This window comes from uncultured Arthrobacter sp., assembly GCF_947495145.1.
GTDB lineage: Bacteria > Actinomycetota > Actinomycetes > Actinomycetales > Micrococcaceae > Arthrobacter_D.
This window is the reverse complement of sequence record NZ_CANLXP010000024.1, coordinates 1-50,725: the sequence shown is the minus strand read 5'-3', so window position 1 is coordinate 50,725 and position 50,725 is coordinate 1. Positions and strand designations below refer to the sequence as shown.

General features: G+C 64.3%; 49 protein-coding genes and 2 pseudogenes. 30 read left to right on the top strand and 21 right to left on the bottom strand.

The window, feature by feature from the left end:
- Nucleotides 1–231: 231 nt before the first annotated feature.
- The 3 genes from Q0877_RS14910 to Q0877_RS14900 are packed head-to-tail and all read left to right on the top strand — an operon-like array spanning nt 232 to nt 3,081.
- On the top strand, nt 232–774 hold the full coding sequence (locus Q0877_RS14910; protein WP_299169216.1) for a GNAT family N-acetyltransferase: 543 nt from the start codon (nt 232–234) through the stop codon (nt 772–774).
- A 40-nt stretch (nt 775–814) separates the two neighbouring features.
- Nucleotides 815–2,086, top strand: coding sequence for a 6-phospho-beta-glucosidase (locus tag Q0877_RS14905; RefSeq protein WP_299169214.1), 1,272 nt, complete (start codon nt 815–817; stop codon nt 2,084–2,086).
- The gene (locus tag Q0877_RS14900; protein WP_299169212.1) at nt 2,083–3,081 is read left to right on the top strand and encodes an N-acetylglucosamine kinase; all 999 of its coding nucleotides are present in this window, start codon (nt 2,083–2,085) and stop codon (nt 3,079–3,081) included. The genes Q0877_RS14905 and Q0877_RS14900 overlap by 4 nt, the downstream gene beginning before the upstream one ends.
- A gap of 23 nt (nt 3,082–3,104) precedes the next feature.
- On the opposite strand, the gene Q0877_RS14895 is transcribed toward Q0877_RS14900, so the two are convergent.
- The 10 genes and pseudogenes from Q0877_RS14895 to Q0877_RS14855 all read right to left on the bottom strand — a co-directional run bounded on the left by Q0877_RS14895 (nt 3,105) and on the right by Q0877_RS14855 (nt 14,028).
- Nucleotides 3,105–4,184 (bottom strand): Gfo/Idh/MocA family protein, encoded by a 1,080-nt coding sequence (locus Q0877_RS14895; protein WP_367182185.1) that lies wholly within the window; start codon nt 4,182–4,184, stop codon nt 3,105–3,107.
- A 109-nt stretch (nt 4,185–4,293) separates the two neighbouring features.
- Nucleotides 4,294–5,268, bottom strand: coding sequence for a LacI family DNA-binding transcriptional regulator (locus tag Q0877_RS14890; RefSeq protein WP_299169223.1), 975 nt, complete (start codon nt 5,266–5,268; stop codon nt 4,294–4,296).
- Between the two features lie 95 nt (nt 5,269–5,363).
- The gene (locus Q0877_RS14885) at nt 5,364–6,863 is read right to left on the bottom strand and encodes a GH1 family beta-glucosidase (protein ID WP_299169210.1); all 1,500 of its coding nucleotides are present in this window, start codon (nt 6,861–6,863) and stop codon (nt 5,364–5,366) included.
- The gene (locus tag Q0877_RS14880; RefSeq protein WP_299169207.1) at nt 6,863–7,762 is read right to left on the bottom strand and encodes a carbohydrate ABC transporter permease; all 900 of its coding nucleotides are present in this window, start codon (nt 7,760–7,762) and stop codon (nt 6,863–6,865) included. The genes Q0877_RS14885 and Q0877_RS14880 overlap by 1 nt, the downstream gene beginning before the upstream one ends.
- Nucleotides 7,759–8,778 carry a carbohydrate ABC transporter permease gene (locus Q0877_RS14875; protein ID WP_299169204.1) on the bottom strand — a complete coding sequence of 340 codons (1,020 nt, stop codon included), beginning with the start codon at nt 8,776–8,778 and terminating at the stop codon, nt 7,759–7,761. Before Q0877_RS14875 ends, Q0877_RS14880 begins: the two co-directional genes overlap by 4 nt.
- 76 nt (nt 8,779–8,854) lie before the next feature.
- The gene (locus Q0877_RS14870; protein WP_299169202.1) at nt 8,855–10,174 is read right to left on the bottom strand and encodes an ABC transporter substrate-binding protein; all 1,320 of its coding nucleotides are present in this window, start codon (nt 10,172–10,174) and stop codon (nt 8,855–8,857) included.
- Between the two features lie 255 nt (nt 10,175–10,429).
- A complete protein-coding gene (locus tag Q0877_RS14865) occupies nt 10,430–10,729 on the bottom strand; it encodes a hypothetical protein (RefSeq protein WP_299169200.1) in 300 nt (99 codons plus the stop codon).
- 67 nt (nt 10,730–10,796) lie between these two features.
- A pseudogene (locus Q0877_RS17140) lies at nt 10,797–10,973 on the bottom strand (helix-turn-helix transcriptional regulator); the annotation flags it as partial.
- Between the two features lie 11 nt (nt 10,974–10,984).
- Nucleotides 10,985–13,285: a beta-galactosidase gene (locus Q0877_RS14860; protein WP_299169198.1), complete on the bottom strand. Its 2,301-nt coding sequence runs from the start codon at nt 13,283–13,285 to the stop codon at nt 10,985–10,987.
- 41 nt (nt 13,286–13,326) lie between these two features.
- The gene (locus Q0877_RS14855; protein WP_299169195.1) at nt 13,327–14,028 is read right to left on the bottom strand and encodes a FadR/GntR family transcriptional regulator; all 702 of its coding nucleotides are present in this window, start codon (nt 14,026–14,028) and stop codon (nt 13,327–13,329) included.
- Between the two features lie 153 nt (nt 14,029–14,181).
- Between Q0877_RS14855 and Q0877_RS14850 the strand changes: the two genes are divergently transcribed.
- From Q0877_RS14850 to Q0877_RS14820, 7 genes are all read left to right on the top strand, one after another.
- Nucleotides 14,182–15,636, top strand: a complete 1,455-nt coding sequence (locus Q0877_RS14850) for a four-carbon acid sugar kinase family protein (protein ID WP_299169193.1) — start codon at nt 14,182–14,184, stop codon at nt 15,634–15,636.
- Between the two features lie 36 nt (nt 15,637–15,672).
- A complete protein-coding gene (locus tag Q0877_RS14845) occupies nt 15,673–16,575 on the top strand; it encodes an NAD(P)-dependent oxidoreductase (protein WP_299169192.1) in 903 nt (300 codons plus the stop codon).
- Nucleotides 16,576–16,824: 249 nt separating this feature from the next.
- Entirely contained in the window at nt 16,825–17,088 is a 264-nt protein-coding gene (locus tag Q0877_RS14840; protein WP_299169191.1) for a hypothetical protein, read from the top strand.
- Complete coding sequence (locus tag Q0877_RS14835; protein ID WP_299169190.1) at nt 17,085–17,369, top strand: hypothetical protein; 285 nt, start codon at nt 17,085–17,087, stop codon at nt 17,367–17,369. The genes Q0877_RS14840 and Q0877_RS14835 overlap by 4 nt, the downstream gene beginning before the upstream one ends.
- The gene (locus tag Q0877_RS14830) at nt 17,359–17,637 is read left to right on the top strand and encodes a hypothetical protein (RefSeq protein WP_299169188.1); all 279 of its coding nucleotides are present in this window, start codon (nt 17,359–17,361) and stop codon (nt 17,635–17,637) included. The genes Q0877_RS14835 and Q0877_RS14830 overlap by 11 nt, the downstream gene beginning before the upstream one ends.
- 63 nt (nt 17,638–17,700) lie before the next feature.
- Nucleotides 17,701–17,964, top strand: a complete 264-nt coding sequence (locus Q0877_RS14825; protein WP_299169187.1) for a type II toxin-antitoxin system prevent-host-death family antitoxin — start codon at nt 17,701–17,703, stop codon at nt 17,962–17,964.
- Nucleotides 17,961–18,251 carry a type II toxin-antitoxin system RelE/ParE family toxin gene (locus tag Q0877_RS14820; RefSeq protein WP_299169186.1) on the top strand — a complete coding sequence of 97 codons (291 nt, stop codon included), beginning with the start codon at nt 17,961–17,963 and terminating at the stop codon, nt 18,249–18,251. The genes Q0877_RS14825 and Q0877_RS14820 overlap by 4 nt, the downstream gene beginning before the upstream one ends.
- A gap of 10 nt (nt 18,252–18,261) precedes the next feature.
- Here Q0877_RS14820 and Q0877_RS17135 read toward each other — a convergent pair.
- Nucleotides 18,262–18,468 (bottom strand): annotated as a pseudogene (locus Q0877_RS17135) (GNAT family N-acetyltransferase); the annotation flags it as partial.
- 241 nt (nt 18,469–18,709) lie between these two features.
- Here Q0877_RS17135 and Q0877_RS14815 point away from each other — a divergent pair.
- Complete coding sequence (locus Q0877_RS14815; protein WP_299169183.1) at nt 18,710–19,135, top strand: PRC-barrel domain-containing protein; 426 nt, start codon at nt 18,710–18,712, stop codon at nt 19,133–19,135.
- Nucleotides 19,136–19,177: 42 nt separating this feature from the next.
- Here the strand turns inward: Q0877_RS14815 and Q0877_RS14810 are convergent, their stop codons facing one another.
- Together Q0877_RS14810 and Q0877_RS14805 are read right to left on the bottom strand one after the other, a co-directional pair.
- A complete protein-coding gene (locus tag Q0877_RS14810; protein ID WP_299169221.1) occupies nt 19,178–19,669 on the bottom strand; it encodes a MarR family winged helix-turn-helix transcriptional regulator in 492 nt (163 codons plus the stop codon).
- Nucleotides 19,670–19,679: 10 nt separating this feature from the next.
- Entirely contained in the window at nt 19,680–19,931 is a 252-nt protein-coding gene (locus Q0877_RS14805; protein ID WP_299169181.1) for a hypothetical protein, read from the bottom strand.
- 134 nt (nt 19,932–20,065) lie between these two features.
- Between Q0877_RS14805 and Q0877_RS14800 the strand changes: the two genes are divergently transcribed.
- Nucleotides 20,066–21,106: a zinc-dependent alcohol dehydrogenase family protein gene (locus tag Q0877_RS14800; protein ID WP_299169179.1), complete on the top strand. Its 1,041-nt coding sequence runs from the start codon at nt 20,066–20,068 to the stop codon at nt 21,104–21,106.
- 19 nt (nt 21,107–21,125) lie between these two features.
- Here Q0877_RS14800 and Q0877_RS14795 read toward each other — a convergent pair whose 3' ends face one another.
- Nucleotides 21,126–23,045, bottom strand: a complete 1,920-nt coding sequence (locus Q0877_RS14795) for an FAD-binding monooxygenase (protein ID WP_299169177.1) — start codon at nt 23,043–23,045, stop codon at nt 21,126–21,128.
- A gap of 251 nt (nt 23,046–23,296) precedes the next feature.
- Between Q0877_RS14795 and Q0877_RS14790 the strand changes: the two genes are divergently transcribed.
- The 6 genes from Q0877_RS14790 to Q0877_RS14765 are packed head-to-tail and all read left to right on the top strand — an operon-like array spanning nt 23,297 to nt 29,803.
- Nucleotides 23,297–24,799 carry a fumarylacetoacetate hydrolase family protein gene (locus Q0877_RS14790; RefSeq protein ID WP_299169175.1) on the top strand — a complete coding sequence of 501 codons (1,503 nt, stop codon included), beginning with the start codon at nt 23,297–23,299 and terminating at the stop codon, nt 24,797–24,799.
- A gap of 1 nt (nt 24,800) precedes the next feature.
- The gene (locus Q0877_RS14785) at nt 24,801–25,499 is read left to right on the top strand and encodes a GntR family transcriptional regulator (RefSeq protein WP_299169219.1); all 699 of its coding nucleotides are present in this window, start codon (nt 24,801–24,803) and stop codon (nt 25,497–25,499) included.
- A gap of 25 nt (nt 25,500–25,524) precedes the next feature.
- On the top strand, nt 25,525–27,075 hold the full coding sequence (gene hpaE, locus Q0877_RS14780) for a 5-carboxymethyl-2-hydroxymuconate semialdehyde dehydrogenase (protein WP_299169173.1): 1,551 nt from the start codon (nt 25,525–25,527) through the stop codon (nt 27,073–27,075).
- Between the two features lie 36 nt (nt 27,076–27,111).
- The gene (gene hpaD, locus Q0877_RS14775; RefSeq protein WP_299169170.1) at nt 27,112–28,218 is read left to right on the top strand and encodes a 3,4-dihydroxyphenylacetate 2,3-dioxygenase; all 1,107 of its coding nucleotides are present in this window, start codon (nt 27,112–27,114) and stop codon (nt 28,216–28,218) included.
- 2 nt (nt 28,219–28,220) lie between these two features.
- Entirely contained in the window at nt 28,221–29,006 is a 786-nt protein-coding gene (gene hpaH, locus Q0877_RS14770; protein ID WP_299169167.1) for a 2-oxo-hept-4-ene-1,7-dioate hydratase, read from the top strand.
- Nucleotides 28,991–29,803, top strand: a complete 813-nt coding sequence (locus Q0877_RS14765; protein WP_299169165.1) for an HpcH/HpaI aldolase/citrate lyase family protein — start codon at nt 28,991–28,993, stop codon at nt 29,801–29,803. The genes hpaH and Q0877_RS14765 overlap by 16 nt, the downstream gene beginning before the upstream one ends.
- A 14-nt stretch (nt 29,804–29,817) precedes the next feature.
- On the opposite strand, the gene Q0877_RS14760 is transcribed toward Q0877_RS14765, so the two are convergent.
- Nucleotides 29,818–30,813 carry an acyl-CoA thioesterase gene (locus tag Q0877_RS14760; RefSeq protein WP_299169162.1) on the bottom strand — a complete coding sequence of 332 codons (996 nt, stop codon included), beginning with the start codon at nt 30,811–30,813 and terminating at the stop codon, nt 29,818–29,820.
- 189 nt (nt 30,814–31,002) lie between these two features.
- Between Q0877_RS14760 and Q0877_RS14755 the strand changes: the two genes are divergently transcribed.
- Genes Q0877_RS14755 through Q0877_RS14745 form a run of 3 tightly spaced genes read left to right on the top strand, consistent with a single transcriptional unit; the run spans nt 31,003 to nt 33,912 of the window.
- Nucleotides 31,003–32,118 (top strand): hypothetical protein, encoded by a 1,116-nt coding sequence (locus Q0877_RS14755; protein ID WP_299169160.1) that lies wholly within the window; start codon nt 31,003–31,005, stop codon nt 32,116–32,118.
- Entirely contained in the window at nt 32,115–33,071 is a 957-nt protein-coding gene (locus Q0877_RS14750) for an ABC transporter ATP-binding protein (protein ID WP_299169157.1), read from the top strand. The genes Q0877_RS14755 and Q0877_RS14750 overlap by 4 nt, the downstream gene beginning before the upstream one ends.
- The gene (locus Q0877_RS14745) at nt 33,061–33,912 is read left to right on the top strand and encodes an ABC transporter permease (protein ID WP_299169154.1); all 852 of its coding nucleotides are present in this window, start codon (nt 33,061–33,063) and stop codon (nt 33,910–33,912) included. The genes Q0877_RS14750 and Q0877_RS14745 overlap by 11 nt, the downstream gene beginning before the upstream one ends.
- Before the next feature lie 16 nt (nt 33,913–33,928).
- On the opposite strand, the gene Q0877_RS14740 is transcribed toward Q0877_RS14745, so the two are convergent.
- Nucleotides 33,929–34,924 (bottom strand): adenosine deaminase, encoded by a 996-nt coding sequence (locus tag Q0877_RS14740; RefSeq protein WP_299169151.1) that lies wholly within the window; start codon nt 34,922–34,924, stop codon nt 33,929–33,931.
- A 116-nt stretch (nt 34,925–35,040) separates the two neighbouring features.
- On the opposite strand from Q0877_RS14740, the gene Q0877_RS14735 reads away from it, so the two are divergent.
- Complete coding sequence (locus Q0877_RS14735; RefSeq protein ID WP_299169148.1) at nt 35,041–35,304, top strand: hypothetical protein; 264 nt, start codon at nt 35,041–35,043, stop codon at nt 35,302–35,304.
- On the opposite strand, the gene Q0877_RS14730 is transcribed toward Q0877_RS14735, so the two are convergent.
- A complete protein-coding gene (locus Q0877_RS14730) occupies nt 35,301–35,888 on the bottom strand; it encodes a hypothetical protein (protein WP_299169145.1) in 588 nt (195 codons plus the stop codon). The genes Q0877_RS14735 and Q0877_RS14730 overlap by 4 nt on opposite strands.
- 177 nt (nt 35,889–36,065) lie before the next feature.
- On the opposite strand from Q0877_RS14730, the gene Q0877_RS14725 reads away from it, so the two are divergent.
- The 4 genes from Q0877_RS14725 to Q0877_RS14710 all read left to right on the top strand — a co-directional run bounded on the left by Q0877_RS14725 (nt 36,066) and on the right by Q0877_RS14710 (nt 39,380).
- Nucleotides 36,066–36,806 (top strand): hypothetical protein, encoded by a 741-nt coding sequence (locus Q0877_RS14725; protein ID WP_299169142.1) that lies wholly within the window; start codon nt 36,066–36,068, stop codon nt 36,804–36,806.
- 236 nt (nt 36,807–37,042) lie between these two features.
- Nucleotides 37,043–37,537 carry a nucleoside deaminase gene (locus Q0877_RS14720; protein ID WP_299169139.1) on the top strand — a complete coding sequence of 165 codons (495 nt, stop codon included), beginning with the start codon at nt 37,043–37,045 and terminating at the stop codon, nt 37,535–37,537.
- A gap of 10 nt (nt 37,538–37,547) precedes the next feature.
- The gene (locus Q0877_RS14715; protein WP_299169136.1) at nt 37,548–39,056 is read left to right on the top strand and encodes an NCS2 family permease; all 1,509 of its coding nucleotides are present in this window, start codon (nt 37,548–37,550) and stop codon (nt 39,054–39,056) included.
- Between the two features lie 36 nt (nt 39,057–39,092).
- Complete coding sequence (locus Q0877_RS14710) at nt 39,093–39,380, top strand: DUF1905 domain-containing protein (RefSeq protein WP_299169134.1); 288 nt, start codon at nt 39,093–39,095, stop codon at nt 39,378–39,380.
- Between the two features lie 56 nt (nt 39,381–39,436).
- Here Q0877_RS14710 and xdhC read toward each other — a convergent pair whose 3' ends face one another.
- From xdhC to Q0877_RS14690, 4 genes are all read right to left on the bottom strand, one after another.
- Entirely contained in the window at nt 39,437–40,276 is an 840-nt protein-coding gene (gene xdhC / locus Q0877_RS14705) for a xanthine dehydrogenase accessory protein XdhC (RefSeq protein ID WP_299169133.1), read from the bottom strand.
- A gap of 1 nt (nt 40,277) precedes the next feature.
- Nucleotides 40,278–42,665 carry a xanthine dehydrogenase molybdopterin binding subunit gene (gene xdhB, locus Q0877_RS14700; protein WP_299169132.1) on the bottom strand — a complete coding sequence of 796 codons (2,388 nt, stop codon included), beginning with the start codon at nt 42,663–42,665 and terminating at the stop codon, nt 40,278–40,280.
- On the bottom strand, nt 42,662–44,158 hold the full coding sequence (locus Q0877_RS14695) for a xanthine dehydrogenase small subunit (RefSeq protein WP_299169217.1): 1,497 nt from the start codon (nt 44,156–44,158) through the stop codon (nt 42,662–42,664). The genes xdhB and Q0877_RS14695 overlap by 4 nt, the downstream gene beginning before the upstream one ends.
- 334 nt (nt 44,159–44,492) lie before the next feature.
- A complete protein-coding gene (locus tag Q0877_RS14690; protein ID WP_299169130.1) occupies nt 44,493–44,906 on the bottom strand; it encodes a hypothetical protein in 414 nt (137 codons plus the stop codon).
- A 95-nt stretch (nt 44,907–45,001) separates the two neighbouring features.
- Between Q0877_RS14690 and Q0877_RS14685 the strand changes: the two genes are divergently transcribed.
- From Q0877_RS14685 to Q0877_RS14670, 4 genes are all read left to right on the top strand, one after another.
- Complete coding sequence (locus Q0877_RS14685; protein WP_299169128.1) at nt 45,002–46,075, top strand: alkene reductase; 1,074 nt, start codon at nt 45,002–45,004, stop codon at nt 46,073–46,075.
- A gap of 129 nt (nt 46,076–46,204) precedes the next feature.
- Nucleotides 46,205–47,860: an FAD-dependent oxidoreductase gene (locus Q0877_RS14680; RefSeq protein WP_299169126.1), complete on the top strand. Its 1,656-nt coding sequence runs from the start codon at nt 46,205–46,207 to the stop codon at nt 47,858–47,860.
- Nucleotides 47,860–49,245, top strand: a complete 1,386-nt coding sequence (locus tag Q0877_RS14675; RefSeq protein ID WP_299169125.1) for an ATP-binding protein — start codon at nt 47,860–47,862, stop codon at nt 49,243–49,245. Before Q0877_RS14680 ends, Q0877_RS14675 begins: the two co-directional genes overlap by 1 nt.
- A 76-nt stretch (nt 49,246–49,321) precedes the next feature.
- The gene (locus tag Q0877_RS14670) at nt 49,322–50,575 is read left to right on the top strand and encodes a trans-acting enoyl reductase family protein (protein WP_299169124.1); all 1,254 of its coding nucleotides are present in this window, start codon (nt 49,322–49,324) and stop codon (nt 50,573–50,575) included.
- Nucleotides 50,576–50,725 lie beyond the last annotated feature (150 nt).

The window sequence follows — 50,725 nt, the reverse complement described above, 5'->3', positions numbered from 1 at the left end:
CAGGCTAACCCATTCGCGGGCATTCCTACCTGAGGCACCGATCAACTTTCACGGGCATATTGACTTGAGGCACTACGGAGACACAGAAAGTGGTCCGCGAACCTCCTGCCCGTATGACGAACGAGGGCGATAGCGCCGCAGTCCATCCGCTGTTGATAGGTTGATTCCATGGGGAGCGCGGAACAGAAAACAGGCGATACGCACGCCGACGCGGACCCATTGGAGGGCCGGATGAACCCCACGAATGCAGCTCTCCGGCGCTGGACGCCCGATGACGCCGACGCCCTGCAACGGACCGTGGCCTGCAGCGATGACTTACGCGTCCAGTTCGGGCAACAGAATCTGTCCACCCTTGAAGCGTGCGGACAGTACATCGAGGAGCAACTGGCAGTCGAAAGCGCCTCGGCCCGCCATTTCGCTGTGGCCGTCGACGGCCTCGCTGTCGGTGACATCGGCATCAGCTCAATGGAGTTCAATCACAGCACGGCCTGGGTTTCCTACTGGCTGAGCGCTGAGTTCCGCGGACAGGGACTTATCACCCGTGGCCTCGCCGCGGCGTCGGAATGGGCCTTCTCGGAGGGTCTCTTCCGACTGGAGCTGGGGCACCGGGTGAATAATCCCGCCTCCTGCAGGGTGGCTACCCGCGCAGGTTTCCAGGCTGAGGGCATCGAACGGCAGAAGCTGCGCTACGGCCTGGACCGCTACGATGTTGAAACCCACGCCCGGCTGGCGTCCGACCCGCCGCCGGAGGGGATCACGCCGCTGCCCCGCTGACCCGGGGACAAAGAAACCCGGGGAATGGAAAGGGCTAGCCATGAAAGTTGCTGTCGTGGGCGGCGGATCAACCTACACGCCGGAACTGGTGGACGGCTTCGCCCGCCTGAGGCAGCTGCTGCCCATCGAAGAACTATGGCTCATTGACCCAGACCCTGCGAGGCTCGAACTGGTCTCGGGACTGTCCCGCCGGATCTTCGCGAAGGCCGGCCACAGCGGCAGGATCATGACCACGCACAGCGTCGCGGAGGGTGTCAGCGACGCCGACGTCGTTCTCCTGCAGCTGCGCGTCGGTGGTCAGGCCGCCCGCCACGGCGATGAGACGTTTCCCCACGAAGCCTGCTGCATAGGTCAGGAGACTACTGGCCCGGGCGGCTTTGCCAAGGCGCTCCGGACCGTGCCGGTGGTGCTGGACATTGCGGAGGTGGTCCGAAAGAGGGCGAAGCCGGACGCCTGGATCATTGACTTCACGAATCCGGTGGGAATAGTCACCCGTGCCCTTCTGCAGGCGGGCCACCGGGCGGTTGGCCTGTGCAATGTGGCCATCGGTTTCCAGCGCAGGTTTGCTGCGCTCCTGAACGTCGACCATAACCAAATCTCTCTGGACCACGTAGGCCTCAACCACCTCACCTGGGAACTCGGAGTGCTCCTTGACACTGACGGGCGCCAGGTGGATGTCCTCCCCCGGATCCTTGAGCAGCACCTTGAGGATGTGGCCCGGGAGGTGCAGCTGCCGCCCGCTTTGCTGCGGCTGCAGAAAGCCATTCCCTCCTACTACCTGCGGTACTTCTACAGCCACGACGAAGTGCTTCGAAATCAGCTGAGCCAGCCGTCCCGCGCGCAGGCTGTCATGGAAGTGGAGCAGTCGCTGCTTGAAAAGTACGCAGACCCGGCGCTGGATACGAAGCCGGAAGAACTCTCGCTGAGGGGCGGGGCGTTCTACTCGGAAGCGGCAGTCGACCTCATGTCTTCACTGACGTCCGGGCGGGGCGACAGACAGGTAGTCAATGTGCGAAACGACGGCACCCTGCCATTCCTGCCGGATGACCATGTGATCGAAGTACCTGCCGTCATCGGGCCGGACGGGCTGACGGTGGCTCCGGTCGAATCCCTGCCCGATGACATGGTTGCTTTGATCAGCCACGTCGCCACCTATGAGCGGCTTGCCCTCGACGCAGCCCTTCACGGCGGGCGGGAGCGGGTCGCCAGGGCGATGCTCGCGCACCCGCTCGTTGGCCAGTTCGACAAGGCGGAGAAGCTCACGGACTCGCTGCTGGCAGCCAACCGCGAGCACCTGGCGTGGGCCCGGTGAGCCAGCTCGGCTGCCCTGTTGTCATCGGCATTGACGGCGGCGGTTCCAAGACAGACCTCGCAGTTCTTTCGCTTGAGGGCGAGATGGTCTTTCACGCGCGTGGCGGTGGCGCGAATCCCCAAACGGTAGGCCTCGACGAGTCTGTAGCGGTGGTCCGGGCGCTCGCCACCGAGGCATTGGAGGTTAGCGGGAACCGGTCGCTGCTGCAGACAAGCGTCTATCTTGCCGGTATGGACCTCCCGGTTGAGATTGAGCAATTCTCCTCGGCCATCGCCGAAGACGCCTGGGCACGAGGAGCCGATGGAAGACGAGCGGTCGTCGACAATGACCTCTTTGCCCTCCTCAGGGCCGGAACCGACAGCCCGGATGCGGTAGCCGTGGTCTGTGGAACGGGAATCAATGCTGTGGGGGTGAGGGCAGATGGCCGGACGGCCCGGTTCCCCGCCCTCGGCCTGCTGTCGGGAGACTGGGGCGGCGGTGGGGACCTCGGCGCAGCCGCACTGTGGCACGCGGCCAGGTCAGAAGACGGCAGGGGGCCGCGGACATCCTTGGACCGGTTGGTTCCGACGGCCTACAACCTGGGCACCGTGCGCGAAGTCATCGAAGCCATACACCTCGGGCGTATACCCGCGCGTTCGGTTGCTGACCTCACTCCCGTTTTGTTCACCGCCTCAACGGCAGGCGACGAAGTCGCCGCATCAGTAATCGACCGCCAAGCCGATGAGATTGTTGTCCTGGCAGTCACTGCGCTTCGGCGTCTGCATTTGCTCCATGTCCAGGTTCCCGTCATTCTCGGCGGAGGGGTGTTGGCCGCGAACGACAGCCGACTCCTTACCCGGATCGAGTTGGGCCTCGAGGAACAGGCACCCAACGCCCACTCGCACCTGGTGACCGCACCCCCGATTGTGGGCGCCGGCCTGCTCGCGCTGGAAGCAGCCGGTGCCGGCACCGACGCGCTCACCTGCGCGCGGCGCGAGATGGAGCGCTCGTCCTGAACCTACCGGCGCTCTGGCGCGAACTACACCGTGACCTGGTCGCTCGCGTACCGGATGCCGACCTGTTCGCGGATGTCATCGAGCAGCGCCATCGTGGCAATCGAATGCGCCCACGGCATAGTGGGGCTTTCGGTCAGCCCGTCCTGGATGCACCGGGTGACTTCACGAAGCTGGTACACATAGTTGCTTCCGATCTGCTCGAACGCTTCGACGCGGGAGCGGCCGTCCGTCGTCGTAATGGTGAGGTCGGAAGGATTGCACTGCGGCGTTGACGCTTTCAGCCATCCAGCGCTGCCGCTGACGGTTGCGGTTCCCGGGCAAGCGGCCACAATCGACGTGATCAGTTGGGCGTTCGCCCCGTTTTCATAGGAGAGCGTGAGTACGTTGCCCATGTCCACGCCGTCGTCGGTCAGTGTGGCCTGTGCTGCGGTGTGCGCAGGAAACCCCAGCGCTCCGAGCGCCCACGTCAGCGGGTAGACCGCGAGATCCAGCAGCGCGCCGCCGCCGGCTGCCGGATCCCAGAGACGGGAGTTCCGGTCGTAGGCGGAGACAAAACCCAGATCGGCCTGGACCCAACGGATCTCCCCCAGCTCTCCAGATCCGATGATGTCCCATGCCCGGTTGATACTCGGCAGGAAGCGCGTCCACACCGCTTCCATCAGGAAGACGCCGTTGGCCGCGGCAACCTCGGCGAGCGCCCGGGCTTCCGCGGCGTTGACGGTGAAAGGCTTCTCGCACAGTACGTGCTTGCCCGCGGTCAGGGCAGCTTCCGCCACCTCCCGGTGCTGGCTGTGCGGCGTCGCGATGTAGACCACGTCCACGTTCGGATCGTTGAACAGGTGCTGGTAGCCGCTCACGCCGTTCGAATCCGAGTAGCTGGAGATGAACCCGAACTCTTCGGCGAAATTCGCCGCGTTCGCCTCGCTGCGCGAGCTCACGGCCTGCAGCACCGAGTCTTCGAGCAGAGCGATGTCCGCGGTGACCCGCCGGGCTATCTGGCCCGGAGCAACAACGCCCCAACGGAGGTTCTTCCCGGTGGCTGCGAGAGGGTCGACTCCAGGTTCAGCGCACGGCGGGACGGGCAGGATGTGTTGGCGCATCATTTTCCTTAGGTTTATGTGCCCCTTCCGCGTTCATTTGGCAGGACACGCCCCTTATGAGGCGCCATACGGGGTGTGTCCTGACAAATGAACGGGGGGAAGGTTTGGGAGGTTAGGTGGAATCCCTGACCACCAGTGAGGTAGGCAGGCGGTTCACCCGTTCGGCCGGGCCGCCCTCGATGAGCGAGAGGAGAATGTCGGCCATCCGGTGCCCCATTTCGACAATGGGATGGTGAATGGTGGTCAGTGACGGTGTCACCGAGGTGGCGAAGGAGTCATCATCGAAGCCGACGACGGCGATGTCACCCGGGATGGTGACGTTGCGTTCAGCGAGAACCGAGTAGGCGCCGGCAGCCATCTGGTCATTGGCGGTGAAGAGCCCGTCGATCTTCTGGCCCCGGTCAAGAAGCTTGTGCATCGCCGCCCTGCCGGATGCCTGGGTGAAGTCACCGAACTCCACGAGTGAAGTATCCAACCGGGCGGAGCGCAACGCCGTCTCCCAGCCGCGCAACCGGTCGATCCCCGGATACATGTCCTGGGGACCGGCGATCGTGGCGATGGACGTCCGTCCGATCTCGATCAGGTGCTGCGTGGCCCGCTCCGCCGCCGCCTGGTTGTCCACCTCAACGTAGTAGCTGTCGCTTTCCCCCCGGAAGGGGCGCCCGGCGAAAACCACCGGAAGGGAATCGCTGATCCTGGTCCAGGAGTTGTCACCGCTGTGGTGGGAGACCACCAGCGCGCCGTCGACGTTGCCGCCAAGCAGGTAGCTTCTGGTCTTCTCCGGCCGCGCTTCGGACGAAACGATCAGGTTGAGGGTGTACTTCGTTTCAACCAGCGTCTGCGCGATCCCTTCCACCAGGGTGGCGAAGAAGGGATCGGCAAACACCTTCGAGGTTGACTCCGGCACTACCACCGCAACCGAGTTGGTACGCCTGCTCGCAAGGGAGCGTGCGGCACGGTTGGGGATGTAGTTGAGAGTCGAAATGGCTTTCTCGACGGACTTCACGATGTCCGGGTCAACGTTCGGTGCATCGTTGACCACCCGGGACACCGTTGATCGTGAGACGCCGGCCAGCGCGGCCACCATTTCGAGGGTCGGCGCGGGCCGCGACCGGCTTGCGTCTGTCTTCACAATCATCTCCGTGCATGGTGCTGGAACCTTTGGATCCAGTCTAGGTTGGCTCAGGCTCCTGACGGCGTGAGTACCTGCACCCTTGACTGCTCCACCTCCCCGTTGGCCCTCGCCGAGCTGATCAGCTGCCGGTAGGCATGGCCGCTGTCCTTGATGGTCCGCTCGAACGAGTTGTAATCCACCCGGACAATCCCGAAGCGCTTGCCATAGCCCCAGGACCATTCGAAGTTGTCGAGCAGGGACCAGACGAAGTAGCCGCGCACGTCCGCGCCGGCGTCGATCGCCTCGCCGACCGCAGCCACATGGTCGAGCACGAACTGGGTGCGCTCGGTGTCGTGTACCGCACCGTCGCTGCTGACGACGTCGTCGTACGCTGCGCCGTTCTCCGTCACGTACAGCGGCGGGAGGGTGGGGTACTCCTCGCCCACGCGGACCAGCAGTTTCCGGAGCCCGTCCGGGTTTACTTCCCAGTTCATTGCTGTGCGCGGCAGGCCGCGGCTGGGGAAGGCGATGTCCTCCGAGCCGATCCAGCATGACGACGTCTTGCGGGTGGTACCGCCGGAGTGGCCGTCGCCGCCCTCGGTCGGGTGACCGCTGATGAGGTCGTCGTGGTAGTGGTTGACGCCGAGGAAGTCGATGGGCGTGCCGATGATCTCGAGATCACCGAACTGGATGACGTCCCGGATGCCGAACTGCTCGAGGTCCGCGAGGGTGTCCTCTGGGTACGCTCCGCGCAGGATCGGGTCGAGGAAGATGCGGTTCTGGAGGGAATCGAACCGGCGCGCGGCATCGAGGTCGACGGGGTCCGCGTGATCCTTCGGGATCGAGTTGCTCAGGTTGAGCGTGATGCCGACCTGCTCGGCTCCGCTGGATCGAAGGGCGTTGACTGCCAGGCCGTGCGCCAGGTGCTGGTGATGGATTGCGGCAACGGCTGCCCGCGGTTCCTGCCGGCCCGGCGCATGCACTCCGGCGGCGTAGCCGAGCAGCGAGGAGCAGAACGGTTCATTGAACGTGGTCCAGTGCTGCACCCGGTCGCCCAGTGCCGAATAGACGTCGTTCGCGTAGTCCACAAAGCGGTACGCGGTGTCGCGGTTCGCCCAGCCGCCCTTTTCCTCGAGGGCCTGCGGCAGGTCCCAGTGGTAGAGGGTCAGCCAGGGAAGGATGCCGGCTTCGAGCAGTTCATCGACCAGCCGTGAGTAGAAGTCGAGGCCTTCCGGGTTGGGACCCCGGTCCCCCGGCCGGACCCGCGCCCAGCTGGTGGAGAACCGGTAGGAGCCCAGCCCGAGCTCCTTCATGATGCGAACGTCTTCGGGCATGCGGTCGTAGTGCTGAACCGCATCCTTCAAGGTGTCACCGTGCGCGATAGCCCCGGGTACGCGGGCGAAGGCGTCCCAGACAGAATCTTCCTTGCCGCCCTGATGGCTTGCCCCTTCGACCTGGGCTGCTGCGGTGGCTGATCCCCAGAGGAATCCCTCGGGCCAGGTTCTGGTCGCGTTCCCGGGAACGGGTTCACCGCTGATGGGTCCGCGGTGTGTTGCGTCGAGTGGCATTAGCCTTTCACTGCTCCTTGCATGATTCCTGATATGAGTTGTCGGCCTGCGACGACGAAGAGCGCCAGCAGGGGAAGTGTTGCGAGAATCGCTCCGGTGAGCACGATCGAGTAATCGACGTACCGGGCGGCCTGCAGTTGGCTCAGGGCCGTCTGCAGGGTGGGGTTACCGGCGTCGAGCACCAGCAGTGGCCAGAGGAAATCCGTCCAGGCGGTCATGAAGGTGAAGAGGCCAAGAATCGCCATCGCGGGCCGTGCGGCGGGAAGTGCCACATGCCAGAAGGTGGAGATCATGGACGCCCCATCCATGCGCGCGGATTCAATCAGCTCGTCGGGAATGACGTCCACGAGGTACTGGCGCATGAAGAACACACCGAACGCAGTCACGAGCGTGGGAACGACGACGGCGCCGATCTCGCCGGTCCAGCCCAGGGTCCGCATCATCATGAACAGCGGGATGATGCCCAACTGGGTGGGGATGGCCATGGTGGCGATCACCGCCACCATGAGGCCGTTCCTGCCCCTGAAGCGAAGCTTTGCGAAGGAGTAGCCGGCAAGGGTCGAGAAGGACACAACCGAGATGGTGATGATTCCGGAAATCAGAACACTGTTGCCCAGTGCGAGCCAGAACGGAATGGTGTCGAATACTTCGCCGACATTCGTCCAGAAGTTGCCGCCAGGCAGGAGCGGTGGCCAGGTTCCGGCTAGTGCCGAATTGGACCGGCTGCCGATGATGACGGACCACCACAACGGATACGCCGAGGCGAGGAAGAACGCAAACAGCAATCCGTAGGTAAGGAACCCAGGACGGTGCCCGTTGCCGAACAGCTTCTTCCGCAGAACCGGCGGGCGCGCACTTTTCTTGCGGTCAGTTGTCTGCGTCCTGTCGATGACGGTCATTTCCCACTCCTTGCTGTCGATAATCCCGCGCGCCTCTGACGTCTGTTTGCAGGTGCGTCTCCGGTGGTCGCAATGCGCCGCGAGATCAGCCAGTTGACGATGCCGAACAGGACGATGATGAGGAACAGAAGCCACGCGATGGTCGCAGCCTTGCCGAAGTTCTGGTGCTGGAACGCCATTTCCCACAGGTAGAGAACGGTGGTCTGGAACTGGCGTGCGGTTCCACCGGCGCTCCTGGGATCGTAGAGCTTGGGTTCGGTGAAGATCTGCAGGCCACCGATGGTTGCGGTGATGACCACGAAGATCATGGTGGGGCGGATGCTCGGCAGGGTCATGCTGAAGAAGCGGCGGAACGGCCCGGCGCCGTCAATGGCGGCGGATTCGTAGATGTCCCGCGGCACGGCCTGCATGGCCGCGAGAAGGATTAGCGCGTTGTAGCCGGTCCAGCGCCAGTTCACCATGGTGGCAATGGCGATGTGGCTGGGCAGGGTCTCGTTCATCCACATGATCCGGTCAATACCCATGCTGGCCAAAATGTTGTTGATGAGCCCGTACTGCTCGCCGAACATGTTCGCGAAAATCATGGCAACCGCTACCGGAGTAACGATGTATGGGAGCAGGATGCTCATGCGCCAGAACGTCTTGGCGCGCAGGTTCTGGTCCAGAACTGCTGCGATTGCGGTCGCGACCACCAGCTGCGGGATGGTGGAGAGCAGGAAGATGCTCACGGTGTTGAACAGTGAGTTCCAGAAGAACCTGTCCTGCAGCACCTCGACAAAGTTCCCCAGGCCCACAAACTCGCCCTGACCCTTCAATAGGTGCCAGTCGAAGAGGGAGACAACGAAGGTGTAGCCGAGGGGGAAGAGCCCCACGAGCCCGAACAGGAGAAAGAACGGGGCTATATAGAGGTACGGCGACGCCTTCACATCGAGGACATTCAGGCGCTGACGGAAGGTCGGTGCAGTTTTACTGGCAGCGGGAGTGCCGGCTGCCGGTCGATTCAGTGTCGTGGTCATGACGATTCCAGTCCATGAGGGGGCCTCCGGTACTCCCGAAGGCGTCGGTGATCCCGGAGGCCCTCCGGCCGGTGTGCTAGTTGTTGACGACGAGCTCGTTGAGGAGCTTGACGGCTTCGTTCCAGGCCTCGTCAGCCGTTCCGGAGCCTGTGTCGAGGATCTTCAGTGCCGGTGCGAAGACGTTCTCCTGAATCACCGAGTCCTTCGGACCCTTGAACTGCGCGACGACACCCTCGGCCCGCGAGGCGAAGATGGCACCGTAGGGAGCGTCATTAAAGAGCTCGTTGGGTACTGCATCCTCCACAATCTGCTGCTGGGCCTCGATGGTGCTCGGGAAGTTGTTCGCTGCGGCGGACTGCTTGACCTGCTGCTCTGGTGCGGTCAGCCAGGCTGCCAACTTGGCTGCCTCGGCCGGGTGCTCTGAGCTTTCAGGAACGGAGAGGAAGGCTCCGCCCCAGTTGGAAGCGCCGCCCGGGAAGACGTCGGCTACGTCCCAACCGGTCTCGGCTCCGCCGCCTGCGGATTCAAGCTGCTCCTGAATGGTGCCGAGCATCCAGGCGGGGCAGACATGGACGGCGAAGGAGCCGTCAACGAAAGCCTTGCCCTTGCCCCAGTCGAACTGCTTCTGGTTGGCGGACAGCCCGTCAGCTGTGCCGGCTGCGAGAAGGTCGAACTTGGCGCGCATGGCCTCGTTACCCTCGACGTTCAGCGCGCCGTCGGCCGTGTAGTAGCCCTCCTCCATCTGGTTCACCATGGAGTTCCACACGAACGCAGACTGGTCATACCAGGCTTTGCCGGTGGCTTCGTTGTACTGCCGGCCCAGGTCGAAGTAGGTCTCCCAGGTAGCGTCGTCGCCGCCGAAGAGTTCAGCAACTTCTTCGCGGTCAGTGGGGAAACCTGCCGCCTCGAAGAGGTCCTGGTTGAAGCACATTGCCTGCGGTCCGATGTCAGTGCCGTAGCCGATAACGCGGCCGTCGGGATCGGTGCCCTGCTCAAATTTCCAGTCCACCCAGTTGTCCTTGATGTCCTGGGCACCGTGCTCGTTGAGGTCCACGAACTGGTCAGACACCTCCATGATCTGGCCGAGCCAGCCCTCTTCGACGGCAACGACATCGCTCAGGCCTGATCCGGCCGCGAGTTTGGTGAAGGCATCGGTGCGGGCGTTGGCGCTGCCGTCGATGTTGTTGGCCTCGATGGTTACGCCGGGGTTGGCTTCTTCATATTCGGCATACAGGTCGTCGTAGCCGAAGTTGCCGAAAGTGGTGACGGACAGCTCGATCGGATTCTCGGCGCTGGCCGGTTCATCGCTGCTGCTGCCGCAGCCCGTGGCAACGAATGCCAGGGCCATAGTGCCTGTAAGGGCGGTAAACATTTTGGTGCGTCGTGAAAGGCTCACGGTCACTCCTTTGTGTGCGTGCTTCGATTGGAAAAGGGCGTGCTGGATTCCACTGAGTGACCTTCTGGAAACGGACGAGATCAGCCTGCGTGGAGGTTGATGCGGAAGTTTGATGGAGCGCTCCATCGGCGGTTCAGCCAATCTACAGATGACTTGTGTCACATGTCAATAGAGCGCTCCATCAGATTCTTTCGACGCGTCGCACGGCCGTGCATCCCGGCGGCATTGAAGGCGCGGCTCTGGCCTCTCAAATCCCTACGCGCGGCGGGCGGGGCCTCCGTCGAGCAGATCCTTGGCACGTGCCGGCACGATCTTGCGGAGAAAATCGATTTCACGTTCTGACGCTGTCGCTGCCGCTGCTTCCGCAGCGGATTCCACGGTGGCCGTGACGGCCAGCCTCGCGTCGGCGGCGCCGAGTCCCCAGGCAACGCCTTCACCCACGATGTGCTCGAGCGTCAGGTAGGGCAGCTTGATCTGGCCGTCGAGGGCATGCCCCGCATTGACTGAACGGGCGATCAGGTGAGGCACAGGGGAATCCAGCGGGAAGTAGTCCATCGAAGTAGTTGTAGACGGCGGGCCCTGCGAGCTTCCTGCGAGAAAGGGGCAGCGCAAGGGACAGCAATGTGGCGCCGTTTTCAAGTCGCACAACAGTCCCACGGCCGATGCCGAGGCGGTCGGCCAACTCCTGCTGGGTCATCCCGGCTTCCTTGCGAGCTTCGCTGATAGAGCGTCCCAACGATGCTGCGTCTACCGCACGGAAGAACGGCGTCGCACCGCTTTTGTTCAAGAAACCGCGCACGGGCTCAGCGGCTAGGCGGACCCAGTCACATGTATCGCCTTGAAGGCGACAACCGACGCACCAGTGATCTCCGCCGTCGGCTCCGTCAGCGCTACACGGACTCTGTCTACCTCTTCCGGCAGCCACACGGGAGTACCGGCAGCGAGGGGATACACGGCCACCTCGAGCACCCGCCGGTCGGTGTCCTCCGCCGGCGTGATGTCGATATCCCACACCGAGCCGTCCCAGAAGACGTCTTCCTCGCGGCCTTCAAACGACGACGCCGCGGTGTCGCCCACCAGCTCAAGGCGCAGCAGGGAGCGCACCCCTGCCTTCGCCTCACCAGTCACGCTGATGGTGTAGCGGGCGGCGTGCGCGGCGAAGTCATCGGGGAACGGCGCGGAGGCGCGTCCCGGGACGGTGACGAGCCGTGCCGGCGGTGGGGAAGCCGGAGCCGTCTGGGTGATCGTCACCTCAGCCGCCTCTGACTCTGCCTCGAACCGATGGTATGAGAACCCGTCGCCTGCCGCGCCGAGCGGAGGCATCACTGCGAGCTCGCCTGCGCTCCTCGCAAGCACTTCCAGCGACCCGTCCCGCTCGACCACCGCAGCGTCTGAAAGTACCAACCGGCGCCGACCCCGCACCGTTGGTGTCCACGCGTTCAGTGCTTGCTGCGCGGTGAGGACGAGTACGCGCAACTGTGCGCCATCGTCGTTGGTGAGAGTGATTGGCCCCGGCGCCGTATCCACGTTCTCCAGCACCCGTTCACCACTCACCTCCGTGAATGGATGACCGTCAACCGAACACCCGGCAGCTATCGCGAGGTGGGCATCGACGCCGTCGTTGGCCGTGAGCACCAGGACCGGCGGCTCCCCCTCGGCTTGAAGAACCGTCAGCACGTTGAGCGTGGCCCACCGCACGACGACACCGCCGACCTCTAGCTGCACCGGCCAGGCCATAAACTCTCCCGCCGGGATATCGACAGGCCGATGCGGGAACAGGACCCTGCTGTCTTTCAGACCGATGTCGAACTGCACGCCGGTCCGGGCGGGCAGCGGCTCATGGGGCCGGTGGTTGTTGATGAAAACGAAGCCGCTCAAGCCGTCGCTGCGCAGGGACCAGCGGAGGCCGCCGTCGTCGTCGTTCGCTGGGATGGTGGCATTCATCGCGCCGAGGCGGGAGCCGAAGGCCTCCAGGAAGGAGTGCTGGTTGCGCAGCCGGTGGAAGCTCTCCCGGAGCTGGAGGTGTGCGCCGATGGGCGCGCCGAAGTCGTAGTTCAGCTCCGGCAGGTCATTGGGGTAGCCGGTGGCATGCGATTCCTGCAGGCCCTTGCGCGGGTTGGTGCCGCCCACATACATGTAGTAGCCCTGCCAGGCCGAGCCGCTGCCGAGCTTGCAGAGCGCGACGGCGGCGATCTCCCGTGCGGTCGGCGCCGGACGCCGGTGGTAGGCCTTCGCCATACCGCCGCCGAGTTCGCAGGTGGCTGCCGGGAAATCCGGGTGTTTGGCGCCGACGACGCCGGTCCAACTCTCCCCCGCCAGATCCTTGCCGATTCCGGGATCATCCCACTGGTGGGAAAACGTGAAATGGGCCTGAAAGCTTTCGTCCCAACCCTGATCGGTGTCCACCCAGAAGCCATCCGAGTAGCCGCCGTAGAGCGGGAACACCTCGCCAACTGGAATATCCGCACTGCCCCAGGCCGTCGCCGTCCAGAGCGGGGCGAAGAGTCCGCTTTCGCGGGCGATGTCCTTGAGGGCGAGGATGTGATCGGGCTGGTCATAGATTTCGTTTTCGAGCTGGATGCCGATCACCGGGCCATCGCTGCCGCAAAGCCCGGCGACTTCCTGCCCGATCTGCCCGAACCAGGTCCTTACCGCGTCAAGGTAGCGCTGGTCGTTGGTGCGTTCGGTGTAATCCGCATTGACCACCCAGTCCGGATGGCCGCCGTTGCGAACCTCGCCATGGCACCACGGACCGAGCCGAAGGATGACCTCGAGCCCAATCTCGTGACACAACTTCACGAACGCCGCCAGGTCAAGGTCGCCCTCGAAATCCGGAGCGTCCTGCTCGTGTGGCTGGTGGTGAATCCAGAAAATGTAGGTTGCGACAACGTTGATGCCGCCGGCCTTCATCAGCCGCAGTGCATCGGCCCAGCTTTCACGCGGCTGGCGGCTGTAGTGCATTTCACCAGTGACCGGAATCCATGGTTCGCCATTCCGGAGGATGCTTCGGTTGGTGAGCGAGAAGCCGTCGCGAGTGTCGGCGTCGTTGGCCATTTGCGGGCGTGTTTCGGGAGCATCCCAACCGACGTGGGTGATCTTCAGAACGGGCATGGTCTCGACGGTAAGCGCATTCCTCGCACCGAGCAACAAAGTCAGGACTTGAGGACGTAAGCCAACAGATCGTTGAGCGTCTGCTCCATGTGCCGGTCCATCGCCAGCCGCGCCCGTTCAGCGTCACGCGAGTGCATGGCGTCCATGATGTTGGCGTGCTCGGCAAGGGCATTGATCTGTATCTGGATCACCTTCGAAGTTTGCGCGCGCCGGGCAGCAAGGATGCGGGTCAGCGGCTCAAACAGCACCGCGACGAAGACGTTCCCGGAGGCATGAAGGATCAGGTCATGGAAGGCGAGATCGGCAGCGACGAAGCGGTCGACGTCGTTCGCTTCGTGGGCAGCGCGCATCCGCTGCAGCTGTTCGTCCATCGCGGTGAGCTCTTCTGCGGTGATGCGGCTCGCGGCCAGTTCAGCGGCACCGGTTTCGAGCATGCGCCTCAGCTCAATCAGCTGTACGGCTACCGCGGCGTCGTCCTGGCCCTCGGAGGCGACGCGCAGCACCGCCTCCAGGGAGGACCACTGGTTCAGCGGGTTCACGAACGTGCCCCGTCCACGCTCCACGCGGAGGATCCGGCGCGCCACGAGGGTCTTCATCGCTTCGCGGACGGTCATGCGGCTGACCTCGTGCCGGGCGCTGAGTTCCAACTCCCCTGGCACGCCTGATCCTGGCGGGAATTCACCGGCAACGATGCGGTCGAGCAGTTCATCGGCAACAACATCGACGAGCGATTTACGTGCCATGCTCCCCTTTTCGATCAGCAGCAAGCTTACTTGCGCGCCCACATGGGCTGTGCCACACTATTCTGACGCAGATGTCTGACATCTTACAACTGTTTGTGAACAACCGCTGCTGAACAACCTTTACGAAGCCCGCTCTACACGACGGAGTGCACAGTGATCACCGAGACAAACCTCCTCGCCGCCTACCCGGCTGAGCTTGCCGTTCCCGCCGAAGCAGTGGCCCGAACCCTCGCGAACCGCATCTTCGTGGTGCTCGACGACGATCCCACCGGCACGCAATCCGTGGCGGATCTGCCGGTCCTCACCCGCTGGGAAACTGCGGACTTCACCTGGGCTTTCGGCGAGGGTAAACCGGCTGTCTACGTGCTGACGAACACCCGCAGCCTCGATCCGGAGGAAGCCGCAGCCCGCAACGAGGAAGTGGTCCGCAACGCGCTCGACGCCGCGGCACAGCTTGGATCCGACCTCCGCGTGAGCTTCGTCAGCCGAAGCGACTCCACCCTCCGGGGGCATTACCCACTGGAGCCGGACGTCATCGCCGCCACGGTTGCCGAGGCTTCCGGCGAGGTGACTGACGGCGTCGTCATCATCCCCGCCTTTCCCGACGCCGGCCGCATCACTATCGGCGGAGTGCACTACACGCGCGGAAGCGGCGACGAGCTGATCCCGGTCGCTGAGACCGAGTTCGCTCGCGATGCCACCTTCGGCTTCTCGAATTCGGAGTTGCCGAAGTATGTGGAGGAGAAGTCGGGCGGACGGTTCTCCGCGGGCGACGTGATCGTTCTTGACTTGGATATCATCCGCGCCGGTAGCGAAACCGACGACCCGACCCTCTCCGCAGCAGCCATTGCCGACAAGCTCGACCGTGCCGCGGATTCCACTCCGATCGTCGCGGACATCGTCACCGAGAACGACCTCCGCGCGCTGTCCCTCGGCCTCGCCGAGGCTGAACGCCGCGGCAAACGCCTGCTGTACCGGGTGGGCCCGCCGTTCATGCGCGCCCGCATCGGGCAGGACGTCCGCTCACCGCTCACCAGCGACGAAGCATTCGCGGGAACCAGCCCCAGCGCGGCCGGCGGCCTCATCGTCGTCGGCTCCCACGTTGGAGTGACAACGCGCCAGCTGAACCTGCTGACTAGCGAGCACAGCGCGGCACGCATTGTCGAGATCGACGTCGAACGCCTGTTCACCGGTGATTCGGACCGCTACCTCGACGAGGTTGTCGACGACGTCACCACCGCCCTCGACGGGGCCGACGTCATCGTGCACACCAGCCGCCTCCTCGTTCGCGCAGATGACCCGGCAGAGAGCCTGCGCATCGCACGCACGGTCTCAGCCGCCGTCGTCGATGTCGTCAACCGGACGCTGAAGGCGTTCCCGCCGCGCTTTGTCATCGCGAAGGGCGGCATCACCTCGTCCGATGTGGCAGCTCACGGCCTGGAAATCCGTCACGCTATTGTGCGCGGCCCCATGCTGCCGGGCATCGTCAGCCTCTGGGCACCCGTCGAGGGTCCGGCCAAGGGGATCCCCTACGTCGTCTTCGCCGGGAACGTCGGCGACGACCGTTCCCTCGCTGACGTCACGCGCAAACTCAGCACCACCTTCTGAACCGCCCTACTTCCACACGTTTCAACGGAGATACCCATGAGCACAACTGATTACCAGGTCACCGTCCTCGGCCTCGGCGCGATGGGCCTGCCGATGGCCTCCCGCCTCGCAACGCAGCTGACCGTGCACGGTTTCGATATCGCCGAGGAGCGACTCACGCTCGCGAACGACGCCGGCGTGCGCACATTCACTTCCGGACGGGATGCGACGCACGGCGCCGATGCCCTCCTGCTGGCCGTCCGCAACGGCGAGCAGCTTACGGACGTCCTGTTCGGCGAGAACGGTGTCGCCGCAGCGCTGAAGCCCGGCGCCGTCGTCATCCTCACCAGCACTGTCGGAACCGAAGCTATCCCGGGCACCGTTGAGCGGCTGACCGAGTACGGTGTCGCGCTGGTCGACGCGCCGCTGTCCGGCGGTCCGCAGCGGGCAGGTGAGGGCGACCTGCTCATCGTCGTCGGCGCGGAGCCTGCCGCGGTGGAGGCCGCGCGCCCAGTGCTCGAACTGCTGGCCTCCACACTCAGCATTGTCGGGGACAAGCCCGGTGACGGTCAGGCGCTCAAGACGGTCAACCAGCTGCTGTGCGGCGTCCACATCGCTGCGGCTGCCGAGGCAATGGCGCTTGCCGACGCACTTGGGCTCGACCAGGAGAAGACCCTCGCGGCCCTTGAAGCCGGAGCCGCGGGATCGTTCATGCTGTCCAACCGTGGGCCGCGGATTCTCGAGGCGTACACCGAGGACGGCGCCGAGGTACTGAGCCGGCTCGACATCTTCGTCAAAGACATGGGAATCGTCGGCAACGCCACCCGCAGTGCCGGGCTGGCGACGCCGGTCGCTGCCGCCGCTGAACAGCTCTACCTTCTCGGTCAGGCCCAGGGCCTTGCCACCGCGGACGATTCCGCCGTCATCCGCGTCGTTGCGCCCACCAAGCGCACGGTCTGACTTTCCCTTTCCCCCAGGCGGCTCCCGCCGTCGTCGTAGGAGTACCGCGATAGAGTCCGGGCCATCCGATAGCGTTTAATCGCTATCGGATGGCTTGATCGCTATCCCAACACCGGCGGTACGTCGGTATAAGCGCACGACGCCGGCACTTTCGCGGGTGCTTTCGTTGCGTTTTGGTCTGGTCACTCGTCCGCCCAAGCGCTACTGTTCGGAACAGTCGGCTCCTTTCCGGAGCGCTGAGGGGGAATTGTGAACTGGATCCGCGCCAACCGGTTGATCGCCGCCGGGCTTGGTATCGCCGTCGTCGGGCTTGTCCTGCTTGTCATCGCTGCCGTGGGCCAGCCGGCTCCAGCTGCGAGCTTCGGATGGTTCGCCTATGCGCCGGCCGCCGTCAATCCCGTCGTGGCGCCAGGTCCGACGGCGGGCGAGCTCTTCGGAAGGTCCTTAGCCGGGGTGGGGCTGATCCTGATTGCGGGTGCGCTCGGCTACCTTCGGGCGCGGGGTCGGGCATGAGGAAACGGTTGATGATCCTGCTGGGCTTGTCTGCCCTGCTCATACTCGGCGGGGTGTCTCTACTTTTTGGGCAGCCGTCCTCAGTGTTGACGCTGCCTACGGTGCAGTCGGAGGCCAGCATTGCGTACAACTCCGAGCTCGTTGTCGCGATTGACGACGCCGGCTCCCGGTCGGATCTGCTCGCCGTTGGCGGTGCCGTCCTGCTGCTCGGGGGCTTGATGGTCAGCGCTGCGGCATACGGCGCGCAGCTCGCGCAAAGAGGGCTTCCGGATGCTGAGTGATACGGCCCGGCGCCGGGCAATTGCGGTGCTGAGCGTCGGGGCGCTGCTGCTCGTGCTCGGGATTTTCCTCGTGGTTGCGTCGCAGCCGATCGTCGTGGAGGATTTCGCCTTTGTTCCTGAAGTGGGTGACGAGGTTTACTTCGATGCGAACGGCATGATCAGCAGCCGGCCCCAGTACCTCAACCCGGCGACCGGTGGAGTGTTGTTGGGTGCTGGTGTGGCGCTCGCGGCGGGCGTGGGCGGATTCGTCCTGGGCCGCCGTCGTTAGTTTCGTTGACGGAGCGGCAGAATCTTTCGCGGGAATAACAGGCGATTGGCGTACAATTTGTACATGACATCGGAAATGACCGTCAGCCAGGGGCGTGCGGATCTCGGCGCGGTGACTTCGCGTGCAGAGTTCGGTGGTGAGACCACTTACCTGACCAAGCACGGCCATCGCGCAGCCGCCGTTGTGCCTGCTGCTTCGGCAGAGCTGCTCGAGCAGCTTGAGGACCTACTCGACGCTCGGAGTGTCGAAACCGCGCTCGCCAACCTGACTTCGGGCAAGGACGAGCGGGTGCCGTTTGTTCGTCGTACTGGCAAGAACGCAGAGTGACATACGCGATCGAACTCCTTCGCTCGGCGGACAAATTCCTGTCCAAACTTGCGAAGGGGCAGCCGGCCGACGCGGAAAACATTGAAGAAGCCGTACTCGGCCTGGCCGAAATCCCATACCCTCCCGGTTGCAAGAATCTCAGGGGTTACTCCGGGATCTTCAGGATCAGGGTCGGCAACTACCGCGTCTGTTATCGGGTCGACGACGGCGAGTTGGTCATCCTGGTGATCGTCATCAACACGAGGGACGAGATATACAAGGAACTGCAGCGCCACCTCGGACGGTGATGGGTATGGATCAGGTTTGGATCCAGTAGCGAAGCTTTGGCCCTCCGCCGGGCAATTCCTCCAGAACGCCCCCGTTGCTTTCGATGGTTGCTTTCGACGCCAGATTGTCGGCGTCGCAGGTGAGTAATGCGCGATCAATCCCGAGTGCGCGTGCCTCGACCAGCGCCGATGCGAGAATCCGGCCGGCATACCCCCGCCCTCGGGCTCGTAACCCAACAAGAAGTCGAAGTTCTCGCGTGCCAGTTCCGACTGCGCCGCTGTCACCTCGGCTTCATCCTGCGGCGAGAGGGATCGGAGTTGCATGGTCACAGACGTTAGCAGCGACATAGCCGTCCGTCGCGCGAGCGGCCCTTGTCGGATGGGATAGGGCATGATTCCGTTGAGGTAGGGGCTGACTTCCCCTTCGTCGAGTTCCGACTCACCGAATCCATGTGGACACCGAGAGTAGGAGAAGAATCATGGCACCTAAAGAAACTTCAAAGCTGATCAAGCTAAGCCACAGTGACCAGACTGTGACACCGGAAGAGGATATTCGCAGGCTGAACGTGAAAGACAAGGACGGAGAAGACATCGGACAGGTCGATGACCTACTGATTGACGACGGCGAGAAAAAGGTCCGCTTCCTGGAGATCGCCTCCGGGGGTTTCCTGGGAATGGGTGAAGAAAAGTCCTTCATCCCGATCGACGCACTTACGCACATCGACGAGGACGTCCACATCAATCAGTCCCGCGGACATGTCGCTGGAGCGCCTGTTTACGATCCTGAACTTGTCGACCAAACCGACTTCTACGAAGACGTATACGGGTACTACGGCTACAGCCCGTTTTGGGGTGCAGGGTACATGTATCCCGCGCTCCCTCCGCGCTCAGGGCGTGCCGTTTAGTAGGAGTTCATACGCGCAAGGCTCAGGCTCCGAGGGTCGCAGTCAGCCCGTCGCCGACGAACCCGAAGCGTCGCCCTCGTCCGGGGAGCCGTCCTTGGGTACCAGCTTCAAGTGAGGGCGCTCCCGGCTCGGCCCGGAATCGAGACCGAGGGCCCTGATGCGATTGATGAGCTCAGACCGAAGCTGCTCATCCGAACCAAAGGTACGCTCCTGTTCCTCCTCAAGCACCGTCGCGTGGTGCAGGAGATTGCGTCCCGCCGGGGTGATCGACAGCTGGCCACTGGTTCCGCTCCGACCAATCAGCGCACTTCGCTCGAGTCGGTCGATCACTTTGCCGAGAGTGTCCGGACGAACACGGACCTTGCGCGCAAGCGCCGGCTGGCTCATTTGCGGTCCCTGCGACAAAACCCGGAGGACGGCGAACCCGGCAGGCGTAGTTCCCAAATCCCGGAAGTGATTGGTCTCAGTGTTTTCGGTGAGTCGTGCAGCGGTTTTTAGAAGCCGGTTAGTTGGCCATTGGGCAAAATCGTCCATAGTCATCCGGTCAGCCCGCGCTCAGAACCTGCGACCCATCGCTCCAAAGCGTCAGGCGAGGCTCGCCGTTCTCCCTGCGATCAAGTTCTGCCCGCACCTCGTCCAGGCGAACTTCCGTTTCCCAAGAGGGCAATCCATCGGCGTACTCCGCGTCCATCTGGCGCCTCAGCCTGCTGTGCACAACGTGCACTGCTTCGTCCGTCAGACTCTCCAGGTCCTCTGGCAACGGGGTGCTCGGCGTCAATCTGAATTTGCTATTCATTGCAACTCCTCCATAGACACGATCCGCCTCAAGGGAATTAGAAGCATACCGAAATGAAAAAGTAATGCAATCCCCGTTGCTTCAATCACATTGCAATAACAGGTCGAGGCGATGCCGACCGTTAGACTCCAGCAATGCGTGCAGTAGTCATTGATCAGGTGAAGGGGAAGCCGGAAGTCCGGGAAGTTCCTACTCCGACGGCGGTGCCCGGCGGCGTCGTCGTCAAGGTGATGGCGACGGGTCTGTGCCGCAGCGACTGGCACGCTTGGGCCGGTCATGAGGACATTTCGTTCCCACATGTGCCCGGCCACGAACTTGCCGGCGTCGTGGTGGAGGTGGGCGCCGACGTCGTTCGCTGGAAAGTCGGTGACCGGGTGACGGTTCCCTTCGTATGCGGCTGCGGCCAGTGCGAATGGTGCCTGTCCGGGAACGCGCAGGTTTGCCCCAACCAACAGCAGCCCGGCTTCACGCACTGGGGATCGTTCGCCGAGTACGTCGCTCTGCATGCTGCCGATACCAATCTGGTGGCCATCCCGGAGCGGACCGATTTCGCAACGGCGGCGAGCCTGGGCTGCCGGTTCGCGACGGCGTATCGCGCATTGGTCGGCCGCGCTCGAGTCAAGCCGGGCGAGTGGGTAACTGTGATCGGTGCCGGAGGTGTCGGCCTGAGCGTCGTGATGATCGCAAACGCCATAGGCGCACGGGTGATTGCGGTGGACCGGAACCAGGAAGCCCTCGCCGTCGCGTCAAGGCTGGGCGCAGAGCACACTCTGACGGCCGATGGCGATACGGACATTCCTGCGGCGGTCACCGACCTGACCGAGGGCGGCAGCCACGTCGCGGTTGATGCCGTCGGCAGCGAGCAGACCTGCGCGGACGCGATCCTGAGTCTGCGCCGTCGGGGCAGGCATGTGCAGATTGGGCTGCTGCCACCTGTTGAGGGCAATCCGCGCGTCCCTATGGCACGGGTCATCGCCTGGGAGCTGGATGTGCTCGGCAGCCACGGCATGGCGGCCGCTGACTACCCGGGCATGATGGCGTTGATCGAGCAGGGTGCGCTACGGCCTGATCTGCTCATCGAACGCATCGTCGGGCTCAGCGAGGCGGCTTCCCTGTTGCCGGGGTTCGACGGGGCGAAACCTGCGGGGATGACGATCATCGATCCCAGGCGCTGAGAGCGAACAGGACAGTTCCCTACGCCTGGTTGCTCACCAGCCCCGGCTTGGAGTCGCCTCCCGCCTGCACACCCGCGAAGAACGCACCCAGTTCCGCCGTTGCGGTCAGCGGCAAGACGTTCGCCACATACTGGTCCGGACGGACGACAACGACGACGCCTCCCCGATCCAGCCCGCGCAACTCGAAGATGTCCTCGGCCGGATCTACGCCGAAAACCTTCTCCAGATAGTCGAGCTTGAACGGTCCCACCTGCGGCTTGAAAACACCGTGCACCGCGTTGATGTCGATGGTCTGGTGATCCTGCTGGTAGATCACCTTCACGTCGTACCAGGCATCGCGATCCGCGCCCTCCGGTGTTGCCGCCAGCGGAGACTCAGGCGACTTCGCAAGCCACTCGGCGAAATCCGCGGCCTTTGACGGACTACCCGGCAGCGGCTCGTCCGCAAAGACGTAGATCCGCCAGCGTCCGTCCGCCGTCGCGTGGTGGCCGAGATGAAGCGGGTTGGTGTCGCACACCCGGACCACCGGCGCTGATTTGAAGCGCTTGCCGACGGGGAAGCCGGTCGCCAGCTCCTGATGCGTTGCCCCGGCAACAATCATGGACGGGGAGTACTCGGTCATGAACCCCGCGGGAAATTCCATGGTTCGCACGTAAAAGCTCTCGAGTTCAGTTGGATCCTCGAACTCCTCGGGCTTCTTCGCCATAAGGGTGGACCACTGCTTGTCGAAGTCGATCAAGTTCTTCGCAACCACCTGGCGTTCGGCCGAGTAGGTGGACAGCAGGCTCTCCGGGCTTCGGCCTTCCAGCACGTGACCAAGCTTCCAGGCAATGTTGAAACCGTCCTGCATGGAGACGTTCATGCCCTGGCCGGCCTTGGCACTATGGGTGTGACAGGCGTCGCCGGTGATGAAAACGCGCGGAGTGCGCGTGCCGATGTCGCCCGGAAGAACGTCGTCGAATCTGTCCGTGAGCCGGTGCCCCACTTCATACACGCTGTGCCAGGCGATGTTCCGGACATCAAGCGTATAGGGGTGGAGGATGGCGTTTGCCTTCTCGATCATCTCGTCCGTCGTGGTGCTGCGGATATCACCCTTGGTGTGCGCGGTAACCTCCCCCAGATCCACGTACATGCGGAATAGGTGACCGCCCTCGCGCGGAATAAGCAGGATGCTGCCGCCGTGGCCGGACTGGATGGCGCATTTCAGCCGGATGTCCGGGAAATCGGTAACGGCGAGCGCATCCATGACTCCCCACGCGTGGTTCGCCGCGTCCCCAGCAAGCGTGCAGCCGATCGCCTTGCGGACCTTACTGCGCGCTCCATCCGCTCCGATCACATACTTTGCCCGGACCGTGCGCTCCTGCCCCTCCCGGGGGCCGGTCGTGTGGAGCAGCGTGACGTTGACCGGATATTCACCTTCGTTGGAGACCTCAAGGCCCTGGAAGTCGAATCCGTAGTCCGGTGTCATCCGCGTTGGCGCGTTTGCCATGAACTCAGCGAAGTAGTCCAGGACGCGGGCCTGGTTGACGATGAGGTGCGGAAATTCGCTGATACCGGTGGGGTCATCGACCGGGCGGGCGGTCCGGATAATGTGCGAGGGGTCGGAAGGGTCCGGCTTCCAGAACGCCATCTCCGTGATGCGGTACGCCTCAGCAATGATGCGCTCGGCAAACCCGAAAGCCTGGAAAGTTTCAACGCTGCGGGCCTGAATTCCGTCCGCCTGTCCGATGGCGAGCCTGCCCGGACGGCGCTCCACAAGGCGGGTGGTGATATTTGGGAACTGGGACAGCTGTGCGGCGGCCAGCATGCCGGCCGGACCGCTGCCGACGATCAGCACGTCGACCTCATCGGGCAGCTCCTCCGACCGGTTGAGCCCGACGCCGGCAGCCGCCTGAACCCGCGGGTCACCGGATACGTAACCGTGATGGTGGAAGTGCACTTAGCTTTCCTCACTCACTTCTGTGTGGGTCTCTTCGAGATAGCGTCGCCCAATGAGTGTGTTCAGTATTTGAACACCGTTTTCTATAATTGAATGGCAGTGCAGAAACTCTACGATGCTTATGACGTAGAACACAACAGCCCTTCAATGAAGCATGCTGGGGTGGTTGACGTGCTCCGCCTCACAACCCATACTTATCGTATACGATTTCGTACATTGCGCCGGTGCAGGCCCAGTCAGGAGTAAACGGTATGACGACGGAGTCCCGGATCCACGACGCGAGCGCCGAGCTGCTAGCTGCCACCCGCAAAGTCGTCGCCGTCCACATCAACTATCCGAGCCGTGCCGCCCAGCGGGGGCGCACACCGCAGCAACCGTCCTACTTCCTCAAGCCGCCGTCGTCGCTCGCGTTGGGGTCCCCCGAAGCGCCGGGAGTCGTCGAGCGGCCGCTGGGCTGCGAATTGCTCGGTTACGAGGGCGAAGTTGCGCTCATCATCGGCAGGCAGGCACGCAGGGTGACCCTCGAAAATGCGTGGAGCCACGTCAAGTGGGTTACCGCTGCCAATGATCTCGGTGTCTACGATCTCCGCTACGCAGACAAGGGCTCCAACGTCCGGTCAAAGGGCGGCGATGGATTCACACCCGTCGGGCCGCAGCTGATCCCGGCTCACGACGTCGAACCAACTGACATGCGCATCCGCACCTGGCACAACGGTGAGCTCGTGCAGGACGACACCACTGAAGATCTCCTCTTCCCGTTCGCCCAGCTCGTTGCCGATCTGTCCCAGCTCCTCACCCTCGAGGAAGGCGACATTATTCTTACCGGCACCCCGGCCGGCGCGTCGGTTGCCCAGCCCGGAGACCTCGTCGAAATCGAGGTCACCGCAGGCAGTTACAGCAGCGGCAAGCTCACCACCCGTGTGGTCGAGGGAACAACGCCGTTCGCCGACTTCGGCGCGCAACCCAAGACGGACGACGCCCAGCGCGAAGAGGCGTACGGATCCCGCGAAGCGGCCGGGCTGAAACCGAGCGTGCAGGCACTGACCCCGGAGCTGAAGAAGAAGCTCGAGAGCGTTGCCACCGCCACCCTGTCCTCCCAGTTGCGCAAGCGGGGACTGAACAACGTGAGCATTGACGGCCTGCAATCTACCCGCCCCGACCGCCGCGTGGTGGGCCTGGCCCGCACTCTCCGCTACGTCCCCAACCGGGAGGATCTCTTCAAAACCCACGGGGGCGGTTTCAATGCGCAGAAGCGTGCTATCGACTCAGTGAACGACGGCGAAATCATCGTTATGGAGGCACGCGGCGAGAAGGGCACGGGAACAGTGGGCGACGTCCTTGCCCTTCGCGCTCAGGTGCGCGGCGCGGCAGCGATCATCACGGACGGCGGGGTCCGGGACTTCTCGGCCGTCGCTGATCTCGAGATGCCCACGTACTTTGCGAACCCCCACCCCGCGGTTCTGGGCCGGCGTCACATCCCGTGGGACACGGACATCACCATTGCGTGCGGCGGCGCCACCGTCCAGCCCGGAGACATCATCGTGGCTGATTCCGACGGGATCATTGTGATTCCCCCGGCTCTTGCCGGCGAGCTCGCGGATGACTCCATCCAGCAGGAGAAGGAGGAGACTTTCATCTTCGAGATGGTCCAACAGGGCCACAGCGTCGATGGACTCTTCCCGATGAACGCCGAATGGAAGGCCAAGTACCAGCAGCGGGCTGACTCACCGCCGGAAGGAGCATCCGGTGGTTGATATCGCCTTTGGACCTTCCGTCGTCGTGCAGACTGCCGGTGACACGAAGCCCGGCAGCAAGTCCGAGCAGGCCTATACCTCCATCAAGGCGCGCATCGTCGAGGGCGTCTTCTCTCCCGGCTACCGGCTGGTACTGGCGAAGATCGCCGAAGATCTCGGCTTCAGCGTGGTGCCGGTACGGGAGGCGATCCGCCGCCTCGAAGCCGAAGGGCTGGTGAAGTTCGAACGCAACATCGGCGCCACCGTCTCCGGGATCGATCCGACCGAGTACCTCTATACGATGCAGACCCTGAGCATTGTGGAGGGCGCTGCCACAGCCCTGTCCGCACCGTTCATTGATTCCGCAGCCATAGCCCGGGCACGTGCTGTGAACGAGGAGATGCGTGAGTGCCTGGACCACTTCGACCCGGTCCGCTTCACCACGCTCAACCAGGACTTCCACAGCGTCCTGTTCGAGCAGTGCCCCAATCCGCACATCCTCGATCTGGTTCACCGCGGCTGGAACCGGCTGGCATCGCTCCGGTCGTCCACCTTCCGGTTTGTGCCCGGGCGCGCACGGGAATCTGTGCGTGAACACGAAGGTTTGCTCCAGCTCATCGAGAACAACGCCGGCGCGGAGGCCATCGAACAGGCCGCTCGCCGACACCGCTCCGCCACCCTCGACGCCTACCTCGCGCAAGCGTCCGCACTTACCGAATAAGCCCCAGTAGTCAGGAAGAGAAACGATGACGTCCACTGTCCCTGAAGCAAACGCAGCAACCGCGCACTACGTGCCGAAGGACCTGCCCACCCACATCCAGCACTACATCAACGGAAAGTTCGTCGATTCCGTCAGCGGCAAGACCTTCGACGTGCTGGACCCGGTGTCCAACAACAACTACGCCACCGCGGCAGCCGGACAGAAAGAAGACATTGATCTTGCGGTGGCTGCGGCCCGCGACGCCTTTATCCATGGCCCGTGGCCCAAAATGAAGCCCCGCGAACGCGCCCGCGTCCTGAACAGGATTGCTGATGCGGTCGAGGCGCAGGAATCACGGCTCGCCGAACTCGAGACGTTCGACACCGGCCTCCCCATCACCCAGGCGAAGGGCCAGGCCCTGCGGGCAGCGGAGAACTTCCGCTTCTTTGCAGACCTCATCGTTGCCCAGTTCGACGACGCGATGAAGGTCCCCGGATCCCAGATCAACTACATCAACCGGAAGCCCATCGGTGTTGCCGGCCTGATCACGCCGTGGAACACCCCGTTCATGCTCGAATCCTGGAAACTCGCCCCGGCACTGGCCACCGGCAACACCGTTGTTCTCAAGCCGGCGGAGTTCACCCCGCTCTCGGCTTCCCTGTGGGCCCAGATCTTCAAGGACGCCGGCCTCCCCGACGGCGTCTTCAACCTCGTCAACGGCCTTGGCGAAGAAGCAGGTGACGCGCTGGTCAAGCACCCTGAGGTCCCGCTGATTTCCTTCACCGGAGAGACCACCACCGGGCAGATAATCTTCCGCAACGCCGCGGAGAACCTCAAGGGTCTTTCGATGGAGCTCGGCGGCAAGTCCCCCTGCGTCGTTTTTGCCGACGCCGACCTCGACGCCGCCCTCGACTCCGCACTGTTCGGCGTCTTCTCCCTCAACGGCGAGCGCTGCACGGCAGGATCCCGCATCCTCGTGGAGCGGGCGATTTACGACGAATTCTGCGAGAAGTACGCCGCCCGCGCAAAGACCATCGTCGTCGGCGATCCGCACGATCCCAAAACGCAGGTCGGCGCGCTGGTGCATCCCAAACACTACGAGAAGGTCGCTTCCTATGTGGAGATCGGCAAGTCCGAGGGTCGGCTCCTCGCCGGCGGCGGGCGTCCCGAGCACCTGCCCGAAGGCAACTACATAGCGCCGACGGTCTTCGCCGACGTCGCGCCCGACGCACGGATCTTCCAGGAAGAAATCTTCGGTCCAGTGGTCGCAATCACTCCCTTCGACAACGACGACGAAGCGCTGGCTCTAGCGAACAACACCCGTTACGGGCTCGCCGCCTACATCTGGACGCAGAACCTGACCCGCGCGCACAACTTCTCCCAGAACGTGGAGGCCGGCATGGTCTGGCTCAACAGCCACAACGTCCGGGACCTCCGCACGCCGTTCGGCGGAGTGAAGGCCTCCGGCCTGGGCCATGAGGGCGGTTACCGCTCGATCGACTTCTACACCGATCAGCAGGCAGTACACATCACGCTGGGCAAGGTCCACACGCCGAAGTTCGGCAGCATCGAAGACTCCGCCGCCAACGAGGGCTAAGCACTTTCCTTTCCTGCTCAAAGAAGAGAGAACGCCATGACCAATTTTGTTCCGACCCCCACCGTCCCTGCCCCGGACATCGTGCGCTGCGCCTATATGGAGATTGTTGTCACTGATCTTGCCCGGTCGCGGGAGTTCTACGTCGATGTTCTCGGACTGCACGTCACCGAGGAAGACGAGAACAACATTTACCTTCGCCCGCTGGAGGAGTTCATTCACCACAACCTGGTGCTGCGCAAGGGACCGGTCGCCGCCGTCGCCGCTTTCGCCTACCGTGTGAAGTCCCCTGCGGAGGTGGACGCCGCCGAGGCGTACTACAAGGAGCTGGGCTGCCGGACCGAGCGCCGGAAGGAAGGCTTCACGAAGGGCATCGGTGACTCAGTCCGCGTTGAGGATCCGCTGGGCTTCCCGTATGAGTTCTTCTACGACGTGGAGCACGTGGAGCGCCTGACCCAGCGTTACGACCTCTACTCTGCCGGCGAGCTGGTGCGGCTGGACCACTTCAACCAGGTCACCCCTGACGTGCCCCGCGGGCGCAAGTACCTCGAAGACCTCGGCTTCCGGGTTTCCGAAGACATCAAGGACTCCGACGGCGTCACGTATGCGGCGTGGATGCACCGCAAGCAAACCGTGCATGACACCGCCCTGACCGGCGGCAACGGCCCCCGCATGCACCACGTTGCCTTCGCCACCCATGAGAAGCACAACATCATCCAGATCTGCGACAAGATGGGCGCACTGCGCATCAGCGACCGGATTGAGCGCGGCCCGGGACGCCACGGTGTCTCCAACGCGCTTTACCTCTACATCCTGGATCCCGACGGCCACCGCATCGAGATCTACACCCAGGACTATTACACGGGAGATCCGGACAACCCGACCATCACCTGGGACGTCCACGACAACCAGCGCCGCGACTGGTGGGGCAACCCGGTCGTGCCGTCCTGGTACACCGAGGCCTCCCTCGTCCTGGACCTCGACGGCAATCCGCAACCCGTCATCGAGCGTGAGGAGAAGAGCGAGATGGCCGTTACCGTAGGTGCCGACGGGTTCTCCTACACCCGAAAGCAGGACGACGGCGGCGGCGTGGGCTCAGCAGCTGAGGGCCAGCAGCAGGGCTTCAAGCTGGGAGCGCAGCTGTAGCCATGCTTGACGATGCGACGATCGAGGCCATTGCCGACGAACTGGTGGAAGCCGGGCGCAGCCGGACGCCGGTTCCGCGGTTGACTGCCCGCTATCCGGATATGACGGTGGAGGACTCCTACGCTGTCCAGCAGCTGTGGCGGCGCCGCAACGAGGAAGCCGGGCGGACTCTGGTGGGGCGCAAGATCGGCCTCACCTCCAAGGCGATGCAGGCAGCCACCGGGATCACCGAACCCGATTACGGAGCCATCTTCGATGACATGGTGCTGGAGACCGGCTGTTCGGTCGAGTGGGACAAGTACACCCACCCGCGCGTCGAGGTCGAGCTTGCGTTCGTCCTGAAAAATGGGCTGAAGGGTCCCGGCTGCACCATCTTCGACGTTCTGAACGCCACTGACTACGTGGTCCCGGCCCTTGAGATCCTGGATTCGCGGATCGAGATGGAGAGCAGGACCATCGTGGACACCATCTCGGACAACGCCGCAATGGGCGCCATGGTGGTGGGCGGCCGTCCGGTGAAACCAGACGCCGTCGACCTCCGCTGGGTCTCCGCCATCCTTTACAAGAACCAGACCGTGGAGGAGACCGGCGTCGCGGCCGGCGTGCTCGACCACCCCGCGGCCGGCGTGCACTGGCTGGCCAATAAGATCGCGGCCCACGGCGACGCGTTGAGGGCCGGCGACATCATCCTCGCCGGTTCCTTCACCCGGCCTCTGTGGGTTCACAAGGGCGACACCATCCACGCCGACTATGGACCGCTCGGAGCCGTGACATGCCACTTCCACTAGACGCCACCTTCCGCGACAAGCTGGCCGCATCGGACCGTCCGCTGGCAGGTATGTGGGTGTGCTCCGGGAGTCCGCTGGTCGCCGAGCTCTGTGCGGGGGCCGGTTTGGATTGGCTCCTCATCGACGCCGAGCACAGCCCCAACGGGCTCGAATCCATCCTCGCCCAGCTCCAAACGATTCATGGGTATCCGGTGTCCACCATGGTGCGGCCGCCGGTGAACGACACAGTGCTGATCAAGCAGTACCTGGACCTCGGCGTACAGAACCTACTTATTCCGATGGTTCACTCCGTAGCCGAAGCCGAAGCAGCCGTAGCGGCCACGCGCTACCCGCCCGAGGGGGTGCGCGGAGTCGGCTCAGCACTTGCCCGCGCTGCCCGCTGGAACCGGGTCCCGGACTACCTCGCACACGCCGGTGAAACAGTGAGCGTGACAGTGCAGATTGAGTCAACGGCCGCCGTCGATTCCGTGAAGGACATTCTTCAGGTCGACGGGGTGGACGCAATCTTCGTCGGCCCCTCCGACCTCGCCGCCTCCATGGGCCTGCTCGGTCAGCAGGAGCACCCAGAGGTGCGTGCCGCCGTCGAACACTGCCTTGAAGCAGCGAAGAAGGCTGGAAAACCGGCCGGGGTGAATGCCTTCAATCCCGACACTGCCCGCCACTATTTGAAGAGTGGGGCCAGTTTCATCCTGGTGGGCGCCGACGTCGCGCTGCTGGCCCGCGGATCGGAGGCCCTTGCGGCGCAATTCATCCCGGCACCGGGCGACGACGACGGCGCCTCCCCCAAAAGCTACTGACCTTAGGCAACTCGCTACCCGGACAGGTGGTTGGGAAGCTTGCTCCCCGGCGCCCGGCACCGGATCTCAAGAAGTTCCCGAGCGTGCGCCGCGAGTTGCTTGTCCTCGTCGGAGACCGGAACCCACTGCGGTACCGGCACCGCGGTACCCGTCTCATCCCGAGCCACCATCACCGTGAGGCAGTAGGTGGTTAGGGGCATGTCGCGTCCAGTGGGCTTCCCCGAGCGCACGTGCACCGCAATGTGCATGCCCTTGTTCCCCGTGTAGACCAGGCGTGCCTCCACCTCGACTAGATCGCCGATCAACAGCGGCCGGTAGAAGCGCACGCCACCTGAGAAGACAGCCACGGTGTCCTGGCCGCAGTAGCGGGTGGCGCAGATGTAGGCGGCTTCGTCGATCCAGTCCATGACCGTTCCGCCGTGGACCTTGCCGCCCCAGTTCACATCCGTCGGTGCAGCGAGGAAACGGAGGGTGACGCGCTCGGCGGTTCCGGCGTCGGTGTATTCCTGCCCGCCCATTGCGGCGACGATCTCATCCCGGACCTCAATCCGGGCAACCGCCTGGTCCCGGAGGTCGAGCTCCTCAGGCGTCGCCGGTTCGAACTGCGCAACCGGCACAGGCTTGCCGTCCGGGCCGACGGCAACGAAGATCACGAGGCACTGGCTGCGCATCGTCGCCTCGCCACCCTTGACGTCCCCCGAAGACACCACAGTGCGGATGTGAAGAGAGGACCTTCCGGTGTAAACGATGGTCGCTTCGACCTCGACCATGTCGCCGACGTTGACCGGATCGGCGAAGTGGATGTTGCCTACGTACGCCGTCACGCAGTAACTCTTGGCCCAACCAACCGCGGCCGCGTAAGCCGCCTTGTCCACCCATTCGAGCACCGTCCCGGCGTCAACGGAGCCACTGTGCCCGAGGTCGGTTGGCGCCGCAAGAAACCGGAGCGTCACCGAATGCGGGTTGGGTCGGGCGGCCGTTTCGACGCGTCCTTGCGTCTCGTTTTCCATGGTTTCACGCTAGCCGAACCTGGAAATTTTGCGCATTTGTGGCGGCTTCACGACGCCCGGGCCCACCGCAGCTGCGCAAAATTTCCCGATGGGGAAGCGGGGAAATTCCGACGGAATTCTCAGGTTGCGGGTGTAGCGTGACGCGCAGGACCCCATCCCAGAACCACCACCAAAACGAGGAAGTTTGCAATGACTCGTACAGGGCGAAAATCATGGCGTCAGTGGACACCGGCAGCAGTTGCCGCCGGGGCGGTCGGCGCCGCAGCGCTGGTGGCCCCCTTCAGCGCCAATGCGGCCGTTGACCTTCCTGACAAGACCGCCGCCGAAGTTCTCGCGCTGGTTCAGGAGAAAGACGTTGACGCGTTCTCCGGCACCGTGGAGCAAAGCTCAAACCTCGGCCTTCCGGACCTCTCCGCTCTCGGCGCGGCCGGCGGCGGGATGAGCCCTGGCGGCGGCACAACAGGAACAAATAACGACGACGGCGGCGAACCCTCCCCGGCCAGCGCCGCCATGGAACTCATCACCGGTTCCCACAGCGCCCAGGTCTTCGTCAACGGTCCTGATCAGGCCCGCCTGCAGGTGCTCGATCCGCTTGAGGAACGCAACGTCGTCCGCAACGGCGATGACCTCTGGTACTACAACTCGGACGAGAATGAGGCTTTCCACGCGACACTTGAGGACCATGAAAAGCCCGACGGCGCCACCTCCGCCCCGAATGACGTCGCCGCCCACTTCCTCGAGAAGATCGACCCGTCCACCGAAGTGACCGTCGGCTCGGACCGCATGGTCGCCGGGCGTGCCGTCTACGATCTCGTCCTAACTCCACGCTCCACCGAGACCCTCGTGGGTTCGGTCAGCATCGCGGTTGACGGTGAAACCGGCCTTCCGCTCGGCGTCACGGTGGCAGCCGCCGGCAGCAGCGATCCGGCGTTCAATTCCACTTTCACCGACATCAGCTACGAGGAACCGTCAGCAGACCTGTTCGCCTTCACCCCGCCTGAGGGCGCGACGGTCACCGAGGTGGATCCCGGCGAACATAAAGCCGAACACCAGCGCGAGCACGCTGATAAGGAAGCTGCAGCGGCAGAGAAGCCGACCGTGGTCGGCGAGGGTTGGGACGCCGTCGTCATTGTTCCTGCCGGGCAACAGGAGATTCCGCCGGAACTGATGCAGCTCAGCACACAGGTCAACGGGGGTCAGCTCCTCTCCACAGCGCTGGTGAACGTCCTCATCACTGATGACGGCCGCATCCTCGCCGGCTCAGTGACCGTTGAACGCCTGCAGGCAGTAGCTTCCGGGCAGTGAGCGGGGCCGCCGACCTCGTCATCGAGACAGCAGGCCTAACCAAACGGTTGGGCGGCCGGGACGTGGTCAACGGCATCGACCTCGCCGTGCCACGGGGATCCGTGTTCGGATTCCTCGGCCCCAACGGTTCCGGCAAGACCACCACTATCCGGATTCTGCTCGGCCTCGCGTCCGCCACGTCCGGGGACGTCCGGGTGCTCGGCGAATCCATCCCGCGTGCGCTGCAGGAGGTGCTTCCCCGGGTCGGCGCGCTCGTGGAGGGTCCGGGTTTCTATCCCTTCCTGTCCGGGACGGCGAACCTCCTTCGCCTCGACGCCGCTGACCGCTACGTCTCCCCCTCCACCCGCCGGCAGCGCGTCGAGACGGCGCTTGAGCGGGTGGGGCTCTCGCAGGCCGCCGGCAAGAAGGTGGGCCGCTACTCGCTCGGCATGAAACAGCGCCTCGGCATCGCCAACGCGCTCCTCACCCACCGCGACCTCATCGTCCTCGACGAGCCCACCAACGGCCTCGACCCGCAGGGAACCCGCGAAGTCCGGCACCTCGTGCGCTCCCTCACCGAGGAGGGAACCACCGTGTTCGTCTCGAGCCACCTGCTCACGGAGGTCGAGCAGATTTGCTCCCACGCCGCGGTGCTCAGCGCCGGCTCGCTCGTGGCTCAGGGCAGCCTGGATGAGTTGCGCCGCTCCGGCGAACCTCGCATTCGCGTGACCACCCCTGATGTGCCGCAGACGCACGATGTGCTCCGCCGGTTGGGAACAACCCCGGACGACGACGGCGCCACCCCCGGCGCGCACAGCGTCACCGCACTGCTTCCGGCGGGGCTGGCACCGGACCAGGTGGTGCGTGCGCTGGTAGAGGCGGACGTGCGGGTGAACGGTTTCAGCGTGGATCAGGCTGGCCTTGAGGATCTGTTTGTTGCGCTCACCGGAGAGGGGTTCGACGTTGTCCAGTAGCACAACCGCTGCTGCCCCCCGCAAGAGTGCCGGCGGCCGCTTTCTGGCGTCCGAACTGTCCGTTCTCTTCCGCCGCCGCCGCACGTGGGCGCTGCTAGCCGCTCTTGCCGCGATACCGGTGCTGATCGCCGTGGCCGTCAGGTTGTCCTCGGGACCGTCGCCGGGGCGGGGGCCCGCCTTCCTCGATCAGGTGAGTCAGAACGGTCTGTTCGTCGCCGTCGTCGCGACCATCGTTGCGATTCCGCTGTTCCTGCCGCTCACCGTCGGGGTGGTCGCCGGTGATACCGTCGCGGGCGAGGCGAGCACCGGCACGCTGCGGTACCTGCTCATGTCTCCCGTGGCGCGCGGGCGACTGTTGGCAGTGAAGTATGTGGGCGCCGTCGTCTTCTGCCTGGCGGCCACATTCACCGTGGCGATCGTGGGCACGCTCATGGGAGCGCTGCTGTTTCCGGTCGGGCCGGTGACCCTGCTGTCCGGCACCAGCATCGGTGTGCCGGAAGCGCTGCTGCGCATTGCCCTGGTGTGCCTTTACGTGACACTGTCGCTGCTGGGACTGTGCGCCGTCGGGCTTTTCATGTCCACTCTCACCGACGTTCCGGTGGGCGCGATGGCTGCGACCGTGGTGGCCTCGGTGGTCAGTCAGGTGGTGGGGCAGCTACCGCAGCTGGAGTGGATCCACCCGTGGCTGCTCACGCAGTACTGGCTGGGTTTCGCGGACCTCCTGCGGGACCCAATCGTGTGGGACTCGTTCGCCGCGAACGCCCTGCTTCAGGCCGGGTACGTAGTGGTGTTCGGTGCCCTTGCGTATGGCCGATTCAGCACCAAAGACGTGCTGGCGTAAGCCCCCTGCGATCAGGCTACGGCCGCTCAGCCCGCCAGGCTTCAATCTCGGCGAGAAGTTCCCTACGCCGCAGGTCCGTGATGAACGCGGAACGCACGGAGTTGGCGGCAAGCTGCGCGAGCTGGTCGTCATCGAAACTGAAGACTGACTGCAGCTGGGTGAAGTTGTCGTCCACATATCCGCCGAAGTAGGCCGGATCATCCGAGTTCACCGAAACGTTCAACCCCCGTTCCAGCATGCGGGGCAGGGGATGATCGGCAAGGGTATCGACAGCTCGCAGACGCACGTTCGACAGCGGGCAGACCGTGAGCGGTGTGTGCTCGGCGGCAAGCCTTTCCACCAGTTCCTCGTCCTCCATGCACCGGATGCCGTGATCGATCCGCGACACCTTCAACAGATCGAGCGCCTCCCGGATGTACTCCGGCGGTCCTTCCTCTCCCGCGTGCGCAATGCACTTCAGCCCGGCCTCATGCGCCCGATCGTAGAGGTCAACGAAGTCACGCGGCGGGTAGCCCACTTCCGCTGAATCGAGCCCGATCCCGATGATCGGAGCATTCATCGCCAGCAACTGTTCAAGCACGGCGAGCGCTTCCTCGGCCGGCTCATCGCGCAGAAACGCAGCGATGAGTTCAGTGCTGATGCCGAATTCTTCCTCGCTGCCCGCAAGCGCCGACGCGACTCCGTTCACGCAGGTGGCCAGCGAGATACCACGGGAGAGGTGTGCCTGCGGATCCAGCATGATTTCCGTGTGCCGGACGCCCGCCGCGGAGGCGCGGGACAGGTAGGCGCGCGTCATGTCCGCGAAGTCCTGTTCGGTCTGCAGGACGGCCATGTTCTCGTAGTACAGATTCAGGAAGCTCTGCAGATCGGCGAACTGGTACTGCCTGCGCAGCTCCTCAACGTCCGCGTAAGGCAGCTCAATACCGTTTCGCTCCGCGAGTGCAAAGATCAGCTCGGGTTCGAGCGTTCCTTCAATATGCAGGTGCAATTCGGCCGTGGGCAATGCAGACATAACGCTCTTCCTGTTCGGGTACGCGGGCGGAGCAGCCCTGAGGACCCGAGCATAGCGCCCGCGCGGCAGGCGGTGACGGTAGCGCCGTGCGCACCATGGGTGAAAGGATCGCACCCATGATGGAAAATGCCGCTGACCCTGCCCGAACGCACGACGACGGTGACCCCCGCGAGGCGGTCCTCGCACCGACACCACACGCAGGTCACGCGGAGAACATCCGCGAGGAGCAGGGAACTCACGCGGCGGGCGCCGTTCCACCGGCCTTCGTTGGCGGCGCCGAACCCGGAGACAAACCGGAAGACGCCGCCGACAACTCAGGCCACTGGGACGAAATGGGTCGGGAAAACCCTGCCAGGGAGCCCGGCGACGAAGAAAGCTAGACCAGTGCGCCGTCCAGGACGGTCACTGCAGTGTCCTTCGAACGGTGGTCATAGCGGAAGGTGACCACGCCGCCGTCGTGCTGGAGTACGTGGTTTGCACCGTTGCTGATGCCGAATGCACCGTAGTTCTCTTCCCAGGAGCGGTCGATGGCGACCTTGTACTCGTAGGTGCCGGCGGGCAGTTGCGCAGTCAGTTCCCAGCTCTGCGATACGGGGCTGTAGGCCATCTGCACCTGATCGGCTGCCGGTGCCCAGTCTTCTGCTCCGAGGCGGTGGCCGAAGTTACCGGCGAGCGCCACGGCACCCGGCGCGGCCGCGTAGCGGGCACCCTCCTCGGTGGTGGTCCAGCCGGTGCGGCCCTTGATGATGAAGCCCTCCTTGACCAGCGCGGCAGTTGCCGCGGACAGCCGCTTCACGCCGCGGGCAACGCCGCCGCTGAGCACTTCGCTTTCCCACTCGCTGAGCGGCACGCGGGCAACCGCTGCTGCGAGCACGTCGGCGCCCTTCACCGGGGTGCCGGGCTGTTCGGCCAGGATCTGGACGATGGCCTTCAGGCGTGCTGCTGTGTTGTCTTGGGCGCTCATGTGTGGACCTCTCAAATTTGCTTTACTTCCAACAAAATTTTGACAGTGGATCCTCCGAATGACCGTGAGCCACGCAGGGAGCACCGCCCCGTGTCGAAATGTTTCTCATGATGCCCTCATGGAGGACAGCTACGGTGACTTCGAAGCACCTCGCGAAAGGCACGCATGCAACAGGAAATGACCAGCTCCGAGCAACACGAGACACGCCCGGAGCTCCAGTGGCAGCGCATTCGTTTCTGGCGCTCAGCCCTGCTGCTCGGTATTCCTGTGGCGATCCTCAGCCTGGCGAGCGGGTTGCTCTTCTTCGCGCTCGAGAAGTCGACGGCTGAAACCTTCGACGACATCCACTTCTGGTTCTACTTCTTCGACGTCGGCCGCGAAATCAATGTGCCTACGTGGTTCAGCTCCGGGCTCTGGATTGTCGCCGGCGTCATGGCCGGGTTCTTCTCCCGCCGAGCAGTGGCCCACCGGCGCTCCTGGGTGCTCTTCGCCGTCGTCTGCGTGATCTTTTCCATCGACGAGATGCTTGAACTGCACGAGCGCCTCGACACCATCGGTCACGAGCTGGCCGCATTCCTGCCGTTCGATCTCGGCTTCGTCTGGGTCATTCCCGGCGCGATCATTGCCCTCGCAATTGTTCTGGCTCTGACACGCCTGGTCTTCTCCCTGCCGGTAGGCGTACGCAACGGGCTGCTGTTGGCGGGCGCCGTATTCGCGGGCGGTGGAATGGGCGTCGAAACACTCGCCGGCCTGAGCGTCGCCGCGCACGGAATGACGCCGGAGTTCTTCGTGCTGACCCTCATCGAGGAGACGTGTGAAATGGCAGGCATTGTGCTGTGCGTTGCGGCTCTCGCTCACCTGGTCGAGTACAAGAGGTACGACGGCGGAGTCGCCTACCGCTTGGCCCCGCGGAGTTAGGCCTGCTTCCATAACATTTCCGCCACATGGAAAAGATATTTCAGTAAACCTATGGCGTAAGTCACAGGGCACTGCTAACGTCGTACAACGAAGCCAAAGGCGGGCTCCCAACCGGAGCTATCTACCAGGTGGACCTGCAAATCCCCATACCCCGCAGCAGTCTGGTCGCAGAACGCCGCTGATCCTTGGCGCCCGTGGACTCGAGTGATTGCTGCCCCACGTTCGGGAGTATCACCGTGAATACCACCACCAAAGAAGAGCAGTTCCTCTCCAAGGCAATTTCCCTGGCAACAGACAACGTCCACAATTCCGGCGGCCCGTTCGGAGCACTCATTGTGACGTCGGACGGCCGGGCCTTCGAAGGAGTCAACCGGGTTACCGCCAACAATGACCCGACGGCGCATGCCGAAGTCATGGCAATCCGCAACGCCTGCGCATCCCTCGAAACGTTCGATCTCTCCGGCAGCACCCTCTACACCAGCTGCGAGCCGTGCCCGCTTTGCCTTTCGGCCGCGCTCTGGGCACGGGTTGACGCCGTCGTCTTCGCAGCCGACCGCAACGACGCCGCCAAGGCCGGATTCGACGACGCCGTGTTCTACGACTATTTCGCCACGCCCGTGGAGAAGCGATCGATGCCGGTGCGTCAGTACCTAATGACTCCCTCGGCAACGGTCACAGCTTCCTCACCGTTCGACGCGTGGAGCACTCTCGCCGCGCGCGTGGATTACTAGGGAGAACGCCATGGCAATCCTCACCGAAACCGGCGGCCACCCCGAGCCCAGAGGTTCCCGCTCAGTCCGCCGGCCCGTACAACCCGGCATGCCCAGCCCGCTCGACAAGTTCTTCAAGATCACCGAACGCGGTTCGACGAACAGCCGCGAGGTCCGTGGCGGCTTCGTCACTTTCTTCACGATGGCGTACATCGTCATCCTGAACCCGCTGATTCTCGGCGGCTTCAGCCCCGACGCCGCTGCCCTCGACGTCGAGGGCGGCTGGCTTCAAGCCACGCAGATTGCCGCCGTCACCGGGTTGACCGCCGGCGTCATGACCATCCTTTTCGGCGTGGTGGCGAACCTGCCCTTCGGCATCGCCGCGGGGCTGGGAATCAACTCGTTCCTCGCCGTTTCGGTGGTCGGTGATGTCACCTGGCCCGAAGCCATGGGGCTGGTGGTCATCAACGGCCTGCTTATTGTCCTGCTCGCTGTGACCGGAGCGCGAACTGCCATTTTCAACGCAGTACCGCGGCAGCTGAAGGCCGCGATCACCGTGGGCATCGGCCTGTTCATCGCCTTCATCGGCTTCGTGGACTCCGGCTTCGTGACCCGTACGGCCGGCGGCCCTCCCGTTCAAATGGGCGACGGCGGCTCCATCACCACCGTGCCGACCCTCGTCTTCATCATCGGCCTGGTGACGATGGGCATCCTGATCGCCCGGAAAGTCCAGGGCGGACTCCTCATCGGCATTATCGTCACCACGGTCATCGCGATCATCGTCGAGATGTCGTTGCGCCTCGGCGCCGGCGGGCCGGACAACCCCGCTGGGTGGCACCTCAATGCGCCGGTCATCCCCTCCAACATTGTTTCCCTGCCTGACTTCAGCCTGGTGGGCGCGTTTGATCTCTTCGGAGCGTTCGACCGCATCGGCATCCTCGCTGCGACCATGCTGGTGTTCACTCTCGTGTTCACCAATTTCTTCGACGCGATGGGCACCATGACCGGACTGGCCAAGCAGGCGGGCCTGACTGACAAGCGCGGCAACTTCCCGCGCCTGAAGTCCGCTCTGGTGATCGAGGGTGTGGGTGCGGTTGCCGGCGGTGCAACATCGGCCTCGTCCAACACCGTGTTCATCGACTCCGCCTCCGGAATCGGCGAGGGCGCACGAACCGGCCTCGCCTCCGTGGTGACCGGATCGCTGTTCCTGGCGGCCATGTTCTTCACGCCGCTGACCGCGGTGGTGCCGCTGGAGGTGGCGGCGGCAGCTCTCGTCGTCGTCGGCGCCATGATGGTGGCGCAGATCCGCGAGATTGACTTTCGGAACTTCTCCGTTGCGCTGCCGGCGTTCCTTACCATCGTGACCATGCCGCTGACCTACTCGATTGCCAACGGCATCGGTGCCGGGTTCATCAGCTGGGTCATCATCCGGGCGTCCTCCGGGAAGGCCCGCAAGATCCACCCGCTGCTCTGGGTGGTGGCAGCCGGGTTCCTCGTGTATTTCGCCCGCGGTCCGATCACCATCTGGATGGGCGGGTAACCGTCCCCCTGCCTTGAACCGGTCTAGGCTTGCCCCGTGGAACTGAGCTTCAAGGGAGAGATTTGGTACTGGAGAGGTCCGGCGCCGTATCACTTTGTTACGGTGCCGGACCTTCAGTGCGTGGAGGTCCGGGCGGTGTCGAAGATCGTCAGCTACGGCTGGGGAATGATTCCCGCGTCGGTGACAATCGGTGGTACCACCTGGACCACGTCGCTGTTTCCGAAGAACGGCGGCTACATCGTCCCGATCAAGGACTTTGTCCGGAAGGACGAGCAAATCGACGACGGCGACACGGTGACGGTTGCGCTGTCGATTGACGCCTGACGAGCTGACGTCGAGCACGTCCAGCGCTTACAAGCCCCGCTGACTCGGCTTGGACTTTACGTCGCGCCGGGCTGCACCCTCCGATTTGGTTGAGTCGATGAAGGTGAAGAAAGCCGCCGCAACAGATCCGCCGCCACACTTACCGCGATGACAGCCGGAGCCTTCCCCGTCACCTCCGGCAACCCGATCGGACACTGGATCCGCCCGATCGCTGGCTCGGCATACCCCTCCGCCGCCAGCTTCTGCCGGAACCGCGACCACTTCGCCTTCGAACCGATCAGCCCAACACTGCCCAGGTCCCCGCGCCGCAGCGCGGCATCACACAGCAGGAAATCCTCGGAGTGATCGTGGCTCATGATGAACACGTGCGCACCGGCCGGCAGTTCGCCCAGGAACGAGTCCGGCACCGGCGTATGCACCGGGTGCACGGACGCCACACCTGAGGTCACCTCGGCCAGCCGCTCCGGCAGCAACTGTTCCGCCCGGCTATCCACCAGGTACAGATTCATCGGCAGCCGCGAGAGCACCCGCCCGAGCTCGTACCCAACATGCCCGACACCAAACACCGCCACAGTGGGCAACGACAGGAACGGCTCAAGCAACACCCGGACCTTCCCGCCGCAGCATTGCCGACCATGCTGCGTCACCGCATGCTCGCTGAGCGAAAACTCGACGTTCTCGGCAGCTGAAACGCCGCCCGCCATCATCTCCCGCGCCCGGTCGATCACGGTCGTTTCAAGGTTCCCGCCGCCCACCGTTCCCCAGGTGGACGACGCCCCGACGAGCATCTTCGCCCCGACCTCCCGGGGCGAATGCCCTCGCACCTCAGACACGGTCGCCAGCACCCCCGGTTGGCCCGAGGACCTCAGGCGCTGCAAAGCCTCCAACCAGTCCATGTCACTGCGCTGAACGCGGAGCGGAGGCGACGAGGTCACCCGAGGAGGAGGAGGACGACGACGGCGCGGACACCCGCTCAATCGCCCAGAACACGGCTTCCGGAGTGGCCGGGCTGGCCAGGTCCACCTCACAGTTCCCCGGCCCGAAGGCGGCAACCGCCTCCCTAAGGGCCTCACGCACGCTGAATGCCAGCATCAACGGGGGTTCACCGACAGCTTTCGAGCCATAGACGACGCCGCTCTCGGTCGCCCGCTCAAACAAGTGAACGTTGAACTCCTCCGGCATCTCCGAGAAGCTCGGCAGCTTGTAGGTGCTGGCGGACTGCGTGGTGATTCGCCCGCGGTTGGGCCCCTCGGACGCATCCCAGCGCAGGTCTTCGAGCGTGAGCCAGCCGGCACCCTGCACGAAGCCACCCTCAATCTGCCCGACGTCGATCATCGGCGAGAGACTGTCACCGACGTCGTGCACTATGTCTGTGCGCAGCTGCCGGTAGGCACCCGTGAAGCGATCCACTTCCACCTCGGCGAGCGCCGCGCCGTAGCTGAAGTACTTGAACGGTTCGCCCTGCATGCGGGAGCTGTCCCAGTGCAGACCCTCGGTCCGGTAGTACCCTGCCGCCCACAGGGAAACCCGCTGGAAGTACGCATCGCGCGCCAACTCCGCAAATGTCATCGCCGAATCGTGGAAGCCGATGCCGGTGACCTTGCCGTCGTCGAACCGGACATCGTCCGGGTGGATGTTCAGCTTCCGAGCGGCGACTTCCGCCAGCCGTGAGCTGATCTGCTCGCACGCGTTCTTGATCGCACCGCCGTTGAGGTCCGCTCCGGAGCTGGCCGCCGTCGCCGACGTGTTGGGCACCTTGTCCGTCCGCGTCGGCGCCAGCCTCACCGAGGACAGGGGCACCCCCAGTGCCGTCGCAGCCACCTGCCGCATCTTGGTGTGCAGGCCCTGGCCCATTTCGGTGCCGCCGTGGTTGATCAGCACCGACCCGTCCTTATACACGTGCACCAGCGCGCCGGCCTGGTTGAATGCGGTGAGGTTGAAGGAGATGCCGAACTTCACCGGGGTCATGCCGAGCGCCCGCTTTACATTCGGGTGCGTGGCATTGAACTTCGCGATCTCTTCTCGGCGCCGGGCAATATCAGCCCGGTCAGTCAGCGACTGCCAGACAGCCTGAAGCCGCTCGGCGTGCCGCACCGGCTGCCCATACGGCGTGCTCTGGCCCGGCTCGTAAAAATTACGACGACGAAGCTCACTCGGATCGAGCCCCAACAACGGCGCGCACCGGCCAAGCAAATCCTCAATCACGAGCATCCCCTGCGGACCACCGAAGCCGCGGAACGCGGTCTGTGAGGTTTTGTTGGTCTTCGCGATCCGGCCGTTCACCTCGATGTTCGGGATGTAATACGCGTTGTCGATGTGGCACAGCGCGCGCTGCAGCACGGGTTCCGAGAGGTCAAGGCTCCACCCGCCGTCGCTCGTGAGGGTGGCCTTCAGCGCCTGGAGGCGACCGTCGTCGTCGAACCCTACCTCCCAGCGCGCGTGGAAGGGGTGTCGCTTCCCGGACATGGTGATGTCCTGGGTGCGGTTCAGCCGCAACCGGACAGGCCGCCCCGTGAGGGTGGCACCGAGCGCCGCAATGGCCGCCCAGCCGTGCGGCTGCATCTCTTTGCCGCCGAATCCGCCGCCCATCCGGAGGCACTGCACGGTGACGTCGTGGCTGGACAGGTTCAGCACATGCGCAACGATTTCCTGCGTCTCCGAAGGGTGCTGGGTGCTGCACTGCACGAACACCTGGCCGGCCTCATCGATGTACGCGAAGGACGCATGGGTCTCGAGGTAAAAATGCTCCTGCCCGCTGAACTGGAACTCGCCGCTGAACCGGTGCGCCGCGTTCTCGAGCGCCTTGTCCGGCTCACCGCGGGCAACAGTCGGGCGGTTCCCCTGGAAGCTCTCGGCCGCGATGGCTTCCTCGACGGTGATCAGCGACGGCAACGTCTCGTAGTCGACCTCCACAGCTTCCGCCCCGAGCCGCGCCGCTTCCAGCGACTCCCCCAGCACCCAGCACACGGCGTGGCCGTAGAACATCACTTCGCTGGGGAAGAGCGGTTCGTCGTGCTTGATGCCGGCGTCGTTGACGCCCGGAACGTCCGACGCCGTCAGTACCCTGACCACGCCCGGAACCTCCAGCGCGGGCTCGGTGCGCAGGCCGACGATGCGGGCGTGGGCGTGCGGCGCCTGAACCGGCCAGGCATGCAGGACGTTGGAATTGCGGACAATCAGGTCATCCGTATATAGAGCCGTACCGGTGACATGGGCGGCGGCGCTTTCGTGGGATACGGAAACACCGACCACAGGGTTTACGGGGCGTTCCGACAGTGACTTCACTTGGCCGCCTCCAGCTCTTCAGCGTTCTCGGCATGGAATCTCAGCAGCGCCTGCCTCAGCATTGCCGAACGGTAGAGCGAGCTTGCCCGCATGTCATCGATCGGCGTTCCTTCACCCGCCATGACGACGGCGGCAGCCGCCACCGTGTCGGACGTCCAGGGTTGACCGATCAGCGCCTCTTCCGTTGCCAGGGCGCGGATCGGCGTCGCTGCCACACCGCCCAGCCCGATGCGTGCAGAACGTACGACCCCGTCGCTGAGCTGCAGCGCGATGGCCACTGAGACACTGGAAATGTCGTCGAAGCGCCGCTTCGCGATTTTGTAGAAGGCGGTGCTTTCGGCGAGCGGCAGCGGGATGCGGATGGCGCGCAGCATCTCGTGTGGCTTGCGGACGCTCTGGCGGTAGCCGGTGTAGTACTCGGACAACGGAACTTCCCGCTCCCCGTCTGTGGAGGAGAGGGCCACCCTCGCGTCCAACGCCAGGAATACCGGCGCGGAGTCGCCGATGGGTGAGCCGGTCGAAAGGTTTCCGCCGAAAGTGGCAGCGTTACGGATCAGGCGGGAGGCGAACTGCGGGAAAAGGTGACCCAGCAGCGGGATCCGGCCGTCGAGCGCTCGCTCAACTTCGGAAAGTGTCAGTGCGGCACCGATCTCGATGGAATCGGCGTCGAACGTCAGCCCCCGGAGCTCCTCAAGCCGGTCGATGGCGAGGACCAGCGGCGGGCGGGAATGCCGCAGATTGACTTCAACGCCAAGGTCCGTGGCGCCGGCAACCAGCTTCACGTCCGAACTGTCGCGGAGCGTCTGGTGCACCTCGTCGAGCGAGTGCGGGCGAACGAACTCCGCCTCACCGCTGATCCGTGTGTGCTTTGCAGCGGGAGCCGGTCGGTTCTGGCGGTCCAACAACGGATCCGAGCCCAGGGGTGCCTCCAACGCGTAGGCTGCGTCGCGGATCGGTCGATAGCCCGTGCAGCGGCACAGGTTGCCGCTGAGTGCATGCAGGTCGAATCCGTTGGGGCCGCATTCGTGGTCGGTTGCGTGCTCTTCACCGACGACGGCGGTTCCTGTTTCCCTGTCTTCCTGCGCGGGCGAACGCTCCGGTCGGTAGTACTCGGCAGCCATCGAGCAGACAAATCCGGGGGTGCAGTAGCCGCACTGCGAGCCGCCGCGGTCTGCCATTTCGCGCTGTACCGGGTGAAGGTCCTCCGGTGTACACGCATCGGAGACGTTTCCGAGCCCCTCGGCGGTGATGATCTCCTGGCCGTCGAAGGCCAGTGCCGGTGGGAGGCACGCATTGACCGAGGTCCACCGGCTGCGATCAGCTCCGTCAGGGCGGGCTACGAGGACCGCGCAGGCGCCGCACTCCCCCTCGGCGCAGCCTTCCTTCGATCCCGTGAGCCCTTCGTCCCGCAACCAGTCGAGTAATCGAGTGTGGGGATTCGTTCCGCTGCAGTCCCGGACTTTGCCGTTGACGGTTACCTTGATTCCGTCCATCATTCACGCTCCCGTATGAACCGGACCGACGCGCCAACCGAACTGTCTGAAGCGTGTCAAACTGTTCGTTACGTAGTTTCGGTGTGATCTAGCGTACACCCTCCGCACGGAACTTTGTTTCCACGATGCGGGAGAGAGGCGAACTGAATCTTGAACACCATTCATCTTGGCGAGGCGGGAGAAAGTCGACTTCGGCTGGCGCGCCTCCGAGAGGCAGTGGCGGCGACATCCAGCGCTTGCGCCGCAGGCCACGAAGGCGAGTCCGACCTGTGGGAGCGTACTGAATTGGCTGATGCAGAGAAGGTGGGGCTCGGATGACAGGCTCCGCTCAACATCAGCTGCAATCCACGTCAGAGTAGACCTCTATAAGGCGGGTTGGAGCATCCGGATAACCCGACTCCGCCAACTCGGAACGCACCGCGGCCCTGACGACCTCAACATAGGCAAGACCTTCGAGCCGCTGCCCGGGGATCGGTCGGTCGTCCGACTGTGAGTCGAGCAGGATCTCTTTCCACTCTTCAAGCTCGGCCGTGGATACTACAGCGTCTGTCAGAGCCCGACCGGCGACGTCGGAGGCTTCATCAGGTACCTCTTCGACCAACGGCTCGAGCCACCATCGGGCAGCACATTCGCCGCCTTGTACGGCGAAGACCTCTTCCCGCTCCGGCGCGCCACGGGCAAGGCTGCAACCAGAAAGCATTCCAACGCACACCAGGGCAACAGCACAACCTGCAACAAGCTTCCCCATGCAGCGACTCTAGTGTGATCCGCGTCCCACCCGGAATAGTTGCCCCGGCAACCGCGCTTTCTACAGTGAAAAGCTTCCGCGAAAGGACCCTACGCATGCTGTTCTCCCCGATGACCCTTGGCGAGCTCAAACTGGCCAACCGCCTGGTGATGGCACCCCTCACCCGCTGCCGCTCCGGGGAAGACGGCGTTCCGGGACCCATCGTCGTCGAACATTACCGGCAGCGTGCATCGCTCGGTCTGATCGTCAGCGAGGGGACCTACCCAAGCCATGCAGGCCAAGGTTTTCCGGGTCAGCCCGGGCTCGTGACGGACGAGCAAATCGAAGGCTGGTCAAAGGTGACCGACGCTGTTCACGCCGAGGGCGGCCGCATTTTCGCCCAGGTCATGCACGCCGGACGCGTTACGCACCCGGACACCAATGGTGGGCGGACCGTCGTCGGCCCTAGCGCCATTGCGATCGACGGCATGACCCGCACCTACAAGGGCAAGCAGCCTTACCCGGTCCCCCACGCGCTCACCGAAGCCGAGATTCCGGGCGTTGTGCAGGAGTTTGTCCAGGGCTCCCTCAATGCAATCAAGGCAGGTTTCGACGGCGTTGAGCTGCATGGTGCCAACGGTTACCTCCTGCACGAATTCCTCTCCCCCGCGGCGAACCAGCGCGACGACCAATACGGCGGCTCACCGGAGAACCGCGTCCGGTTCGTCGTCGAGGTGGTCAAGGCCGTCGCCGAAGCCGTGGGGGCCGAGAAGGTGGGCCTCCGCATTTCTCCCGAGCACAACGTCCAGGGCGCAACCGAACTGGACCACGAGGACCTCCGCCGCACCTACTCCCTGTTGACGAAGGCCATCTCGCCACTCGGGCTGGCGTACCTCAGCGTCCTGCATAAGGAGCCTGCCGGGGAACTGGTGAGCGAGCTGCGCGGACAGTTCAAGGGCGCGTTCCTGCTCAACACAGGCTTCAGCATCATGACCACCCGGGACGAGGCAATCTCACTGATCGAGAACGAGCTTGCTGACGCCGTCGTCGTCGGCCGTCCGGCCATCGCAAATCCGGACCTGGTGCACCGCTGGAAGGAGAACCTGCCGGTCAACGAACCGGACATGGCCACCTTCTACACCAGCGGTGCCGAGGGATACACCGACTACCCCGCCTACCAGCCGGCATGATCCCGTAAGGGGAACTGCAAACAAGACGGGCAGAGTCATGGACTCGCGGAACTGCTCTGGATAGGCTTCACGTTAGGTCTCCTAAGCAGATGGGTCACGCCATATGGCTGGTACCAGGGACCGTCGGTCATGACGAAGCCAAGCATCCTGACGGTAGACGACGATCCGCAGGTTTCCGCGGCGGTCGCCCGGGACCTCCGCAGCAGGTATGGGCCCGAGTTCAGGATCCTGCGGGCGTCGTCGGGCACTGAAGCGCTGGAAGTCCTCGGCAAGCTGGCACTGCGGGATCAGTCGGTCGCGCTGATCGCAGCAGACCAGAGGATGCCACGGATGACCGGGATCGAGCTGCTGGAGCGCGCCCGGCCGCATGCACCGGGAGCAAAGCAACTTCTGTTGACGGCGTATGCGGACACTGATGTGGCCATCAGGGCTATCAACGACATCGGACTCGACTACTACCTGCTCAAACCCTGGGATCCGCCTGCAGAACGGTTGTATCCCGTGGTAGACGACCTGCTGGATGACTGGCGCCGGGCCAATCCGGATCACACTTCCGACGTGCGCGTTGTCGGCGCACGATGGTCTGACCGCAGCCACGAAATCAAGACCTTCCTCGCCCGCAACTACGTGCCCTACCGCTGGCACGACATCGAGCGCGACGCAGAGGCCGCGCGCCTGCGAGTCCTTGCTGAAGCGACGCCGGCGGATCTGCCGCTGGTACTCCTGCCGGACGGTACGGTGCTCCGGTCTCCCTCAACCCTCGACCTGGCCTCCGCCCTGGGTTTGCGCACTCGCGCGGACCGTCCGCTCTACGACGTCTGCATCGTCGGGGGCGGGCCTGCGGGTCTCGCGTCTGCTGTCTACGCCGCCTCTGAGGGACTCAGTACCGTGATCGTCGAGCGCGAGGCGCCCGGTGGGCAGGCCGGCCAGAGCGCCGCCATCGAAAACTATCTCGGTTTCCCGAAGGGCTTGAGCGGCTCCGACCTCACCCAGCGTGCCATGGCGCAGGTGTCCCGGTTCGGGGCGGAGGTGGTACTCGCTAACGACGTCGTGGGTTTCGAATCCCGGGGCCAGGTGCGCGCCGTGCTGTTTGGCTCCAGGGACATCGAGGCACGAGCGCTCATCATCGCAACCGGGGTGTCCTACCGTCGGCTTGAAGCTAAAGGAGTGGAGACGCTCAGCGGACGAGGCGTCTACTACGGCGCGAACGCGAGCGAAGCCAGCCAGTGCGAGGGCGACGACGTCTACGTGGTTGGCGCAGCGAACTCTGCCGGACAGGCCGCGCTGAACCTGGCCCGCTTCGCGCAACGGGTAGTGCTCGTGGTCCGGTCCGGCACCCTTGAGGCGACGATGTCCTCCTACCTCATTCAGCGCATCACCTCCTCCCCCACCATTGAGGTCCGCTACCGAAGCGAGGTGACGGCTGTTCGCGGGGACGGGCACCTGGAATTCCTTGAAATCGAGGACAGGGACACCGGGCTGACGGAGGAGGTCGCTTCAAGCTGGCTTTTCATCTTCATTGGCGCCTCACCGCGCACGAGCTGGCTTGGCGACGACGTCGTTCGCGACAGCAGAGGCTTCGTGGTCACTGGGCATGACCTGCTCAACCCCGGTCATCCCCAGCGCTGGCCGTTGACGCGGGCGCCGTTCGCGCTCGAAACCAGCGTCCCCGGCGTCTTCGCTGCCGGAGATGTGCGGCTCGACTCAATGAAACGGGTGGCATCAGCTGTCGGCGAGGGTGCCATGTCCGTCTATTTGGTGCACCGGTATCTGGGGACAATTTGATGGACGTCAACGAGCTCCGGGGAATCAGCCTTTTCAACGGCCTCAACGACTCACAGCTCGCTGAGCTCATTGATGCCGGGACCGAAGTTCCCATCGAACCCGGCAGCAACCTGTTCGAGGAGGGTGAGCCAGCGGACTTCTGGTGGGTGCTGCTCGAGGGCGCCCTTCAGCTGGTGCGCCATGTCGGCCGGGAGGACACCGTCGTCGGGAAAATGGACGTGCCGGGGCGCTGGGCCGGCGGATTCCGCGCCTGGGACCAGAGCAGCGTCTACCTCGCCACCGGACGCGGAAGCGTGGAAGGGCGGGTTCTTCGCGTGCCCGCGACGGGGTTGCGGGTGCTCTTCGAAGCGTGGTTCCCCTTCGGCGTTCATTTTATCGAGGGCCTGTACGGGACGGCGCGCCGGATCGAATCAACGGTACGGCAGCGGGAAGCGCTGGCCACGCTCGGCACTCTTGCCGCCGGCCTCGCGCACGAGATCAACAATCCCGCCGCCGCGGCGAGCCGCGCGGTGGATGCCCTGGACGAGACATCCCAAACGCTGCTGGCATCCGTTGGCCGCCTGACGCACACAGGCATCACATCGGAACAGTTCTTCGGGCTGGAAGCCTTGCGTGAGGAAATCACGACGACGGCGGCCGCTCCCGATGCGCTCGCCCTCGCCGACCAGGAGGACCTCCTGATCGACTGGCTCTCTGAGCGGAAGGTGGAACGCGACTGGCTGATCGGCCCGACGCTCGCCGCCACAGGGGCCGACCTGGAGTGGTGTACCCGTGCGGAGTCGTTGTTTCCGGAACGGGCCCTTGAGCCGGCCCTGGAATGGGTGGCTGCGACCGTGTCCATGGAGAAGCTGCTTGCGGAAGTTCGTGAATCCACGCGCCGGGTCTCGGAACTGGTCGCAGCGGTCCGGTCGTATTCCCAAATGGACCGGGGCTCCCGGCAGAACACCGATGTAGTCGAGGGCCTCGAAAGCACCCTGGTGATGCTGGGTCACAAGCTGCGCGGCGGCGTCGAAATCATCCGCGAATACACAGCGAACCTGCCCGCCATCGACGCCTACCCGGGTGAGCTGAACCAGGTGTGGACCAACCTCATCGACAACGCAGTGGACGCCATGGAAGGCGTCGGCACCCTGCGCGTTGCGACCCTCAGCGACGGAGCCGGGGTTGCCGTCGAGATCGGCGACACCGGCCCTGGCCTCGCGCCCCCGATCGCGAAGCGGGCTTTCGAGGCCTTCTACACGACGAAGGACGTGGGCAAAGGGACGGGGTTGGGCCTGGACATCGCGCGGCGGATCGTCGTCGAACGGCACGGAGGATCGATCGACTTCGAGTCCGTGCCCGGCAGGACGGTGTTTCGGGTGCGGTTACCGCTGGTCCAGGCCTGACTCAGGGGCGCTTCAGCTACAGGAGAGGTAGGACTTCTCCGCGTCGGTCTGGCCGCTGCTGTGGAAGACTGCTGGCATGGAGGCCCCACCGCGCGACTATGACCTCGTCCTTTTCGGCGCGACCGGCTTCGTCGGTGAACTGATCGCCGGATATCTTGCGGACCATGCTCCGCCGGACCTGCGCGTGGGGCTCGCCGGAAGGTCGAGAGTGAAGCTCGAGGCCGTACGGTCCAGACTGCCCGTCACCGCACACAACTGGGCCCTCATCGAGGCCGACTCGGATCACCCGGACTCGCTCGCTGCGCTGGCCGCGGGCACCAGGGTTCTCTTCACCACGGTGGGTCCCTACGCGAAGTACGGACTGCCCGTCGTCGAGGCGTGTGCCCGCGCCGGCACCCACTACGGGGATTTGACGGGCGAGGTGTCCTTCGTCCGTGAAGCTACCGACCGTTGCGACACCCTGGCAAGGACTACCGGTGCACGGATCGTCCATGCGTGCGGCTATGACTCCGTCCCGTCTGACCTCGCAGTGCTCCTCCTACACCGCACCGCGGAGGCCGACGGCGCGGGCGGACTGACCGAGGTGCAGCTCGTCGCCAGGGCGAAGGGTGGCTTCAGCGGCGGCACCATCGAGTCGATGCGTGGGCAGCTCGACGGCATGCGGTCGGACCCTGTACTGCGATCACTCGCCGGCGATCCCTACTCCCTCAGTCCGAGCCGGACGGCGGAGCCCTCGACCCGGCAGCCGGCCGACCTGGGGTGGGTCGGCCGTGCGGAAGACGGCCTGTGGACCGCGCCCTTCATCATGGCGTCAGTGAACTCGCGGATCGTGCGTCGCAGCAATGCCCTGAAGGGTTGGGCCTACGGTCGGTCCCTGCGGTACGGCGAGGTGATGGGTATGGGGCGGCGGCCCTCCGGCGCCGTCATCGCCGGAGCGACGGCGCTCGGCCTACGGGTGTTCGGAGCCGCACTGGCCCTACCTTTCACGAGAAAGCTAATGGACCGCGTCCTTCCGCCTCCCGGTGCGGGCCCGAGCGAGACCGCGCGGCGCGCAGGCTGGTTCCGTTCCCGGGTGACTGCTTCCACGGAGAGCGGCCGGCGGTATCGTGCCGTCGTAGCCGGACCCGGCGACCCGGGATACGCTGCCACCGCCGTAATGGCCGGGGAGACAGCGCTCTCACTTGCCCTCGACGGCGACCGCCTGCCGCCCGCGGCAGGATCGCTGACCCCGGCGACCGCCCTCGGCGACGTCCTGGTTGAGAGGCTGCGCGCGGCAGGCCATACCTACGAGGTCATTTCCCTCACCTGGGAGGAAACAAGCGACCCGTAGAGGAGTGCCGACATCATTGCTGTGCGGGTGTAGCCGGTCATGGGCCGGTTGACGTTGCGAAGCGGGGCGCATTATCCGTAGGAATCTCAATGATGTTGTCAACGGACTATTTGGCCTGCTGGCAGGGTGTCCCGACCAGTTGTAGCCGGG

Bases quoted from the DNA above. Each gene is read 5' to 3' on its own strand.
- Q0877_RS14910 (WP_299169216.1), top strand. From the start codon at position 232: ATGAACCCCACGAATGCAGCTCTCCGGCGCTGGACGCCCGATGACGCC.
- Q0877_RS14905 (WP_299169214.1), top strand. From the start codon at position 815: ATGAAAGTTGCTGTCGTGGGCGGCGGATCAACCTACACGCCGGAACTG.
- Q0877_RS14895 (WP_367182185.1), bottom strand. From the start codon at position 4,184: ATGATGCGCCAACACATCCTGCCCGTCCCGCCGTGCGCTGAACCTGGA.
- Q0877_RS14890 (WP_299169223.1), bottom strand. From the start codon at position 5,268: ATGGTGGCCGCGCTGGCCGGCGTCTCACGATCAACGGTGTCCCGGGTG.
- Q0877_RS14885 (WP_299169210.1), bottom strand. From the start codon at position 6,863: ATGCCACTCGACGCAACACACCGCGGACCCATCAGCGGTGAACCCGTT.
- Q0877_RS14880 (WP_299169207.1), bottom strand. From the start codon at position 7,762: ATGACCGTCATCGACAGGACGCAGACAACTGACCGCAAGAAAAGTGCG.
- Q0877_RS14875 (WP_299169204.1), bottom strand. From the start codon at position 8,778: ATGACCACGACACTGAATCGACCGGCAGCCGGCACTCCCGCTGCCAGT.
- Q0877_RS14865 (WP_299169200.1), bottom strand. From the start codon at position 10,729: ATGGACTACTTCCCGCTGGATTCCCCTGTGCCTCACCTGATCGCCCGT.
- Q0877_RS14860 (WP_299169198.1), bottom strand. From the start codon at position 13,285: ATGCCCGTTCTGAAGATCACCCACGTCGGTTGGGATGCTCCCGAAACA.
- Q0877_RS14855 (WP_299169195.1), bottom strand. From the start codon at position 14,028: ATGGCACGTAAATCGCTCGTCGATGTTGTTGCCGATGAACTGCTCGAC.
- Q0877_RS14845 (WP_299169192.1), top strand. From the start codon at position 15,673: ATGAGCACAACTGATTACCAGGTCACCGTCCTCGGCCTCGGCGCGATG.
- Q0877_RS14835 (WP_299169190.1), top strand. From the start codon at position 17,085: ATGAGGAAACGGTTGATGATCCTGCTGGGCTTGTCTGCCCTGCTCATA.
- Q0877_RS14830 (WP_299169188.1), top strand. From the start codon at position 17,359: ATGCTGAGTGATACGGCCCGGCGCCGGGCAATTGCGGTGCTGAGCGTC.
- Q0877_RS14825 (WP_299169187.1), top strand. From the start codon at position 17,701: ATGACATCGGAAATGACCGTCAGCCAGGGGCGTGCGGATCTCGGCGCG.
- Q0877_RS14815 (WP_299169183.1), top strand. From the start codon at position 18,710: ATGGCACCTAAAGAAACTTCAAAGCTGATCAAGCTAAGCCACAGTGAC.
- Q0877_RS14810 (WP_299169221.1), bottom strand. From the start codon at position 19,669: ATGGACGATTTTGCCCAATGGCCAACTAACCGGCTTCTAAAAACCGCT.
- Q0877_RS14805 (WP_299169181.1), bottom strand. From the start codon at position 19,931: ATGAATAGCAAATTCAGATTGACGCCGAGCACCCCGTTGCCAGAGGAC.
- Q0877_RS14800 (WP_299169179.1), top strand. From the start codon at position 20,066: ATGCGTGCAGTAGTCATTGATCAGGTGAAGGGGAAGCCGGAAGTCCGG.
- Q0877_RS14790 (WP_299169175.1), top strand. From the start codon at position 23,297: ATGACGACGGAGTCCCGGATCCACGACGCGAGCGCCGAGCTGCTAGCT.
- hpaE (WP_299169173.1), top strand. From the start codon at position 25,525: ATGACGTCCACTGTCCCTGAAGCAAACGCAGCAACCGCGCACTACGTG.
- hpaD (WP_299169170.1), top strand. From the start codon at position 27,112: ATGACCAATTTTGTTCCGACCCCCACCGTCCCTGCCCCGGACATCGTG.
- hpaH (WP_299169167.1), top strand. From the start codon at position 28,221: ATGCTTGACGATGCGACGATCGAGGCCATTGCCGACGAACTGGTGGAA.
- Q0877_RS14765 (WP_299169165.1), top strand. From the start codon at position 28,991: ATGCCACTTCCACTAGACGCCACCTTCCGCGACAAGCTGGCCGCATCG.
- Q0877_RS14760 (WP_299169162.1), bottom strand. From the start codon at position 30,813: ATGGAAAACGAGACGCAAGGACGCGTCGAAACGGCCGCCCGACCCAAC.
- Q0877_RS14755 (WP_299169160.1), top strand. From the start codon at position 31,003: ATGACTCGTACAGGGCGAAAATCATGGCGTCAGTGGACACCGGCAGCA.
- Q0877_RS14740 (WP_299169151.1), bottom strand. From the start codon at position 34,924: ATGTCTGCATTGCCCACGGCCGAATTGCACCTGCATATTGAAGGAACG.
- Q0877_RS14735 (WP_299169148.1), top strand. From the start codon at position 35,041: ATGATGGAAAATGCCGCTGACCCTGCCCGAACGCACGACGACGGTGAC.
- Q0877_RS14730 (WP_299169145.1), bottom strand. From the start codon at position 35,888: ATGAGCGCCCAAGACAACACAGCAGCACGCCTGAAGGCCATCGTCCAG.
- Q0877_RS14725 (WP_299169142.1), top strand. From the start codon at position 36,066: ATGACCAGCTCCGAGCAACACGAGACACGCCCGGAGCTCCAGTGGCAG.
- Q0877_RS14715 (WP_299169136.1), top strand. From the start codon at position 37,548: ATGGCAATCCTCACCGAAACCGGCGGCCACCCCGAGCCCAGAGGTTCC.
- xdhC (WP_299169133.1), bottom strand. From the start codon at position 40,276: ATGGACTGGTTGGAGGCTTTGCAGCGCCTGAGGTCCTCGGGCCAACCG.
- Q0877_RS14695 (WP_299169217.1), bottom strand. From the start codon at position 44,158: ATGGACGGAATCAAGGTAACCGTCAACGGCAAAGTCCGGGACTGCAGC.
- Q0877_RS14690 (WP_299169130.1), bottom strand. From the start codon at position 44,906: ATGGGGAAGCTTGTTGCAGGTTGTGCTGTTGCCCTGGTGTGCGTTGGA.
- Q0877_RS14685 (WP_299169128.1), top strand. From the start codon at position 45,002: ATGCTGTTCTCCCCGATGACCCTTGGCGAGCTCAAACTGGCCAACCGC.
- Q0877_RS14680 (WP_299169126.1), top strand. From the start codon at position 46,205: ATGACGAAGCCAAGCATCCTGACGGTAGACGACGATCCGCAGGTTTCC.
- Q0877_RS14675 (WP_299169125.1), top strand. From the start codon at position 47,860: ATGGACGTCAACGAGCTCCGGGGAATCAGCCTTTTCAACGGCCTCAAC.
- Q0877_RS14670 (WP_299169124.1), top strand. From the start codon at position 49,322: ATGGAGGCCCCACCGCGCGACTATGACCTCGTCCTTTTCGGCGCGACC.